General features: G+C 65.5%; 48 protein-coding genes and 3 tRNA genes (1 of these 51 only partly in view). 18 read left to right on the top strand and 33 right to left on the bottom strand.

Features of this window, described 5'->3' with window-relative positions:
• The 8 genes from U5805_RS26505 to tig form a co-directional block, all read right to left on the bottom strand.
• A protein-coding gene (locus U5805_RS26505; RefSeq protein WP_322106478.1) for a SurA N-terminal domain-containing protein crosses the window boundary here: on the bottom strand, positions 1–1,007 show its 5' portion. It extends 940 nt beyond the left edge of the window; the window shows 1,007 of its 1,947 coding nt (coding positions 1–1,007); it begins with the start codon at positions 1,005–1,007; the stop codon falls past the left edge of the window.
• A 102-nt stretch (positions 1,008–1,109) separates the two neighbouring features.
• Positions 1,110–1,186, bottom strand: a tRNA-Asp gene (locus tag U5805_RS26500).
• Between the two features lie 66 nt (positions 1,187–1,252).
• Positions 1,253–1,328, bottom strand: a tRNA-Val gene (locus U5805_RS26495).
• A 107-nt stretch (positions 1,329–1,435) separates the two neighbouring features.
• Positions 1,436–1,708: an HU family DNA-binding protein gene (locus tag U5805_RS26490; protein WP_322106477.1), complete on the bottom strand. Its 273-nt coding sequence runs from the start codon at positions 1,706–1,708 to the stop codon at positions 1,436–1,438.
• Between the two features lie 366 nt (positions 1,709–2,074).
• A complete protein-coding gene (gene lon, locus U5805_RS26485) occupies positions 2,075–4,495 on the bottom strand; it encodes an endopeptidase La (protein WP_322106476.1) in 2,421 nt (806 codons plus the stop codon).
• A gap of 192 nt (positions 4,496–4,687) precedes the next feature.
• Complete coding sequence (gene clpX, locus U5805_RS26480) at positions 4,688–5,959, bottom strand: ATP-dependent Clp protease ATP-binding subunit ClpX (RefSeq protein WP_112176364.1); 1,272 nt, start codon at positions 5,957–5,959, stop codon at positions 4,688–4,690.
• Between the two features lie 291 nt (positions 5,960–6,250).
• Positions 6,251–6,904, bottom strand: coding sequence for an ATP-dependent Clp endopeptidase proteolytic subunit ClpP (gene clpP, locus U5805_RS26475; protein WP_322106475.1), 654 nt, complete (start codon positions 6,902–6,904; stop codon positions 6,251–6,253).
• A gap of 160 nt (positions 6,905–7,064) precedes the next feature.
• A complete protein-coding gene (tig, locus tag U5805_RS26470) occupies positions 7,065–8,411 on the bottom strand; it encodes a trigger factor (RefSeq protein ID WP_322106474.1) in 1,347 nt (448 codons plus the stop codon).
• 597 nt (positions 8,412–9,008) lie between these two features.
• Between tig and U5805_RS26465 the strand changes: the two genes are divergently transcribed.
• Both U5805_RS26465 and U5805_RS26460 read left to right on the top strand, forming a co-directional pair.
• Positions 9,009–10,166: a glycerate kinase gene (locus tag U5805_RS26465; RefSeq protein WP_322106473.1), complete on the top strand. Its 1,158-nt coding sequence runs from the start codon at positions 9,009–9,011 to the stop codon at positions 10,164–10,166.
• Positions 10,167–10,377: 211 nt separating this feature from the next.
• Positions 10,378–10,824 (top strand): MarR family winged helix-turn-helix transcriptional regulator, encoded by a 447-nt coding sequence (locus U5805_RS26460; RefSeq protein WP_322106472.1) that lies wholly within the window; start codon positions 10,378–10,380, stop codon positions 10,822–10,824.
• Between the two features lie 129 nt (positions 10,825–10,953).
• On the opposite strand, the gene U5805_RS26455 is transcribed toward U5805_RS26460, so the two are convergent.
• Positions 10,954–11,040 (bottom strand) — tRNA-Leu (locus U5805_RS26455).
• Between the two features lie 252 nt (positions 11,041–11,292).
• Here U5805_RS26455 and U5805_RS26450 point away from each other — a divergent pair.
• On the top strand, positions 11,293–12,135 hold the full coding sequence (locus U5805_RS26450; protein WP_322106471.1) for a squalene/phytoene synthase family protein: 843 nt from the start codon (positions 11,293–11,295) through the stop codon (positions 12,133–12,135).
• A gap of 46 nt (positions 12,136–12,181) precedes the next feature.
• Here U5805_RS26450 and U5805_RS26445 read toward each other — a convergent pair whose 3' ends face one another.
• The 3 genes from U5805_RS26445 to U5805_RS26435 all read right to left on the bottom strand — a co-directional run bounded on the left by U5805_RS26445 (position 12,182) and on the right by U5805_RS26435 (position 15,644).
• Entirely contained in the window at positions 12,182–13,414 is a 1,233-nt protein-coding gene (locus U5805_RS26445) for a DUF1501 domain-containing protein (protein WP_322106470.1), read from the bottom strand.
• A 78-nt stretch (positions 13,415–13,492) separates the two neighbouring features.
• Positions 13,493–14,998, bottom strand: coding sequence for a DUF1800 domain-containing protein (locus U5805_RS26440; protein WP_322106469.1), 1,506 nt, complete (start codon positions 14,996–14,998; stop codon positions 13,493–13,495).
• Positions 14,999–15,341: 343 nt separating this feature from the next.
• Complete coding sequence (locus U5805_RS26435) at positions 15,342–15,644, bottom strand: hypothetical protein (protein WP_322106468.1); 303 nt, start codon at positions 15,642–15,644, stop codon at positions 15,342–15,344.
• 263 nt (positions 15,645–15,907) lie between these two features.
• Between U5805_RS26435 and ompR the strand changes: the two genes are divergently transcribed.
• The 3 genes from ompR to U5805_RS26420 all read left to right on the top strand — a co-directional run bounded on the left by ompR (position 15,908) and on the right by U5805_RS26420 (position 18,757).
• Positions 15,908–16,642, top strand: coding sequence for a two-component system response regulator OmpR (gene ompR / locus U5805_RS26430; protein WP_027814652.1), 735 nt, complete (start codon positions 15,908–15,910; stop codon positions 16,640–16,642).
• 65 nt (positions 16,643–16,707) lie between these two features.
• On the top strand, positions 16,708–18,063 hold the full coding sequence (locus tag U5805_RS26425) for an ATP-binding protein (protein WP_322106467.1): 1,356 nt from the start codon (positions 16,708–16,710) through the stop codon (positions 18,061–18,063).
• 145 nt (positions 18,064–18,208) lie between these two features.
• Complete coding sequence (locus U5805_RS26420) at positions 18,209–18,757, top strand: peroxiredoxin (RefSeq protein ID WP_322106466.1); 549 nt, start codon at positions 18,209–18,211, stop codon at positions 18,755–18,757.
• A gap of 28 nt (positions 18,758–18,785) precedes the next feature.
• On the opposite strand, the gene U5805_RS26415 is transcribed toward U5805_RS26420, so the two are convergent.
• The 3 genes from U5805_RS26415 to ispD form a co-directional block, all read right to left on the bottom strand.
• Positions 18,786–19,934, bottom strand: a complete 1,149-nt coding sequence (locus U5805_RS26415; RefSeq protein ID WP_415914672.1) for an acyltransferase family protein — start codon at positions 19,932–19,934, stop codon at positions 18,786–18,788.
• A 173-nt stretch (positions 19,935–20,107) separates the two neighbouring features.
• Positions 20,108–20,587: a 2-C-methyl-D-erythritol 2,4-cyclodiphosphate synthase gene (gene ispF, locus U5805_RS26410; RefSeq protein WP_322106464.1), complete on the bottom strand. Its 480-nt coding sequence runs from the start codon at positions 20,585–20,587 to the stop codon at positions 20,108–20,110.
• 56 nt (positions 20,588–20,643) lie between these two features.
• The gene (gene ispD / locus U5805_RS26405) at positions 20,644–21,363 is read right to left on the bottom strand and encodes a 2-C-methyl-D-erythritol 4-phosphate cytidylyltransferase (protein ID WP_322106463.1); all 720 of its coding nucleotides are present in this window, start codon (positions 21,361–21,363) and stop codon (positions 20,644–20,646) included.
• Between the two features lie 461 nt (positions 21,364–21,824).
• Between ispD and mfd the strand changes: the two genes are divergently transcribed.
• The 4 genes from mfd to mscL all read left to right on the top strand — a co-directional run bounded on the left by mfd (position 21,825) and on the right by mscL (position 28,568).
• Entirely contained in the window at positions 21,825–25,316 is a 3,492-nt protein-coding gene (gene mfd, locus U5805_RS26400; protein WP_322106462.1) for a transcription-repair coupling factor, read from the top strand.
• Positions 25,317–25,608: 292 nt separating this feature from the next.
• Positions 25,609–26,838 carry an acetylornithine deacetylase gene (argE, locus tag U5805_RS26395; protein ID WP_322106461.1) on the top strand — a complete coding sequence of 410 codons (1,230 nt, stop codon included), beginning with the start codon at positions 25,609–25,611 and terminating at the stop codon, positions 26,836–26,838.
• Positions 26,839–26,858: 20 nt separating this feature from the next.
• Complete coding sequence (locus U5805_RS26390; RefSeq protein ID WP_322106460.1) at positions 26,859–27,869, top strand: threonine/serine dehydratase; 1,011 nt, start codon at positions 26,859–26,861, stop codon at positions 27,867–27,869.
• Positions 27,870–28,121: 252 nt separating this feature from the next.
• Positions 28,122–28,568 carry a large conductance mechanosensitive channel protein MscL gene (gene mscL, locus U5805_RS26385; protein WP_322106488.1) on the top strand — a complete coding sequence of 149 codons (447 nt, stop codon included), beginning with the start codon at positions 28,122–28,124 and terminating at the stop codon, positions 28,566–28,568.
• A gap of 111 nt (positions 28,569–28,679) precedes the next feature.
• Here the strand turns inward: mscL and U5805_RS26380 are convergent, their stop codons facing one another.
• From U5805_RS26380 to U5805_RS26370, 3 genes are all read right to left on the bottom strand, one after another.
• Positions 28,680–30,680, bottom strand: a complete 2,001-nt coding sequence (locus U5805_RS26380) for a response regulator (RefSeq protein ID WP_322106459.1) — start codon at positions 30,678–30,680, stop codon at positions 28,680–28,682.
• Between the two features lie 132 nt (positions 30,681–30,812).
• On the bottom strand, positions 30,813–31,319 hold the full coding sequence (locus U5805_RS26375) for a response regulator (RefSeq protein WP_322106458.1): 507 nt from the start codon (positions 31,317–31,319) through the stop codon (positions 30,813–30,815).
• A 77-nt stretch (positions 31,320–31,396) separates the two neighbouring features.
• Positions 31,397–33,046: a sensor histidine kinase gene (locus U5805_RS26370; protein ID WP_322106457.1), complete on the bottom strand. Its 1,650-nt coding sequence runs from the start codon at positions 33,044–33,046 to the stop codon at positions 31,397–31,399.
• A 392-nt stretch (positions 33,047–33,438) separates the two neighbouring features.
• Here U5805_RS26370 and U5805_RS26365 point away from each other — a divergent pair, with 392 nt between their 5' ends.
• Positions 33,439–33,939: a hypothetical protein gene (locus tag U5805_RS26365; RefSeq protein ID WP_322106487.1), complete on the top strand. Its 501-nt coding sequence runs from the start codon at positions 33,439–33,441 to the stop codon at positions 33,937–33,939.
• 188 nt (positions 33,940–34,127) lie between these two features.
• Here U5805_RS26365 and U5805_RS26360 read toward each other — a convergent pair whose 3' ends face one another.
• Entirely contained in the window at positions 34,128–36,611 is a 2,484-nt protein-coding gene (locus U5805_RS26360; RefSeq protein ID WP_322106456.1) for an AsmA family protein, read from the bottom strand.
• Positions 36,612–36,786: 175 nt separating this feature from the next.
• On the opposite strand from U5805_RS26360, the gene U5805_RS26355 reads away from it, so the two are divergent.
• Together U5805_RS26355 and U5805_RS26350 are read left to right on the top strand one after the other, a co-directional pair.
• Entirely contained in the window at positions 36,787–37,509 is a 723-nt protein-coding gene (locus U5805_RS26355) for an ATP-binding cassette domain-containing protein (RefSeq protein WP_322106455.1), read from the top strand.
• Positions 37,506–38,318, top strand: coding sequence for an ABC transporter permease (locus tag U5805_RS26350; RefSeq protein ID WP_322106454.1), 813 nt, complete (start codon positions 37,506–37,508; stop codon positions 38,316–38,318). The genes U5805_RS26355 and U5805_RS26350 overlap by 4 nt, the downstream gene beginning before the upstream one ends.
• 118 nt (positions 38,319–38,436) lie before the next feature.
• On the opposite strand, the gene U5805_RS26345 is transcribed toward U5805_RS26350, so the two are convergent.
• Together U5805_RS26345 and U5805_RS26340 are read right to left on the bottom strand one after the other, a co-directional pair.
• The gene (locus U5805_RS26345) at positions 38,437–39,015 is read right to left on the bottom strand and encodes a DUF6013 family protein (RefSeq protein WP_322106453.1); all 579 of its coding nucleotides are present in this window, start codon (positions 39,013–39,015) and stop codon (positions 38,437–38,439) included.
• 329 nt (positions 39,016–39,344) lie between these two features.
• Entirely contained in the window at positions 39,345–40,361 is a 1,017-nt protein-coding gene (locus U5805_RS26340; RefSeq protein WP_322106452.1) for a zinc-binding alcohol dehydrogenase family protein, read from the bottom strand.
• A 355-nt stretch (positions 40,362–40,716) separates the two neighbouring features.
• On the opposite strand from U5805_RS26340, the gene serB reads away from it, so the two are divergent.
• Complete coding sequence (gene serB, locus U5805_RS26335; protein WP_322106451.1) at positions 40,717–41,556, top strand: phosphoserine phosphatase SerB; 840 nt, start codon at positions 40,717–40,719, stop codon at positions 41,554–41,556.
• A gap of 153 nt (positions 41,557–41,709) precedes the next feature.
• On the opposite strand, the gene U5805_RS26330 is transcribed toward serB, so the two are convergent.
• From U5805_RS26330 to U5805_RS26305, 6 genes are all read right to left on the bottom strand, one after another.
• The gene (locus U5805_RS26330) at positions 41,710–42,897 is read right to left on the bottom strand and encodes a cystathionine beta-lyase (protein ID WP_322106450.1); all 1,188 of its coding nucleotides are present in this window, start codon (positions 42,895–42,897) and stop codon (positions 41,710–41,712) included.
• A 79-nt stretch (positions 42,898–42,976) separates the two neighbouring features.
• Positions 42,977–43,552, bottom strand: coding sequence for a hypothetical protein (locus U5805_RS26325; RefSeq protein ID WP_322106449.1), 576 nt, complete (start codon positions 43,550–43,552; stop codon positions 42,977–42,979).
• Positions 43,553–43,600: 48 nt separating this feature from the next.
• Positions 43,601–44,785 carry a beta-ketothiolase BktB gene (gene bktB / locus U5805_RS26320; protein ID WP_322106448.1) on the bottom strand — a complete coding sequence of 395 codons (1,185 nt, stop codon included), beginning with the start codon at positions 44,783–44,785 and terminating at the stop codon, positions 43,601–43,603.
• 68 nt (positions 44,786–44,853) lie between these two features.
• Positions 44,854–45,786, bottom strand: a complete 933-nt coding sequence (locus tag U5805_RS26315) for a sugar kinase (protein ID WP_322106447.1) — start codon at positions 45,784–45,786, stop codon at positions 44,854–44,856.
• 4 nt (positions 45,787–45,790) lie between these two features.
• On the bottom strand, positions 45,791–47,128 hold the full coding sequence (gene rimO, locus U5805_RS26310) for a 30S ribosomal protein S12 methylthiotransferase RimO (protein ID WP_322106486.1): 1,338 nt from the start codon (positions 47,126–47,128) through the stop codon (positions 45,791–45,793).
• A gap of 37 nt (positions 47,129–47,165) precedes the next feature.
• A complete protein-coding gene (locus tag U5805_RS26305; RefSeq protein WP_322106446.1) occupies positions 47,166–47,330 on the bottom strand; it encodes a hypothetical protein in 165 nt (54 codons plus the stop codon).
• A 65-nt stretch (positions 47,331–47,395) separates the two neighbouring features.
• Between U5805_RS26305 and U5805_RS26300 the strand changes: the two genes are divergently transcribed.
• Both U5805_RS26300 and U5805_RS26295 read left to right on the top strand, forming a co-directional pair.
• Positions 47,396–47,710, top strand: coding sequence for a transcriptional regulator (locus U5805_RS26300; protein WP_322106445.1), 315 nt, complete (start codon positions 47,396–47,398; stop codon positions 47,708–47,710).
• Positions 47,703–47,987: a helix-turn-helix domain-containing protein gene (locus tag U5805_RS26295; RefSeq protein WP_322106444.1), complete on the top strand. Its 285-nt coding sequence runs from the start codon at positions 47,703–47,705 to the stop codon at positions 47,985–47,987. Before U5805_RS26300 ends, U5805_RS26295 begins: the two co-directional genes overlap by 8 nt.
• A 167-nt stretch (positions 47,988–48,154) precedes the next feature.
• Here U5805_RS26295 and phaR read toward each other — a convergent pair whose 3' ends face one another.
• From phaR to phaC, 4 genes are all read right to left on the bottom strand, one after another.
• Positions 48,155–48,757 carry a polyhydroxyalkanoate synthesis repressor PhaR gene (gene phaR, locus U5805_RS26290; RefSeq protein ID WP_322106443.1) on the bottom strand — a complete coding sequence of 201 codons (603 nt, stop codon included), beginning with the start codon at positions 48,755–48,757 and terminating at the stop codon, positions 48,155–48,157.
• 146 nt (positions 48,758–48,903) lie between these two features.
• Positions 48,904–49,644 (bottom strand): 3-ketoacyl-ACP reductase, encoded by a 741-nt coding sequence (locus U5805_RS26285; protein ID WP_322106442.1) that lies wholly within the window; start codon positions 49,642–49,644, stop codon positions 48,904–48,906.
• A 238-nt stretch (positions 49,645–49,882) separates the two neighbouring features.
• Positions 49,883–51,064 (bottom strand): acetyl-CoA C-acetyltransferase, encoded by a 1,182-nt coding sequence (locus U5805_RS26280; protein ID WP_322106441.1) that lies wholly within the window; start codon positions 51,062–51,064, stop codon positions 49,883–49,885.
• Between the two features lie 105 nt (positions 51,065–51,169).
• Positions 51,170–53,107: a class I poly(R)-hydroxyalkanoic acid synthase gene (phaC, locus tag U5805_RS26275; protein WP_322106440.1), complete on the bottom strand. Its 1,938-nt coding sequence runs from the start codon at positions 53,105–53,107 to the stop codon at positions 51,170–51,172.
• A gap of 248 nt (positions 53,108–53,355) precedes the next feature.
• Between phaC and U5805_RS26270 the strand changes: the two genes are divergently transcribed.
• Positions 53,356–53,502 (top strand): hypothetical protein, encoded by a 147-nt coding sequence (locus U5805_RS26270; protein ID WP_322106439.1) that lies wholly within the window; start codon positions 53,356–53,358, stop codon positions 53,500–53,502.
• Between the two features lie 135 nt (positions 53,503–53,637).
• On the opposite strand, the gene pgeF is transcribed toward U5805_RS26270, so the two are convergent.
• Both pgeF and U5805_RS26260 read right to left on the bottom strand, forming a co-directional pair.
• Positions 53,638–54,513 carry a peptidoglycan editing factor PgeF gene (pgeF, locus tag U5805_RS26265; RefSeq protein WP_322106438.1) on the bottom strand — a complete coding sequence of 292 codons (876 nt, stop codon included), beginning with the start codon at positions 54,511–54,513 and terminating at the stop codon, positions 53,638–53,640.
• On the bottom strand, positions 54,510–55,847 hold the full coding sequence (locus U5805_RS26260; RefSeq protein ID WP_322106437.1) for an RluA family pseudouridine synthase: 1,338 nt from the start codon (positions 55,845–55,847) through the stop codon (positions 54,510–54,512). Before U5805_RS26260 ends, pgeF begins: the two co-directional genes overlap by 4 nt.
• 40 nt (positions 55,848–55,887) lie before the next feature.
• Here U5805_RS26260 and U5805_RS26255 point away from each other — a divergent pair, with 40 nt between their 5' ends.
• Complete coding sequence (locus U5805_RS26255) at positions 55,888–56,787, top strand: outer membrane protein assembly factor BamD (RefSeq protein WP_415914671.1); 900 nt, start codon at positions 55,888–55,890, stop codon at positions 56,785–56,787.
• Positions 56,788–56,838: the final 51 nt, after the last annotated feature.

Here is a 56,838-nt window from a genome sequence, read left to right as displayed (position 1 = left end):
GGGCCGAAGTATCCGAGATCGCCGCCCTTCGACGCCGAACCGGGGTCCTGCGAATCCTTCTGCGCGATCTGCGCGAACTGGTCCGGGTGCGCCTTCACGTCGGCGAGAATCGCATCGGCCTTCTGCTTCGCGGCAGCGCGATCGGCGGCGCTCGCATCCTTCGGCACGGCGATCAGGATGTGGCTTGCGCGCACCTGTTCCTGCGTGCGGTAATGCGCGAGATTGTCGTTGTAATACTTCTTGAGGTCGTCGTCGCTCGGCTGCACGTTCGCCGCGACCGTCGCGGCGGAGAGCACGAGATACTGGATCTGCGCCGTGGCGGGCGTCGCGAAGTCGTTCTTGTGCGCGTCGTAGTACGCCTGGAGCTGCGCGTCGGTGGGCTGCACCTTCGGCGCGTAGTCGCTCGCGTGGAACGCCAGACCCTGCACGTCGCGCTGCTGCTCGGAAAGACCGCTCAACTGCTGGGCGAGCGCCTTCGGCGTGAACGCGCTATTGATGATCGACGCGGGCAGTTGTTGCAGCGAGAGGCTATAGCGCACGCGCTCGTCATACTGCTCGGGCGTCATGCCCTGCATCGCGAGCAACTGCTTGTATTGGTCGAGATTGATCGAGCCGTCAGGCTTCTTGAGCGACGAGATGATCGGATCGGCGAGCAGCGAACGGCGCACGGCGTCGTCCGAAGCGGTGAGATGCAGGCGCTGTGTTTCGTCGGCAAGCACGCGCTGCTGGATCAGCCCGTCGAGAATGTCCTTGCGATGCTGCGGCGTATCGAAGAGGCTCGCATCGAACTGCGCGCCCATGACTTGACGAGCCTGATCGAGCTGCTGGCGCGAGGCGTTGTCGTACTCGACACGCGTGATCTTGTGTCCGTTGACGCTCGCGACGTTCGCGCTTTCATCGAAGAAGCCGCGGAAACCTTGAATCCCGACGAAGCCCAACCCTGGCAAGATGAACAGGGTCAACAACAACATCATCAGGCGTTTGTGATTGCGGAAAAAGTCGAGCATGCGTGACCAGACGTTGGAGGCGCCAAAAAACGGAACGCCCGATATTACAACAGCGGCCAACAAAAAAGGCGAACCGGAGTTCGCCTTCTTGCTGAGATGTCCTGGCGGAGCGGACGGGGCTCGAACCCGCGACCCCCGGCGTGACAGGCCGGTATTCTAACCAACTGAACTACCGCTCCGTGCGGTGTGCTGCGAGTGTCCGAGATTCGCGAATGCTGCGCGCAACGCTAACGAACATGATGCTGTGGTGGGTGCTGAGAGGCTCGAACTCCCGACCTACGCCTTGTAAGGGCGCCGCTCTACCAACTGAGCTAAGCACCCAGCGCCATGTTTACCGCTAACTTCTGCACTGCGCGGCACTGCGACTTCTGCTGCGCTGCCTCGACAATCAGAGGGAACCATCAGGCACCCATCAGGCAGCGAGCCCGCTAGTTTAGCTCATCTTTGAGCGCTTTGCCAGGCCTGAATTTCGGCACCTTTGCCGCCTTGATCTTGATCGCCGCGCCCGTGCGCGGATTGCGGCCGGTGCGTGCGGTGCGCTTGCCCACGGCAAACGTGCCGAACCCGACGAGCGTTACCGTGCCGCCCTTTTTCAGCGTGCCTTTGACGCCGCCGATTACGGCATCGAGCGCGCGCCCCGCCGCTGCTTTAGAAATGTCGGCTTCGTGCGCGATGTGGTCAATCAATTCCGTTTTATTCATTCCAGCCCCCGAGAATGTGATTTGGGCAATCGTGAGAAAGTGCAACTTATTGGAAAAGACGAGCCCGTCAGAACAACGGGCCCGCCCATTTAACGGGGCCGAAAGCACGGTGTCAAGCGGTGTCGGGCGGTGTCAAGCGGGGATCGCGACCGATCGAGCGCGGCGGCGCTGCGTTCGCGAAAGTCGCCGGAACGCCGCTGCCAAGACGGGACGGAGTCGAAATACGCGGCAATCCGGGGCGCCGCGCGCACAACGTCAACGAAGCTAAGCACACAATTCGCGCGCATAAAAAAACCCGCGGACAGTGCCGCGGGTTGGTGTTCGGCGACCGCGCACGAGACGCGGTTCGCACGAAGGTCAGCGAACTCAGTGCTTGACCACTTCGGTCGCTTCCTTCGATTCGGCGACGGGCGCCTTCGCGCTCTCCGCCTTCACTTCTTCTTCGGGCAGCGCTTGCGGCACACGTTCGAGCGCCAGTTCGAGCACCTTGTCGATCCAGCGGACCGGCACGATTTCGATCGCGTTCTTCACGTTGTCCGGAATCTCGGAGAGATCCTTCACATTCTCTTCCGGGATCAGCACCAGCTTGATGCCGCCGCGATGCGCCGCGAGCAGCTTCTCCTTGAGCCCGCCGATCGGCAGCACTTCGCCGCGCAGCGTGATCTCGCCCGTCATCGCCACGTCGGCGCGCACCGGAATGCCCGTGAGCACGGACACCAGCGCCGTCGTCATGGCGATACCGGCGGACGGACCGTCCTTCGGCGTCGCGCCTTCCGGCACGTGAATGTGAATGTCCTGCTTCTCGAACGCTTCGTCCTTCACGCCAAGACGGCGCGAGCGCGAACGCACCACCGTGCGCGCCGCTTCGACCGATTCCTTCATCACGTCGCCGAGCGAACCCGTACGCGTCACATTGCCCTTACCCGGCATGACCGCGGCTTCGATCGTCAGCAGGTCGCCGCCCACTTCCGTCCATGCGAGGCCCGTAACCTGACCGATCTGGTTTTCCTTCGCGGCCAGACCGAAGTCGTACTTGCGCACGCCGAGGAAAGTGTCCAGATTCGCGCTGTCCACCGTGACGGCCTTGTCGGCCTTCTTGAGCAGCAGCATCTTCACGACCTTGCGGCAGATCTTCGACACTTCGCGCTCGAGCGAACGCACGCCCGCTTCACGCGTGTAGTAGCGAATGATGTCGCGGATCGCGCCTTCGGTCACGTCGATCTCGCCCGGCTTCAGCCCGTTGTTCTTCTTCTGCTTCGGCAGGAGATAACGCTGGGCGATGCTGACCTTCTCGTCTTCCGTGTAACCCGAAAGGCGGATCACTTCCATCCGGTCGAGCAGCGGCGGCGGGATGTTCAGCGAGTTCGACGTGGCGACGAACATCACATCGGAGAGGTCGAAATCGACTTCGATGTAGTGATCCGCGAACGTATGGTTCTGTTCCGGATCGAGCACTTCGAGCAGCGCCGACGACGGATCGCCGCGGAAATCCATGCCCATCTTGTCGACTTCGTCGAGCAGGAAAAGCGGATTGCGCACGCCGACCTTGGTCAGGCTTTGCAGGATCTTGCCCGGCATCGAACCGATGTACGTGCGACGATGGCCGCGAATTTCGGCTTCGTCACGCACGCCGCCCAGCGCCATGCGCACGAACTTGCGGTTCGTTGCGCGCGCAATCGACTGGCCGAGCGAGGTCTTGCCGACGCCCGGAGGCCCAACGAGACAGAGGATAGGCGCTTTCACCTTGTCCACCCGCTGTTGCACCGCGAGGTACTCGAGAATGCGTTCCTTCACCTTCTCGAGACCATAGTGGTCTTCGTCGAGCACGGATTCGGCGTTCGAGAGGTCGTTGTTGACCTTGCTCTTCTTGCGCCACGGCAGGCCGATCAGCGTGTCGATGTAGTTGCGCACGACCGTCGCTTCCGCCGACATCGGCGACATCAGCTTGAGCTTCTTGAGTTCGGCGTCGGCCTTTTTCTTGGCTTCCTTCGGCATGCGCGCGGCCGTGATGCGCTTCTCGAGTTCTTCGAGATCGGCACCCTCTTCGCCTTCGCCCAGTTCCTTCTGGATCGCCTTGACCTGTTCGTTCAGGTAATACTCGCGCTGGCTCTTTTCCATCTGACGCTTCACGCGGCCGCGGATACGCTTCTCCACCTGGAGAATGTCGATCTCGGCTTCGAGTTGCGCGAGCAGATGTTCGAGGCGCTCGATGACCGGGAACATCTCGAGGATGTGCTGCTTCTGGTCGAGCTTGAGCGGCAGGTGCGCGGCGATGGTGTCAGCAAGACGGCCGGCTTCGTCGATGCCCGACAGCGAGGTCAGGATCTCCGGCGGGATCTTCTTGTTGAGCTTCACGTACTGGTCGAACTGCGAGACGATCGCGCGGCGCAGCGCTTCGGTTTCTGCGCTGTCGGCGTGGTCCGGTTCGAGCGGCATGACTTCGCACGAGAACTGCGTTTCCTGTTCTTCGATGGAAAGCGTCTTCGCGCGTTGCAACCCTTCCACGAGCACCTTCACGGTGCCGTCGGGCAGCTTGAGCATTTGCAGGATGTTCGCGATACATCCCACTTCATACATGTCTTTTTCGGTCGGCTCATCCTTGGCGGCAGTCTTCTGGGCGACGAGCATGATGTGCTTGCCGCCTTCCATTGCCGCTTCGAGGGCCTTGATCGATTTCGGTCGGCCCACGAAAAGGGGAATCACCATATGCGGGAAGACTACGACATCTCGCAGCGGGAGCAGCGGGAGCGTGGTGCGTTCCGGCGGAAGGAGTTGGGTTCCTGACATTTCATTTCCCCATGAGTGGAATCAGTTCGTTCGGTAATTGAGGCCTGAGTAACCGATTACAAGCCTCGCGCGTGTGGGAAAAAGTTCAGTGACTCCAAAATAGTGCGCCATCGACCTCAAGATAAACGAAAAAGCCGTTCATCCCATTGTATGAACGGCTTTTTCCCGGAACTCTTTAGCCGATCACCACCATCAGTTCGACCCTGCGACTTTGGGCGCGTCTTCGTAAATCAAAAGCGGTTTGCCGTCGCCGTCGATCACGTTGTCGTCGATGATGACCTTGCTTACGCCTTTCATGGTCGGCAGTTCGTACATGACGTCGAGCAATGCCTGTTCCAGGATCGAGCGCAGCCCACGCGCGCCGGTCTTGCGGCGGATTGCCTTGCGGGCGACGGCCTGTAGCGCGGCCGGGCGAATCTCCAGTTCCACGCGCTCCATGTTGAAAAGCTTGTGGTACTGCTTGACGAGCGCGTTCTTCGGCTCGACCAGAATCTTCATGAGCGCGGCTTCGTCGAGCTTGCCGAGCGTGGCGACCACGGGCAGACGGCCGATCAGTTCGGGAATCAGGCCGAACTTGATCAGGTCTTCCGGCTCGGTTTCGCGCAGCACTTCGCCGGTGTCGCGCTCCTGCTTGCTCTTCACGCTCGCGCCGAAGCCGATGCCGGTTTTTTCCGTGCGGTCGGTAATGACCTTTTCGAGACCGTCGAACGCGCCGCCGCAAATGAACAGGATGTTGGTCGTATCGACCTGGATGAAATCCTGATTCGGGTGCTTGCGGCCGCCCTGCGGCGGAACCGAGGCCATCGTCCCTTCAACGAGCTTGAGCAGCGCCTGCTGCACGCCCTCGCCCGACACGTCGCGCGTGATGGAAGGGTTATCCGATTTGCGGCTGATCTTGTCGATTTCGTCGATGTAGACAATGCCGCGCTGGGCTTTGTCGACTTCGTAATTGCAGTTTTGCAACAGCTTCTGGATGATGTTCTCGACGTCTTCGCCCACGTAGCCGGCTTCAGTCAGCGTGGTGGCGTCGGCGATCACGAACGGCACGTTCAGAAGGCGCGCGAGCGTTTGCGCGAGCAGCGTCTTGCCCGAACCCGTGGGGCCGATCAGCAGGATGTTGCTCTTCGAAAGCTCGACGTCGTCCTTCTTGTCGAGATGCTTGAGACGCTTGTAGTGGTTGTACACCGCCACCGCGAGGATCTTCTTCGCGCGCTCCTGCCCGATCACGTACTGGTCGAGAATGTCACGAATTTCCTGCGGGCTCGGCAGGTCCGAGCGCGACAGCGCCGCGTCGACGCCCGCACCGGCGGCTTCGTCGCGAATGATCTCGTTGCACAGGTCGATGCATTCATCGCAGATGAACACCGACGGGCCAGCAATCAGCTTCTTCACTTCATGCTGACTCTTGCCGCAAAACGAGCAATACAACAGCTTTTCGCTGTTAGAACCTTTCTTGTCCGCCATGGATAGATGAGCCTCCGGACACTCTGTTACATGATACGCCGTTTCCCCCGGTCAGACCGGGAGCCGCGTGAACCGCCCGCTGTGACGGCGAGGGGCCGCAGGCCGCGAAGCGCGTTTGCCGATTATTTCACAAGGTCTGCGCGGCGCCGACCATCCCCTTTTCTACGGGTGGCGGCTTGATCACGCTTGATCTCGCTTGATCTCGCTTGATCTCTTACGTCCCTTTGTTCCCTGGCGTCCTGATGCGCCGCCGGACCCGAGAGTCCGGCGCGCCCTGCCGCTCGCGCGAAGTTACGGGCGCTTGTGCAGAACCTGGTCGACGAGACCGTACGCCTGCGCGTCGTCGCCGGACATGAAATTGTCGCGATCCGTGTCGCGCGCGATGCGCTCGACCGGCTGCCCCGTATGGTGCGAGAGCAACTGGTTCAGGCGCTCTTTCAGATACAGGATTTCGCGCGCCTGGATTTCGATGTCCGATGCCTGACCGCGCGCGCCGCCAAGCGGCTGGTGAATCATGATGCGCGAGTTGGGCAGCGCGAAACGCTTGTCCTTCGCGCCCGACGCCAGCAGGAACGCGCCCATGCTGGCCGCGAGGCCCATGCAAAGGGTCGAAACGTCCGGCTTGATGAACTGCATCGTGTCGTAGATCGCCATGCCCGCCGACACCGACCCGCCAGGACTGTTGATGTACAGGCTGATGTCCTTGTCGGGATTTTCGCTTTCCAGGAACAGCAGTTGAGCGACCACCAGGTTCGCGGTCTGGTCGTTCACTTCGCCGACCAGAAAAACCACGCGCTCCTTGAGAAGACGCGAATAGATGTCGTACGAACGTTCGCCGCGGCCGCTCGTTTCGACGACGATCGGCACGAGGCCGAGCGCTTGCGGGTCGAAGTCCCGCGATGCCTGGGAAGTCAAGGTATCCAGCGATTGAGCGCGAAAGGTCATGCGGTGCATCCTTGTCTGGAAAAGTTATTCTGGTAAACCGGTATGGCGACGAACCGCGGCCAAATCAACCACACGAACAACAGGGCTAAAACTCGCGGATACAAAAACGGCGTGCTAGCCGTCGGTTGCCCCGACAGCCGGCACGCCGTAGCGGGCAGATTTAAGCCTGCGCCGTCGCGCTTGCCAGTTCTTCGAAGCTAACTTGCTTGTCCGTCACCTTGGCCTTGCCGAGCACGAAATCCACGACGTTCGATTCGACGACATAGGCTTCCATTTCGGCCAGACGCTGCTGGTTGGAATAATACCAGCGCACGACTTCCTTCGGGTCTTCGTAGCTTTTCGCGAATTCGTCGACTTCGGCGCGGATCTGCTCCGGCTTGGCTTCGAGGCCGTTGGCCTTCACGAGTTCGGCGAGCACGAGGCCGAGCTTCACGCGGCGTTCGGCTTGCTCCTTGAACATTTCGGCCGGGATCGGCGCGTCCTTGGCGTTCGGCACGCCGCGCTGCGCGAGGTCCGCGCGCGCCATTTCGACGAGGCGCTCCTGATCCTGCGCAACGAGTGCGTTCGGCACGTCGAGTTCGGCGATCTTGAGCAGCGCGTCCATCACCTGATTCTTGACGATGGCCTGCGTGCGGCGCTTCGCTTCGCGCTCGAGGTTGTCCTTGATCTCGGCGCGCATCTTCGTGAGGTCGCCGTCGGCGATGCCGAGCGACTTGGCGAATTCCGCGTCGATTTCCGGCAGATGCGGCCACTCGATCTGCTGCATCGTGATCGTGAACTTCGCGGTCTTACCGGCGACGTCCTTGCCGTGGTAGTCCTCGGGGAACGTGAGGTCGAATTCGCGCTGCTCGCCTTGCTTCAGGCCGAGCGCCGCCTTTTCGAATTCCGGCAGCATGCGGCCTTCGCCGAGCACGAACGCGAAACCTTCCGCGCTGCCGCCCGGGAACGCGACGTCGTCGATCTTGCCGACGAAGTCCACCGTCACGCGGTCGCCTTCCTTCGCGGCGGTGTCGGCGCCGCCGTCACCGTGCTCGCCCGCTTCGCCGCGTGCGTGGAAATGCACGCGCTGCTTGCGCAGGATGTCGAGCGTGCGGTCGATTTCGGCTTCGGTGATCTCCGTGGTCGTGCGCTCGATTTCCGCGCTGGCGACGTCGCCGAGCTTCACTTCCGGGTACACCTCGAAGGTCGCGTCGAACGCGTAGTCGCTTTCGGCGGCTTCGGCCTTCGGCGCGAAGCTCGGCTGGCCGGCGACGCGCAGGTTTTCAGCGCGGCTGATGTCGAAGAATTCCTTGCCGACCTTGTCGCTCAGGACTTCGGCTTCCACCTGGCCCGAATACTGCTGCGCGACCATCTTGAGCGGCACCTTGCCCGGGCGGAAACCCGGCATGCGCACGGTCTTCGAGAGTTGACGAATGCGCGAATCGACTTCTTTCTGCACGGCATCCTTCGGCAGGGAAATCGTCACGCGGCGTTCGAGCTTGCCGAGGTTCTCAACAACGTTAGCCATGGCTTCAATCGTCCTAAAATTAATCGAGCGAATTCAGTAATCTGTGATCTTTGCGCGCCGCATTCCGATGCGGCCATCCGCAACGCCTGCGTCTCGGTGCGCAACGCCCGCATGTCTGCCAGGAGCCGTTTTCGGCTTGAGGCGCGACGCCGGCGGCGCACGTTCCGGAACAGCCCGCCGACCCGTTCACGTTCAATCCGTTCACGTTCATTTACCGGGCCAACTGCGCGGGCCAACTGCGCCGAAGTGAGCGGTTTGCGGTGCGGTTCCGTCAAAAGAGCCAAGTATTTTAGCAAACTATTTCCCGGACTCTGAGGAATTGGCGTTCCAGTGCGCAAATCGTGCGAAAACACGGCGAAAAAAGGCCGTATCGGGCGCGCTTTTGGCGCGCGGCGGTCGACTTTCGCCCCGCTTGGGCCTGCTGCGCAGCGCGTGCCTTGCCGTGGCCGTGCCCGGGAGCCAAACGCCATGCTCCGCGCCGATGCGCGCTATCGCCCGGCCCGTATCCAGCGCACGCGGCAAGACTGTTAAGCTAACGCTCGCGCCGGAAGCCCCGCCGGCCGCAGCCGCTCCCATGACTCTTCCAGACGAGACACCATGCCGAACACGTCGATCGACGCTCCCGTTGTCGTCATTGCTCCCGATTCTTTTAAAGGCTCGCTTAGCGCGGACGGGGTCGCCGCCGCGATTGCCGAAGGCATTCGCCGCGTGCGCGCCGACGCCGACATCCGCATTCGCCCGATGGCCGACGGCGGAGAAGGCACGCTCGACGCCATGCTTTCCGTGGGCGGCGAGCGCCGCACGATGAACGTCGAAGGCGCGGCGCGCGCGCGGCGCGACGCGACCGTCGGCCTGCTTCACGACGGCAGCGCGATCGTCGAAACGGCCGAAATCGTCGGCATCACCGACCCGGTCGGCATGGGCGTGCCCGTCGCGGCGCGCAGCACGCGCGGCATGGGCGAAGCCATTCGCGCGTTGCTCGACGAAGGCGTGCGGCGTTTCTATGTGGCGCTCGGCGGCAGCAGCACGAACGACGGCGGCGCGGGCCTGCTCGCGGGCTTGGGCCTCGCCCTCTTCGACGCCGAAGGCAACGCGCTCGAAGCCACCCCCGAAGCGCTCGCGCGCGTGGCGCGCGTGGACGTTTCCGGCCTCGACGCGCGGTTGCGCGAGACGACCTTCGTAGGCATGTCCGACGTCGACAATCCGCTCACCGGCGATCACGGCGCCACCGCCGTGTTCGGCCCGCAAAAAGGCGTGACGCCCGAACAGGTCGCGCCGATCGACGCGGCGCTAGGCCGTTTCGCCGATCTGCTCGAAGCGGCGCTCGGCCGCCGCATGCGCGACGAAGCGGGCTCGGGCGCGGCGGGCGGACTCGGCTTCGCGCTGCGCATGCTGGGCGCGAGCTTCGAGCCGGGCGCGGAAGTCGTTGCGCGCACCATCGGTTTGGACGAAGCGCTTTCGAACGCCGACTGGCTCATCACGGGCGAAGGCCGCTCGGACGTGCAAACCTTGCACGGCAAGGCGCCCTTCATCGCATGCCGTCACGCGGCGGCGGCGGGCGTGCCGGCCACGCTGCTGTCGGGCGCCGTCGACCCGGCGGCGCTGCCGCGCCTCGCCGGGCATTTCGCGGGCTGCTTCTCGCCCGCGCCCGGCCCGATCACGCTCGACACCGCGATTCGCGACGCCGCGCGCCTGCTCGCGAACGAAGCCGAGCAATTGACGCGGCTGAGATACGGCTCGCCCGCACGCGCCTGACTCGGTGTTGTCGGGTGTTATCGGGCGTCATCGGCCGATCCGGCACATGTTTTCCGCGCAACGTTCCGCAGTAAGCGATTAATAGATTCGTGCGCATATCGAGCGGGCGGCACAAGGGTTTCGACGCGTTGACCCGTGGCCGGGAAGGGACAACAATCACAAGAATCGCGACCCGCTCGCGCCCTTCCCACGCGACCAGACCAGGACTCCCATGAAGGCAAGCAAAGCCGGACTCGAACAATTCCTGACCTATCGGCTGCATGTCCTCAACAAGCTCTCCGAACGGGGCTCATCGGAACGTTATCAGTCGAAGCTCGGCATCACGTTGCCCGAGGCGCGGCTCATCGCGGCCGTGGGCGCGTTCGGCCCATTTTCCGTGATGGAGTTGGCGCGGCACGCGAATCTCGACAAGAGCCAGGCGAGCCGCGCGGCCGAGGCGCTGATGCGCCGCGGTTTGCTGAGCCGCGAGACGAGCGAGCAGGACGGCCGTCTCGTGCTGGTCTCGCTCACCACCGAAGGCCGCGAGTTGTACCGCAAGGTCATGCCGATCGCGCGCAAATGGAACGTCGACTTGTTCGCGAGCCTCGACGAGAGCGAGCGCGACGCACTCGCACGCGCGCTCGACAAGGTCATCGAGGCGATACAGCCCGAAGCCTGAGACCGCAAAGGCGATAAGCGGATTCGATGGCGTTGCCCCGGCCGCGCCATGCAGGCGAAGCCGGGAAAACAGTTCGCGAAAAACAAAAAGGCCACGTACCGCTCGTTGGGTACGTGGCCTTTTTCATTGTGGTGCGTGAGGCCGGAGTCGAACCGGCACACCCTTGCGGGCGTCAGGACCTAAACCTGGTGCGTCTACCAATTTCGCCACTCACGCGAATCTCGCGCTTTACTGCTGCCGCTCGGTGAGGTTTCGATCGAATCCCCCAAAATCCCGACGACGACTCGACGTTCCGGGCCTCGATTTCCGCCCGCCCCGAAGGTGCAAGCGCGAGATTCTAACCGATTGCCCCGCGCTTGTCTGCACCCCGCCCGGCCCGAAACATGGGCCGATGCTAGAATCGCCGCTTCGCCTTCGCGGCGCGCGTTCACCGCGGCACGCACGGCATCGCCCCACATTCCCAACGCCGTGAATTTCGACGATTACTGCCAGCAAAAAGCGGCGCCTCCCGGATCGGGCAGCTATTACGCGCTGCGTCAGGCCAGCGCCGCGCGCCAGCCGCTGTTGACCGCCCTCTTCGCGCTGCGCCGCGAACTGGAGGAAACCGCGAAGGAAACGAGCGACCCCACGGTTGGCCGCACGAAGCTCGCCTGGTGGCAGAAGGAACTGGCCGCGCTCGCGGCCGGCAATCCGTCGCATCCGGTCACGAAGGCACTGGCCCGGCACCTTGGCGATGCGGGCGCGATCTATCCGGGTTTGCAGGCGCTGCTTGCGGGCTTCGAGATGGATTTCGAACAGGCGCGCTATCTCGATCTGCCGAATCTGCGCCGCTACACGAACGGCGTGGGCGGCACGTTCGTCACACTCGTCGCGCAAGCAAGCGCGAGCAGCGAGGCAGCACGCCGCGACGCCGAACGCTGGGCGGCGCCGCTCGGCACCGCGCTCGCGATGGCGCAGTTCGTACCCGAGATCGGCAACGACGCGCGCCACGGCCGCATCTATATTCCCATCGACGAATTGCAGCGCTACAACGTCACGGCCGCCGATCTCATCAATCGCCGTTACAGCGCCGAATTCACGGAACTCATGCAGTTTCAGACGGCGCGCGCAAGAGAAGGCGTACACGCCGCGCTGAACGCGATTCCCGCCGATGCGCGCCGCGATCAGCGCTGCCTGCGTGCGCTCGCAGCGCTCGAACTCGCGCTTCTCGACGAAGTGGAACGCGAGCAGTTTCAGGTGCTGCATCAACAGATCGCGCTTACGCCGATCCGCAAGCTCTGGATCGCGTGGCGCGCCGCGCGCCGCAATTAGTACGCTCTCCCAATCAATTTCGAATCCCCTGCCGGGCTGCCCCGCATCAAGCGCGCAGCAGCGGCAGCGGCTCGAAACGCTGCTGCAACACCGCCCGCGCGTCGAGCCCCCACCACGGCCCGAGCACCGTCGCATAGATTTGCCGGAAGTCGACGCTCACGGGCAAATTGCCGTTGCCGTCGAGCCGCGCGAGCTGCGGCGCCTCGCCGTACAGCCCGCCCGCCACACGACCGCCCGAAACGAAATGCGCGGCCGCCGTGCCGTGATCGGTGCCGCGGCTCTGGTTCTCGCGTACGCGCCGCCCGAATTCCGCATAGGTGACGATCAACGTGCGATTCCAGCGCCCGAGTTCCACGAGCGCGGCACGCAGGGCGACCATGCCTTCGGCGAACTGGCGCAGCAGATCGGCGTGACGTTGCGGCTGGTTTTGATGCGTGTCGAAACCGTTGAGCGTGAGACGAATGGCCGCGACGCCGTGCCCCGGCACCGGCGCGCCTTGCGGCGTGTCGCCCGACGCGAGCGCCTGCAGCGCGGTCTTGATCGACGCGCCGAATGCGCCCTGCGGAAACGAGGTCTTCAACGCATAACCGCCCGCGCGCGGCCGTAGCTGATCGACGGCATGCACGATGTCGTTTTCGACGTCGAGAATATGCGCGAGCGCCGGATTGCGTTCCTTGAGCGCGACCGGCGTGACCAAGCGCGAGTCGCGCGCGAACTGCGCCGGATTCACGAGCGCGATGGCGCGCGCGCCGTTCGCGAGCGGCCCCATTTCGGCGCTGCCGAGCACGAGTGCGTCGGCGGCGAAACCGGGCGGCACGGGCGCGCCCGCGAATGCGCGCGTAAGCCAGCCTTCCCGCAGATATTCGTCGGCGCGTGAAGCCGTGTCCCATATCTCGATCGAGCGGAAATGCGAGAGGTTCGGCTGCGCATAGCTCACGCCCTGCACGATCGCGAGTTCGTGCGCGCGCCACATCGGCATGAGCGGCGCGAGCGACGGATGCAGCGCCGTGCGTTCGTCGAGCTGCAACACTTGCTCGCGCGCGATGCCGATGTTCTGCCGATAACGTCCGTATAGCGGATCGGCGTAGGGAATGACGGTGTTGAGACCGTCGTTGCCGCCCTTCAACTCGACGAGGATCAGCAGGTTGTCGTAGCGGCGCGCATTGTGCGCGTCCTGCACGCCGCGCATCTCGCCCACGGCTTGCGCGCGCGCCGCGCCGGGGAGCCAGAGCGAGGTGGCCGCCATGGCGGAAGCCGTCAGAAAATCGCGTCGTTTCATGCATCGCCTCGTGGTTGGGGGCGGCGGCAGCGGGTGCCGTCAATGAGTAGCACGCGGATCGCCGGCACGTTGCCGCGTCTACTTGAGCTGATAAACCGGGTCCATCAGGAGCGCCTGAAGATACGCACCCGCATTGCTGCCGGCCGCGATCGCGTCCACGGGCGCAAGCGGCAGCACGGCGTGTTGCATCTGCAACTGTGCCGAAAGCGCCGGCACGGTATCGGCTTCCAGACCGAAATGCGCGAGCCAGCCGTCGAGATCGAAACGCATGCCGCCTTGCATCGCGTTGCGCCCCGCGCCGTTCATTGCGGCGTTCGCGGTCAGGTCGGAAGCCGCGCTTTTCTTCGCCTCGGAGGCCGCATGCGGCTTCGCGGGCCGCGCCGCCTCCGTCGCACGAAAGAGCGCATCGACAAACTGCTTGCGCGAAAGCAAAGTCGAACTGTTGATCCACGCCGCGCCGCCGGGCCAACCCTTCACGTTCGGCGGATAGAAGAGATTTTCGCCCAGCGCCGCCGAACGACGCGCGAGCGGCAAGGTGTCGCCGTACGCAACCTCGAAACGCCGCATCGTGCCGATGATGAATTCCACCGGCGAGCTGACCAGCACCCCGCGATTGGCTTCGTCCCAGAACGCGGGCGTGAGCAGCAGCGCCCCGAGCGCCACTTTGACGTCATAGCGGCTCGCGCGAAAGCGGTCGGCCACGTCGCTGAGTTGTGCGTCGTCGGGCTGCGGGCTCACGAACTCGCGCCATAGTTTCGCGCAAACATATCGCGCAGTTTGCGGCTGCGCGAGCAGGATGTCGAGCACCTGGTCGCCGTCGAAGGCGCCGGTGCGCCCGAGCACGGTCTTCTCGCCGTCGTCGTGAAGATCGGCGCGCCAGACGAACGCCGAGGTGTCGGGGTCGAGGTTCCAGCCCGTATAGGCGCGCGCCGCTTCGGTCACGTCGCGCTGCGTGTATTGCCCTTCGCCGAGCGTGAAAAGCTCCATCGCCTCGCGCGCGAAATTCTCGTTGGGGCGGCCCTTGCGATTGCTTGCGCCATCGAGATAAAGCAGCATGGCGGGATCTTTCGCGACGGCGTGCAGCATCGACGCAAAACTGCCGAGCGCGCCGCGCCGCAGCGTCGCATTCTGCGCGGCCATCAGCCGTGGCTCGCCCACCTTGTCCTGTCCGCACGCGAAATGACCGTGCCAGAAAAGCGTCATGCGCTCCGTCAGCGGCGAAGGCGTGACGAGCATCTCGCGCACCCACCACGCGCGTAGTTCATCGTAGTGCGCACCGCGCTCGCGCTGCTCCGCGAGACGCGCCTCGGGCGTCCAGGCGCGGCGTTGCTCGCGGCTCGGCGGCAATTGCGCGACCCACGCGGGCATCGGCACGACGGGTTCCGTGCGAGCCGTGGCCAGCACGCGCGCCACGGCGTCCGCGCGCGCGAGGCCGACGTAAGGCGCGACCTCTTCGGCACGCGGCGCGAAGCCCGTTCGAACGAGCAGATGACGCGCGTCGTCGGCGTCGACGAGCGTGGCTTCGTCGGGCGCGGCGTTCGCTTGCGGCGCAACGCGCGATGAATGGCGGCGGGTTTCGCTCATGAAAATGAGGCGCGCCGATGCAGCACGCGCGAGTCACCAAGGTAGCGGCTTAACGGCTGCGTGCGAGCGAATGTTGACGGCGGCGCGCCGCGCAATTGCAACCGGATTTTTCAGTGCGTCTTTTCAGCGCTTTGACCGTTTTGACGTAATACGTCGTAATGCTTGTTTCGCGCGGACGTGCTTTGTCGATATCGCGGCATTGCGCACGTATCGCGGGAATATTCAAGGCGGAAAACACGTTTAGTACGAGGGGCGTACTAAGAAACGACTGAGAGAACGGCGGGGAAATTGCGGGAACCGACGGAAAACAGCGGGAACGGCGAACGCGGCGCCTGGCGCGTGTCTAGCGCTTGTACAGCTCGCGTACGGCGTCTTCGATATGTTGACGCAAGAGGCGGCGCTCGTCAGGCGTCATGTGGCCGTCGCGGCGGCGCTGGTCGAGGTCGGGCGGCACGGCGGCGCGCTGATTGAGGTCGGAGGCGGGACGCGGCGGCGCCTCGCCGCGAACGCGCCGCATCGAGAATTTGCCGCCCGGCGCGCGGCCCATCGGCTGTGAATTCTCGTACCGGTCCGCGGAAGGCTGGGCTCTGGCTGGCGCCGATTCAAACGCAACCACCACGCCACCGGCCAGCGCCAGTGCAATCATGGTGTGGCGCATTGTCGGCCTTACCCCTCCCATCGTATTGTTCCCTTCTTGACGCGGCAAACGGCTACCTCGAATACATGTGCAGACCCGGAATTTTTGCGGGCAGGAGTGGAAAATCGAATGAAGTATCTACCGAACAGCCGCCGAACGTAAAGAAGTCTATCTGTCAGTGCTTGATGCCGTAGCACAGCCCGGGTAAATTTTGTAACTGACTGTAACCTCATAATCAGTGCAAACTCTTACTTCTATCCAATCGCGCTAAGATGCCAGGCATGGAAACCAAGAACCCGTCCAAAATTCTCGTCGTCGACGACGATCCCCGCCTGCGGGACCTGCTGCGCCGCTACCTCGGCGAGCAAGGTTTCAACGTATATGTTGCCGAGAACGCTCCGGCAATGAACAAGCTCTGGGTGCGCGAGCGCTTCGACCTGCTCGTGCTCGACCTCATGCTGCCCGGCGAAGACGGGCTGTCGATCTGCCGGCGCCTGCGCGGCAGCAACGACCGTACGCCCATCATCATGCTCACCGCGAAGGGCGAGGACGTCGACCGCATCGTGGGCCTCGAAATGGGCGCCGACGACTATCTGCCCAAGCCCTTCAACCCGCGCGAACTCGTCGCGCGCATTCACGCGGTGCTGCGCCGCCAGGCGCCTTCGGAACTGCCGGGCGCGCCGTCCGAAACCACCGAAGTGTTCGAGTTCGGCGAATTCGCGCTGAACCTCGCCACCCGCACGCTCACCAAGGCCGGCCAGGAAATTCCGCTCACCACGGGCGAATTTTCCGTGCTCAAGGTGTTCGCGCGTCATCCGCGCCAGCCGCTCTCGCGCGAAAAGCTCATGGAACTCGCGCGCGGCCGCGAATACGAAGTGTTCGACCGCAGCCTCGACGTGCAAATCTCGCGCCTTCGCAAGCTCATCGAGCCCGATCCCGGCAGCCCGCGCTTCATCCAGACGGTCTGGGGTCTCGGCTACGTCTTCATCCCCGACGGCGCGGCTTGATGGCGCCCGCAGCACCGCTGTGCGCCGGGTGTCGTTCGTGGCTCATCAGTTGACAGGAAGGATTCATGCGGATTGACCGCCGGCTGCTGACGCTCGCGTTCGGCGACCTGTTCTGGCGCACCTTCCTGCTCATCGCGCTGCTTATCGCGGTCAGTCTCGCGGCCTGGTTCCAGAGCTTTCGCGTGATCGAGCGGGAGCCGCGCGCGCAGCGCGTGGCGCTTCAACTCGTCGCCGTGGTCAAGCTCACGCGCACGGCGCTGCTCTATTCCGATCCCGACCTGCGCCGCGCGCTGCTTCAGGATCTGGAAAGCAACGAAGGCGTGCGCGTGTACCCGCGCGAATCGACGGACAAATACAAGCTCCAGCCCGACGAATCGCTCAATCGTCTGATCGAACACGACATTCGCGGGCGGCTCGGCGACGACACCGTGATCGCCCAGTCCGTGAACGACATTCCGGGCGTGTGGATCAGCTTCAAGATCGACGACGACGATTACTGGGTCGCGCTCGACCGCGATCAGCTCGACAACGTGACGGGCCTGCAATGGGTGGGATGGGGCATCTCGGCGCTCGCGCTCTCGCTGTTCGGCGCGGCCTTCATCACGAGTCTCGTGAACCGGCCGTTCGCGCGGCTCGCCATGTCGGCGCGCATGGTCGGCTCGGGGCAATCGCCCGCGCAGTTGCCCGAAAGCGGCATGGGCGTGGCGGCGGAAACCAATCGCTCGTTCAACCAGATGGTGCGCGACCTCGAGCAACTGGAGGCCGACCGCGCGCTCATGCTCGCGGGCATCTCGCACGACCTGCGCACGCCGCTCGCGCGGCTGCGGCTCGAAACCGAGATGAGCCCGTCCGACCAGGCGACCAAGGACGCCATGATCGACGACATCGAGCAGATGGACATGATCATCGGCCGTTTCCTCGACTACGCGCGGCCTTCCCAGCGCGTGACCGAGCGCGTCGACCTTTCCGTGATCGCGGGCGAAATGGCCGCGCGCATGGCGAGCGAGGACGGCGTGCGCCTCATCACGCGGCTCGCGCCTTCGGCCATGATCGAAGCCGACGACACCGACATGCGCCGCGTGGTCGGCAATCTGATCGAGAACGCGCGCAAGTACGGCGCGAGCGAAACCGACGGCATTCCGCACATCATGCTCGAAACGCGCGTGTCGCATTCGCGCGTGGAATTGTCCGTGGTCGACGAAGGCCCCGGCATTCCCGAGGACCAGCTTTCGCTCGTCACGCGGCCGTTCTACCGTGTCGACACGGCGCGCACGCAGGCCAACGGCACCGGTCTCGGCATGGCCATCGTGCAGCGGCTCGTGGGCCGTTATCGCGGCGCGCTGCGGCTGCGCAACCGCCTGCCCGGCCCCGGCCTCGAAGTGACGATCGAATTCCCGCTCGCCAAGGGCGCGACCGTCTAGGACTCGCCCTCTCGCGCCGTTCGACGTGGCGGGCGGCGTCGGCGGGCGGCGCGCTCGCGGCACGCGCCGCCCGCTTTTGCCACAATCGATTTCAGGAAGGACGCACCCGGCGTCCGGATGCATTTTCTTCTTGAGGATTTCCGCCATGAAAACCGTCGGCGACAAGCTCGAAGCCTTCACCGTCACGGCCGCGAAGCCCGGCTTCAATCATCCCGAGGAAAACGGCGAGTCGGCGTTCGCCGAACTCACCGAGCAGAGCTTTTCCGGCAAGTGGAAGATCATCTACTTCTACCCGAAGGACTTCACGCTCGTGTGCCCGACCGAGATCGTGGCGTTCGCGCGTCTCATCAAGGAATTCGACGACCGCGAAGCCGTGATCTTCGGCGGCAGTTGCGACAACGAATACGTGAAGCTCGCGTGGCGCCGCGAGAATCCCGAACTGAACCGGCTCAATCACTACTCGTTCGGCGACACCAAGGGCGAACTGATCGACCAGCTCGGCATACGCGACAAGGAAGCGGGCGTGGCGTTGCGCGCGACCTTTATCGTCGATCCCGACAACACCATCCAGCACGTCACGGTGAACAACCTGAACGTCGGACGCAGCGCCGAGGAAGTCCTGCGCGTGCTCGATGGTCTGCGCACCGGCGAATTGTGCCCCGGCGGCCGCGAAGTCGGCGGCGCGACGCTTTAGCGCGGCGTTTGGCTTGCATGACGCGGCCTCAGGTCGGGTCCGCCGCGGCGCGCGCGGGCAGACGGTTGCGGATGGCCGCCTCGAGCGGCCGCTTCCATTCGAGCACGCGCTTTTCCAGCAACTGCCACGAGAGATGCGCGAGCAGCACGGCGAGCGCGAATTGCAACACGAGCGCGACGAGCGTTTGCGCGGCGTCGGGCAAGTGCAGGCGCGCGTAGAAGCCGGGCGCGACGCCCAGCCGCGACGGCACGAGGTTGTGAAAGAGATAGAAGCCGTAGCTGATCGTGCCGAGATACGCGAGCGGGCGCGCTTCGAGCGCGGCCACGAGCACGCTGTCTTGCCGCCGCACGAGCCAGAGAAAGAGCGCGGCCAGGGCAAGCGCGAGCGCGATGTCGAGCACGCCTGGCATCAATGCGCCCACGCGCGCCGGGTTGGCCTCACATGCGGCGCAGTTCGCGCGCGCCAACGCGAAAGCGGCCACCGCCGCCGACGCGGCCGCGAGCCACGCGGCGCTCGCCGCGCGCGAGCGCACCGTCACGCGCGAACCGCCAATCGCCAATACGCCGCCTAACGCGAGCATCGCGAAGTTCCACAGCGAGAAAGCGTAGATGAGCGGCTCGATGGCGCCGTCGGCATAAAGCATGAGATGCGCAACGGCCGCCGCGCCGATCACCATCGCGCACAGCAGCCCATGCCGCGCCGCCCGCACGAACAGCAGCGCGAACGGCGCGACGAGATAGAACTGCTGCTCGACCGCAAGGCTCCAGAAATGCGAAACGGTGCCCGGCCAGCCGTCGTGCACCACGCCGATCCAGTAATTGGAGAGGAATACGAAATGCCATGCGAGCCCAAGCTCGACGTCGCGCTGATAGAAGCTCGCGTGCGCGATGGCGAGCGCAATCAGCAGCAGGTAGTAAACGGGGAAAATACGCAGCGCGCGCTTCATGAAGAACACGTAGAGCAGCGCGGCGCGGCGCGCGCCCTGCGCTTCGATACGTAGCCGGTTGCGATGCAGCTCGCCGATGATCAGATAACCGCTGATCAGAAAAAACAGCCATACGCCGATCTTGCCCGCGTCGACGGCATCGACGTGCGCCTTGTGCGAGAGGAACACGAGCACGACCGCGATGGCCCGCAGGCCGTCCAGGCCTTTCACGCGTTTTTCGATTCCCGTCATCGCCCTCCCCGCTTCCGGTTGAGGACTTAGTATGAGGGCGAAAAAAACGAAAATTAATCGGCAAGAAAAAAGCCGATCGTTGCAGCCGCAACCGTCGCCGTTTCAGGAGAGGCGGGCACGCGAGCTGCGCGCCGCGTAATTTTTACCCTTGAAAACAAGGGTAAAAATGTCGCTCAGGCGCGAGTGAGCAGCACGGCCGCTTGCGCTTCGATGCCTTCGCCGCGGCCGAGATAGCCGAGCTTTTCGTTGGTCTTGGCCTTCACGTTCACGCGATCGACCGGCAGTTGCAGGTCCTCGGCAATGGTCGCGCGCATCGCCTCGATATGGGGCGCGAGCTTCGGCGCCTGCGCGATCACGGTGGTATCCACGTTGACGAGCGTGAAGCCCGCGTCCTGCACGCGGCGCAGACATTCGCGCAGCAGCACGCGGCTGTTGGCGCCGTAGAACTGCTTGTCGGTGTCCGGGAAATGGCGGCCGATGTCGCCGAGCGCGGCCGCGCCGAACAGCGCGTCGGTGATCGCGTGCAGCAGCACGTCGGCGTCCGAATGGCCGAGCAGGCCGCGGTCGTAGGGAATCGTCACGCCGCCGATGACGAGCGGGCGTCCCGGCACGAGCGCATGCACGTCGTAGCCCTGTCCGATTCTGATGTCCATGTGGGGTTTCCGGTTGATGAAGAAATGGCGCGAGGTCGACGATCGCTCGACGACGCTTATTGCGCGGGACCGTTCAGGATCGCTTCGGCGAGCGCGAAATCTTCGGGGTACGTCACCTTGAAATTGCGCAGGCTGCCCTGCACGAGGCGCGGCGTATGGCCGACGTATTCGATCGCGCTGGCTTCGTCGGTGAGGTCGTGGCCTTCCTGTTGCGCGCGCTCGATCGCCGAGCGCAGCATGCCGATGCGAAACATCTGCGGCGTTTGCGCTTGCCAAAGGCCGTCGCGCGCTTCGGTGCGGGCGATGCGCGCGCCCGGCGCGGCGCAGGCTTCGGCGGTCACGCGCTTGAGCGTGTCGGCCACGGGCAGCGCCATGATGCCGCCCACGGCGTCGTCCTTGAGCGTGTCCACGAGCGTGCGGATCAGGCCGGGCGTGATGCCGGGGCGCGCCGCGTCGTGTACGAGCACCCAGTCGTCGTCGCGCGCGCCGAATTCGCTCAGCGCGCCCAGCCCGTTGTACACGGAGGCCTGACGCGAAGCGCCGCCGCAGCGGCGCGCGGCAAAGCGCAAGCCGTCGAAGCGCGCGGCGTCGAACCAGGCGTCGTCGGGCGAAATCACCACGAGCGTCTGCGCGAACTCCGGGCAGGCGCCGAAAGCGGCGAGCGTAAAGTGCAGGAGGTCACGTCCGGCGACGATTCGATATTGTTTCGGCATGGCCGACCCCGATCGGCTGCCGGTGCCGGCGCACGGAATCAGGGCAAAAAGGCGTGATGTCACGGAATCGCGAACCGCATGAGTCAAAGTAAAGGACGGATTTTATAATAGGTCCCTGGTCGGCACGGCCTTTGACCGCAACGGCGCACCGAATTGCCACGGATTTGGCGCGATTCGGGCGTCGGCCGGTCGTGCGAGCGCCGCGCGCGCGGCGTCCGATCAAAGTTGGGTGCCGCATTCTTTCGTTTTTCGGACGAAATCGGCGACAACCCGCGAAGCAATCCGCAAAAATCGGCCGATGCAACGTTCGCGAACGATTGTCGCCCTTGAACGCCGGAATCCGGCCCCAAACTTTTTGGGCTACATTGCGTGTCCCGAGCCCGTGCCCCGCCTCGCCGGCCGAAGAACGCCGAAGCGCCGGGGCCGCGTGTGGATTCGCAGCTTCGCAAGATACGTAGATACCGATTGCCGATACAACCCGAGCGTGCGCGCGAGCAGCTTGCGCGACGCTCCACCCGTAGCCTATGCCCGATACCGCCGCTTCCCCGCAGTCACCGTCCGCGTCGCCGTCTCCCGTTGCCGTCGTCAAGCCGGGGCAGCGCTACGCATTCGACGGCACGCACGGCTCGTCCGATGCGCTCCTGATCGCCCGTTACCGCGAGGCCGCAAGCGCGCGGGCGGGCGCGGCGCCGCTGCTGGCCGTGATCTGCGCCAGCGCCGTGGACGCCCAGCGGCTCGCGCAGGAAATCCCGTTCTTCTCGCCGGGCGCGCGCGTGCGCCTGCTGCCGGATTGGGAAACGCTGCCGTACGACACGTTTTCGCCGCACCAGGATCTCGTTTCCGAGCGCCTCGCGACGCTGCACGATCTCGGCGAAGGCCGCTGCGACGTCCTCATCGTTCCCGCGACGACGGCGCTCTACCGCATGCCGCCGGCCTCGTTCCTGGCCGCCTACACGTTCTCGTTCTCGCAAGGCGAGCGGCTCGACGAAGCGAAGCTCAAGTCGCAGCTCACGCTCGCCGGCTACGAGCATGTGAGCCAGGTGGTGCGGCCCGGCGAATACTGCGTGCGCGGCTCGCTGATCGACCTCTTTCCGATGGGCTCGCCCCTGCCGTACCGTATCGACCTGTTTGACGATCAGGTGGATTCGATCCGCGCGTTCGACCCGGACAGCCAGCGCAGCCTCTATCCGGTCAAGGACGTGCGGCTCTTGCCGGGCCGCGAATTTCCGTTCGACGAAGCCTCGCGCACGGCGTTTCGCAGCCGCTGGCGCGAAGTGTTCGAAGGCGACCCGAGCCGCGCGCCGCTCTACAAGGACATCGGCAACGGCGTGCCTTCCGCGGGCATCGAATACTATCTGCCGCTCTTTTTCGAAGACACGGCCACGCTATTCCACTACTTGCCCGACAACGCGCAACTGGTGTTTTCCGGCGATCTCGAAGCGTCGATCCGCCGCTTCACGAACGACACGAAGCAGCGCCACAGCTTTCTCTCGCATGACCGCGAGCGCCCGATTCTCGAACCGAAGCGCCTGTTCCTGACCGACGAAGACTTCTTCACGCTCGCCAAGCCGTTCGCGCGCCTCGTGCTGCCCGCCGCGAGCGAAGGCGGCTGGGCCGTGCCGCTGCCGGGCCTCGCGATCGACCGTCATGCCGACGATCCGCTCGCCTCGCTGCGCGCGTATCTGGACACCACGCCAAACCGCGTGCTGTTCGCGGTCGAATCGGCAGGCCGGCGCGAGACCATCGCCCAACTGCTTGCCGACAATCGCCTGCGCCCCGCTTCCGCCGACAGTTTCGAAGACTGGCTCACGAGCGACGAGCGCTTCGTGCTCGGCGTCGCGCCGTTGTCCACGGGCTTTGCGCTGCCGGGCGAGAAACTCGCCGTCATCACCGAAACCGAGCTGTACGGCCCGCTCGCGCGCCGCGCGGGCCGCCGGCGCCAGGAACAGGCAAGCAACGTCGATTCGATGGTGCGCGACCTCTCCGAGCTGAAAGTGGGCGATCCGGTCGTACACGCGCAGCACGGCATCGGCCGCTATCACGGCCTCGTGACGATGGATCTCGGCGAAGGCGACACCGAATTCCTGCACCTCGAATACGCGAACGGCAGCAAGCTCTATGTGCCGGTTTCGCAACTGCACGTGATCTCGCGCTACAGCGGCGCCGATCCCGATAGCGCGCCGCTGCACGCGCTCGGCTCGGGCCAGTGGGAAAAGGCGCGCCGCAAGGCCGCGCAGCAGATTCGCGACACCGCCGCCGAGCTGCTGAACCTCTATGCACGCCGCGCCGCGCGCGAAGGCCACGCGTTCGCGCTCGAACCGAAGGATTACGTGAAGTTCGCGGAGAGCTTCGGCTTCGAGGAAACGCCCGACCAGGCCGCGGCCATCGCGGCCGTGATCGGCGACATGACGAGCGGCAAGCCGATGGACCGCCTCGTGTGCGGCGACGTGGGTTTCGGCAAGACCGAAGTGGCGTTGCGCGCGGCCTTCATCGCCGTGATGGGCGGCAAGCAGGTCGCGATTCTCTCGCCCACCACGCTGCTCGCCGAGCAGCATACGCAAACCTTCACCGACCGCTTTTCCGACTGGCCCGTGCGCATCGCGGAACTCTCGCGCTTCAAGACGGCGAAGGAAGTGTCGAGCGCGATCCAGCAGATCAACGACGGCAGCGTGGACATCGTGATCGGAACGCACAAGCTGCTGTCGTCCGACGTGCAGTTCAAGCGCCTCGGGCTCGTGATCATCGACGAGGAACACCGCTTCGGCGTGCGTCAGAAGGAAGCGCTCAAGGCGCTGCGCGCGGAGGTGGACGTGCTCACGCTCACCGCCACGCCGATTCCGCGCACGCTCGGCATGGCGCTCGAAGGCCTGCGCGATTTTTCGGTGATCGCCACGGCGCCGCAAAAGCGTCTGGCGATCAAGACCTTCGTGCGCCGCGAGGAAGACAGCGTGATTCGCGAAGCGATGCTGCGCGAACTCAAGCGCGGCGGCCAGGTGTACTTCCTGCACAACGAAGTCGAAACCATCGAGAATCGCCGCGCGATGCTCGAAGCGCTCGTGCCCGAGGCGCGCATCGCGGTGGCGCATGGCCAGATGCACGAACGCGAACTCGAAGCCGTGATGCGCGACTTCGTGGGTCAGCGCGCGAACGTGCTGCTCTGTACGACCATCATCGAAACCGGCATCGACGTGCCGACCGCGAACACGATCCTGATCCACCGCTCCGACAAGTTCGGCCTCGCGCAGTTGCACCAGTTGCGCGGGCGCGTCGGGCGCTCGCACCATCAGGCCTATGCGTATTTGCTCGTACACGATCCGCAAGGGCTTACGAAGCAGGCGCAGCGCCGCCTCGAAGCGATTCAGCAGATGGAGGAACTGGGCTCGGGCTTTTATCTGGCGATGCACGACCTCGAAATTCGCGGCACGGGCGAGGTGCTCGGCGACAAGCAGTCGGGCGAGATTCAGGAAATCGGCTTCCAGCTTTACACCGACATGCTCAACGACGCCGTGAAGGCGCTGAAGGACGGCCGCGAGCCGGACCTGAACGCGCCGCTCGCCGCGACCACGGAAATCAATCTGCATGCGCCCGCGATCCTGCCCGCCGATTATTGCGGCGACGTGCAGGAGCGCCTGTCGCTTTACAAACGCCTTGCGAACTGCGAGCACGACGATTCGATCGACGGCATTCAGGAAGAGTTGATCGACCGTTTCGGAAAGATGCCGCCGCAGGCGCACGCGCTGATCGAAACGCATCGCCTGCGCCTTGCCGCGAAGCCGCTCGGCATTACCAAGATCGACGCGGCCGAGGCTGTGATCGGCTTGCAGTTCGTGCCCAATCCGCCGATCGACGCCATGCGCATCATCGAGATGGTGCAGAAGCACAAGCACATCAAGCTCGCGGGACAGGACAAGTTGCGCATCGAAACGCGCAGCCCCGATCTCGCCGTGCGCGTGGCCACCGTGAAGGAAACGCTGCGCGCGCTCGGCTCGCCGCCGCGCGCCAACGCCGCGCGTTGACCGCTCGCGGTGGGCAATGTTGCCGACGCCCGCGTGGATCGCCGGTCCACGCGGGCGTTTTCGCGTGTTTCCTGCACGTGTTTGCGCGCTTTCCCCTGCGCGTCTTTCTTCCCGCGCGTCTCTCCCGCGCGTGTCCACTCACGCCGATCGACATCGCGCCTGCCGCGCACGGCCGCCGGTCGCGCCGATCGTGGCGGCAAAACCGTGCTGCACCGCACCAGCCAGCCATCCGGCTTAGCCTGCCCGATTCTTTTTGGGTAAGATGAAGCGCACACGCTAGCCGGAGTTCACCATGTCCCACGCCGCTGACGCAGCGCAGTCTCCATCCGCCGCCTCCACTGCTTCACTTCCTGCCGCGCTTGCCTGGATCACGCGCCTCGTGTCGATGGACACGGTCAGCCGCCATCCCAATCTCGGCCTGATCGAGACCGTGCGCGACGACCTGCGCGCGCGCGGCGTCGAGGCCACGCTCACCTACGGCCACGACGGCAAATGGGCCAACCTGTTCGCCACGCTGCCCGCCCACGACGGCTCGACCCAGGGCGGCATCGTGCTCTCCGGCCACACCGACGTCGTTCCCGTGGACGGCCAGAAGTGGGATAGCGACCCGTTCAAGCCCGAGATTCGCGACGGCCTGCTTTACGGCCGCGGCACCTGCGACATGAAAGGCTTTATCGGCACGGCGCTTTCGCTCGTTCCCGAGATGCTGCAAACGAAGCTCGCCAAACCGCTGCACTTCGCGCTGTCGTTCGACGAGGAAGTGGGCTGCGTGGGCGCGCCGCTCATGATCGAGGAACTGATGAAGCGCGGCGTGAAGCCCGAGGGCTGCATCGTCGGCGAACCCACCAGCATGCGGCCGATCGTGGCGCACAAGGGCATCAACGTCTATCAATGCTGCGTGCGCGGTCACGCGGCGCATTCGTCGCTCACGCCGCGCGGCCTGAACGCCATCGAATACGCGGCGCGCCTCATTTGCCGCATTCGCGATATCGCCGACGAATTCCGCGCCAACGGCCCGTTCGACGAGCTTTACGACGTGCCGTTCACCACGGCGCAAACGAGCACGATCGAAGGCGGCAATGCCGTGAACACGGTGCCCGCCGAATGCCGCTTCGCGTTCGAATTCCGCAATCTGCCCACGCTCGACCCCGACGCGATCTTCGCGCGAATCGAGCAGTACGCGCGCGAAACGCTCGTGCCGAAGATGCAGCGCGAGAACGCGGCGGGCGCCATCGAATTCACGAAAGTCGCCGCCGCTCCCGGACTCGACGCCGCCGAGCAGGCCGCGATCACGCAACTCGTGCGCGCCCTCACCGCCGACGACGCGCGCCGCAAGGTCGCCTACGGCACGGAGGCGGGCCTTTTCGCGAACGCCGGCATTCCGAGCGTGGTGTGCGGCCCCGGCGACATCCAGCAGGCGCACAAGCCCAACGAATTCGTCTCGCTCGATCAACTCGCGGCTTGCGAAAATTTTCTGCGCAAGCTCGTACGCGGGTTGGCCGTGGACGCGCGCGCACGCTGATGCACGGAGCGACCCGCGCCATGTCCACCGCCGCACCGCTGCCCACCGACCCCACCATCGACGGCGAGCCGATTCCCACGCTCGACGAGATCGCTTCGCAGCACTTCGCGCTCGCGCCGTGGCTCGTGCGCACGCCCGTGTTCGACCGCCACGACCTCGCTTCGCTCGAAGGCACGCTCGTCAACTTCAAGTTCGAACTCCTGCAAGCGAGCGGCAGTTTCAAGGTGCGCGGCGCGTTCACGCACCTGCTCGCGCTCGACGCCGCGCAACGCAGCGCGGGCGTGACCTGCGTCTCGGGCGGCAATCACGCCATCGCGGTGGCGTATGCGGCCATGCGGCTCGGCATCGGCGCGAAAGTCGTGCTGTTTCGCACGGCGGGCGAGGCGCGCATCGCGCAGTGCCGGCGTTTCGGCGCGGAGATCGTCGTGGCGTCCAATAGCGTGGAAGCCTTCGACATCGTGCGGCGCATCGAAACCGACGAAGGCCGCTACTACGTGCATCCCTTCAACGGCTACCGCACGGTGCTCGGCACGGCCACGCTCGGTTACGAATGGGCCACGCAGGCGCCCGACCTCGACGCGGTGATCGTGCCGATCGGCGGCGGCGGTCTCGCCGCGGGCATGGCGACGGCGTTGCGGCTCGCGAATCCGGGCGTGCGCGTGTACGGCGTGGAGCCGGAAGGCGCGAACGTGATGAGCCAGAGTTTCGCGGCCAATCACACGGTGCGCATGGCGCGCATGCACTCGATTGCCGATTCGCTGATGTCGCCGCACACCGAGCAATACAGCTATACGCTGTGCCGCCGCCATGTGGAGCGCATCGTCACGGTCTCCGACGACGCCTTGCGCCGCGCGATGCGGCTGCTTTTCGAACAGCTCAAGCTGGCTGTGGAACCGGCCTGCGCGGCGGCCACGGCCGCGCTCCTCGGCCCGTTGCGCGACCCGCTGCAAGGCAAGCGCGTGGGCGTGCTACTGTGCGGCACGAACACCGATTCCTCCACGTTTCACGAGCACATCGCGCTTGCACGCTAGCCAAACCGCGCTGCCATGGGCACGCGACGTGCGTCCGCAAACCATCGTCTGACCGAAGCTTTCGTTGCACGCACAGGCAAATTCGCAGCCGGTTTCACGGCCCGCGAACGCCGATCGCCAGCCGGTCGGCGTTGCCTTGCAATGTCAGGCAATGTCAAATTGCTACCGCGTTACGGGAGCGTTCGCTATCATTGCGCGAATGCGGCGTTTTGTCCCCAAGCCCGTGCCGCCCCCTTCATGGAGAGCCTGCTCATGAGCATGATCAAGGAGTTCAAGGAATTCGCCGTCAAAGGCAATGTGATGGATCTCGCCGTCGGTGTCATTATCGGCGGCGCATTTTCCAGCATTGTCAATTCAGTCGTGAAAGATCTCATCATGCCGGTCATCGGCGTGGTGACCGGCGGCCTCGACTTCTCGAACCAGTTCATCCGCCTCGGCGCGATTCCCGCGTCGTTCAAAGGCAATCCCGACTCGTACAAAGACCTGCAAGGCGCCGGCGTGGCGGTGTTCGGCTACGGCTCGTTCATCACCGTGCTGATCAATTTCATCATCCTCGCCTTCATCATTTTTCTGATGGTGAAATTCATCAACAAGCTGCGCAAGCCCGAGCAAGCCGCGCCCGCCGCGCCGCCGCCCACGCCCGAAGACGTGCTGCTGCTGCGCGAAATCCGCGACTCGCTGAAGAACACGCCGCGCTAACACACGCGCAAGCGCACGCAAGCGCGCTGGAATCGCCGCAAAAGCCCGTGCCGGCCTTCGCCGCGCGGGCTTTTTTTCATGGATTCCACCAAGGCAGGCCCGTGCGGGAATTCAGGGCGCGGCGCCGGGCTCGGCGGTGGCGCGCGCGGCCACGGCCTGTTCGATCAGGCGTTCGAGCTGGAGGAAGTTGACGGGCTTCGTGAGATGCGCCGTGAAACCCGCCTCGATACTGCGGCGCACGTCGTCGTCGGTGCCGAAACCCGTGAGCGCGATCGCGGGCGCCGTCGAATGCGTGCGAAACGTGCGGATGAAGTCGATGCCCGAGCCGTCCGGCAAGCCGATGTCGCTGACGACGAGATCGAAGCGCTCCGCCGCCGAAAGCGCGAGCGCGCCCGCCACGCTGCCCGCCACCGCCACGTCGTGACCGAGCGCGCGTATCAGTTGCGACATCACTTCGGCCGTGTCGTCGTGATCCTCGACGAGCAGGATGTTTAACGCGCTCGCCAGATACGGCGCGTGCAAATCGGCGACGGCCGGCGTCACGACGGGCGCCTCCACCGTCGGCAAGACGATCGTGAAGGTCGCCCCGCAATGCGTGCCCGGACTTTTCGCGCTCACGCGCCCGCCATGCGCTTCGGTGAGCGCGCGCGTGACGGCGAGCCCGAGCCCGAGGCCGCCGAACTGGCGCGTATGGTTGTGGCTGCCCTGCTCGAACGCGCGAAAAAGCTTGCCGATCTGCTCCGGCGCGATACCGATGCCGGTGTCCTCCACTTCGATTTCGACCTGCATGGGTTCGTCGCGCGTGCGCACGTAAATGTGGCCGCCGTCGGGCGTGAATTTCGCGGCGTTGCGCACGAGATTCCAGAGCATCTGCTGAAGGCGCGCGCGGTCGCCGCGCACATGATGCCGGCTCGCGCGCAGATCGACATGCACTTCCTGCTGCTTGGTCTGGATCTCGCTGTGAAAGAGGTCGAGCACGGCCGAGATCACTTCGTGCACGTTCACGGCGTCGAGCGTGAGGCTCAGCTTGCCGTTGGCCACGCGCGTGAGATCGAGCAGATCGTCGATCAGCCGCGCTTCCAGTTCGATATTGCGGCGGATCATCAGCACGCCTTCGCGCGCGGCTTCGGGCAAGCCCGGAATCTGTTCGAGCAGATGCGTGCCCGCGAGCACCGGCGTGAGCGGCGTGCGCAACTCGTGCGACAGCATGGCGAGAAAACGGTCTTTCGCGCGGTTCGCCTCTTCGGCGGCCTGGCGCGCGGCCTGCTCGGATGCGAGCAAACGCTCGCGTTCCTTGGTCGCTTCGCGTTGCGCGTCGATGTCGGTGCAACTGCCGAAATACTTGTTCACGCCGCCGCGCGGGTCGCGCATCGCAATGATTCGGAGATCGAACCATCGGTACACGCCGTCGTGCCGCCGGATGCGCAGCTCGTGCCGGTATTCGGCTGCGCCGCCTTTCGCGGCATCCAGCCACGTGCGGCGGATTTCCTCGCGGTCGTCGGGATGCACGGCGTCGAGCCATGCAAGCGCGTGCGACGGCGCTTCGCGCGATTGCTGCGGGCCGAGCCCCGTGTAGTCGAGCCATTGCTTCGAGAGGAAATCGCATTCGCCGTCGGCGCCGCAGGTGAGCACGAGGTGCGGCAGCGCTTCGGAAAGCGTGCGGTAATGCTCCTCGCGATCGCGCAGCAGCAGGGCTTCGTCCGATGCGCGTTGCAGCTCCGTTTGCGAGAGCACGCGCGCGACGGCTTCGGGCAGATAGTCGAGATAATCGCCCGACTTCGGCACGACGTCCGACACACCGGCACGCAGCGCGGCGATCACGCGCGATTCGTCGGTGAAACCCGTGACGAGGATGGCCGGCACGCGCACGTCGTCGGCGCGCAGGCGACGGAAAAAATCGAGGCCGGTTTCCGCGCCGTCGAGTTGATAGTCGAGCACGAGGACATTGGGCCGGTCGGATGCGAGCAGCGCGCGCGCGTCGGCGACACGGGTGCAAGTGTCGACGCGCGCGCCGGCGCGCACGAGCGACTTGCGGGCGAGGCGCAGGATGCCTTCGTCGTCGTCGACGACGAGCACGTGCGCGCCGGTGAGCAGCGTAGCGTCTTCACTCATGCGCGTCGCGTCCCCCCGGACTGGTTTGCGCGCATCGTTCCATGCGTGTTCGTTCCATGCGTAGTGCAATTCTGTTGTAGCGGTTGTATCGTCCGTGCCATTCGCGAACGTCCGCCGGTTTCGGCGGTGTCGTCATGCGTTCGTTGAAGGCTGCATGACAAAGCGATGACCCGGCGGCAGCTTCACGACCTGGAGAAAGAAGCCGAGCCGCCGCACGGCTTCGATGAAAGCGTCATATTCGACAGGTTTCGTAATGTACACATTGCAGCCCAGTTCGTAACAGCGCTCGATCTCGCGCGGGTCGTCGGTGGTCGTCAGCACGATCACGGGCACCGCGGCCGTGGCCGGATCGCCCTTGAGCCGCCGCAGCACCTCGAAACCGTCCACGCGCGGCATACGCAAATCGAGCAGCACCACGAAATTCGCCAGCGTTTCGCGCGACGGGTAAGGCGCCGCGCCGCCTGCCGAGGCCGCTGGCGTCCGCGGATCGCCGAAAAAATAATCGAGCGCTTCCTGACCGTCGCGAAAGCGCATGAAGCCGTTCGAAATCCCCGAGCGGCGCAAGTTGCGCTCGACGAGCGTCGCGTGGCCGTCGTCGTCTTCGATCAGCACGATGCTGATCTTTTCCCCGTTCGTCATGTCGCACTCTCCGCGCGAGGCGGTTGTCTCTTTGCCGATTGGCCGGTTCGAAATCCACGATCTTGCTGCAAACCGCCTCAAACCGGGCGCATCGGCTGGTCGGGCAGCGCGACGAAAAACGTCGATCCCGCGCCCTCCACCGATTCGACCCAGATGCGCCCGCCGTGCCGCTCCACGACGCGCCGCGCGAGCGCGAGGCCGGTTCCCTGCCCCGCCGACTCGCCGCCGTGCAGCCGCTGAAACGCGCGAAAGAGCTTGGGCAGGTACGCCTCATGAATCCCGACGCCATTGTCGCGCACATAGTAAGTCCGCGTGCGCTCCGTGGGCGCTTTTTCGGCGCTGACGGCCGCGCCCGGCAACGCTGCTTTGGCCGCTTCGGCGGGCGGTTCGTGCGCCGCGACGGCGCCGATCTCGACACGGCCCGGCCGCGCCGGATCGAGGTGCCGAAGCGCGTTGTCGATGAGGCTGCCGAAAATCTGCTCGAGCGCGCCGGGGTCGCCCCATGCGCTCGGCAATTCGCCCACGTCGATGCGCGCGGCGCCCACCAGCGGCGCGCTCAATCCGCCCAGCACGCGTTCGACCACGCGCGCGACGTTTACGCGCTGCCAGCGGTATTCGAGCCGACCGGCGCGCGAAATGCGCAGCAACGCGTCGATGATCGCCGCCGCGCGCGTGACCGCATGGCGCAGGAATTGCAGCGATTCGTCGACGTCGTTGTCGAGCACGACGGTCATCGCGCGATGTTCGGGCGCGGGCAAACCGGCCGCATCGACCTGCTTGCGCAAGTTGGCGCACGACACGTCGAGTTCCTTCGAAAAACCTTGCAGGTTCACGAGCGGCGAGCGCAGATCGTGAGACACGCTGTAGATGAACATTTCGTTGTCCTGCGTCTCCTGGCGCAGGTAGTCGTTGGCGCGCGCGAGATCGGTGGCGCGCGCCTGCAACTGCGCCTTGAGCGCGGCCTGCTCGCGCTCCGCCACGCGCAGCCGCGCGCTCGTCTGGTGCAGCACCGCATCGAGCGCCGCGATCTCGTCGTCGCCGCCCAGCGGCGGCGCGAGCGCCGCGCCCACGCCCAGCCGGTCGGCGTTGGCGCCGAGCGCCGCGAGGCGCGCGCCCACGTTGCGCGCGAATGCCATCGCCGTGAACGCCCAGATCAGCATCGAGCCGACCACGGCGACGATCAGCGCGTCCCGCTGCCGCTTGCGCGTCTCGCGCAGCGAGGCGAGGCGCGCTTCGTCGAGCCGCGACTCCTGTTCGATGAATTCGCCGAGCACGCCGCGCACGGTGCCGATCTCGGGCGGCAAACCGTCGCCGGCCGCGCGCGCGAAAGTCGCACCGCGCCCCATGCGCAGCGCATCGGCGATATCGCCCGCCTGCTTGCGCCACGCATAAGCGGCCTCGCGCATGCGTTCGACGCGCTCGCGTTGCGGCGCGTTGGCCGCGACCATGCGCGCGAGCAAGTCGATGCGATCGGAAAATTCGGTCCAGACGGCGCGCCGGTCGATGAACGACGCGTCGTCGAGCACGATGGCGGTACGCACGCGCGCCGCCTCGCGCAGCAGCGGATCGAGGAGGCTCGTGGCTTGCCAGAGAATCTGCTGGCTGCTCTCGGCCTGTTGCGCGGCGCGTTCGGCCTTGCCTTGCGCGTCGAACACGACGCCGAGCAGCGCCAGTTCGATAACGCTCGGTACGGCGATCAGCAGAAGCCCCTTGGCGAACAGTTTCATCGTGGTGTGGTCGAGTGGCGAATCGGGCGGACCGCCCGCGCGGGAGCGCCAATTATTATCCGCGACCCATTTCAGGATGACAACGCATGCGGCACGGCGCGCGCTATCTCGCGGAAAACCGGTTTTTTTACAGCGAATGATCACACTACGCTTACGGTCAGGTCTATTATTGAGACTGGAGACAAGCGAAGAGCGCCGGGATACCTACACGAGCGCGGCGTGCGATCCCCGCATTGGATGAGCGGTTTGAACAGGCGGTCGAACAGGGGCATTTTGGCAGCGGAGCGCCATGCGGCGCCTTCGAAGCCGTCCCTATTCCACTTCGCGTGAAACCCGCAAATCCTTATGCTATAAAGGATCGACGTGCGGCGCACCAGTCCGGGAGTGGTCGCATGGGAACGCTGAGTGTTTTGCAATCCACCTTTTTCAGGCGAATTTTTATGTCCTTCCCGAAAAAGCGCAAACGCATCAAGGCAGATGGCGACGAGTCATTTCTCGCCGTGCTCAACCACTTCAAGCCGTTCGGTCAGCTCGACACGAAAATCGCGCGCGCCCGGGCGCAGGACGAGCCGGTGCTGTACGCGCACGTGCTGCCCGGTCTCGACGTGCTTCTGTGCAGCATGCGCGGCGCGCAACCGCCTTATCTGGCAACCGCCGAATTGCGCAAACGCTGCATCGAGTCGATCGCGCACGCGCTCGAACAGCCGATCGAAGGGCTCGAAAACGGCGGCTACTGGTACGAGGCCGACGCCTTCGGCTTTCTCGTCTTCGCGAGCCGAGCGCGCGGGCGCATCCTCAACGAATTCGGCGCAGCGCGGCCGGGTCTTGCATCGCGGCGCGTGACGCGCGGGCAAGACGCCGCCGGGGACACCGCACCGCGTTCGCTGCGTTAAAGCGGCGCGGGCGGGAAAAGCCGCAGCCGGCCGCTGAACTAACGTTGGATGAGCTAACGTTGGGTGAACTAACGAATCATCGCGCTTCCCCGCGCGCCACGCTCATGCATCGCTTCCTCCAGACAAAACGAAAACGCCGGGTCGAATGAAACCCGGCGTTTCGTTTTTGACATCTCAATCCGCGCGGCTCAACTTCCCTTGTAGAGACTGTTGGAATTCGCGGGCGTGGCAGGCCCGGTTTGCGTGGGCTGCGTGCGCTGCGGCGCGGCTTTCTTCTTGCTGTCGGCGGCGGGCGAAGCGTCCGCCGCCGGCATCGACGCGCCCGCGGGCGCGCGCATCTTCTGCCCCGGCGGCGGCGCGACCGGCTGCTTCTGCATCTGCGCGAACAGCGCATCGCACGGCAGCGGCTTGTTGTTGCTCGGCGCGATGAGCGGAATCAACGCGGCGAACGGATTGATGAGCCCGAGCCCCACGGCCGCGCCGCCGCGCAGCGCGAGAGCCGCGACATCCACGCCCACGTGCGGATTCTTGAACGTGCCCTTCACGTAGAGCGGCGAGCGCAGCGAGAACACGCGGAAGCCCTTGGTGTGCGGGTGAACCTTCATGTCCATCGACTCGTCGCGCAGATTGATCGGACCGTCGATGTCGATCACGGCGTCGTCGGTGTCGAGCGCGAACACGCGCGGCTGAATCACGCCGTTGGTCGCGATGAAATCGGCGGCCGCGCAGTTGATCTTCACGTCGCGATTGCCGAACAGCTTTTCGTAGACGACGTTCGCCACGTTCAGCCCCGCCGCTTCCATCAGCAAGCGGCTGACTTCGCCCTGCGTGACGAGCGCCTTCACCTCGCCGTTCGACGTGGACGCGAGCGCCGCCGGCGAATTGCCCGTCGCCGAGAGCGAGGCGTCGCCGTTGACTTCGCCCAGCGCCGACTGCATCGTCTTGAAGCTCGGGAACAATTGCTTGAGCTTCAGATGCCGCGCCTCGGCCGTGCCGTGCGCCTTGAGCGGCGTCGTGCTGCCGTCGAGCGTGAGACGCGTGGCCAGCGTGCCGCCGGCCACGCCGAACTGAAGCGGCTCGAGCACGAGCACGCCGTTCGTCATCGTCAGGTGCGTGTACAGATCCTGGATCGGCAGACTGCCCTGCTTGATGATGCGGCGGCCGGTGAACTTCACGTCGGCGTCGATGGCGCTCCAGCGGTCGGTCTTGAACGGCTCCACGGGAATCACGCGGTCGGACGGCTGCTTGCTCGTGTCGCCGCGCTTGGCCTTGCTCGCGTTGCTGTCCGCGCCGATGATCGGCCCGAGATCCGAGAATTGCAGCAGGTTCGAGACCAGCGTGCCGCTCAGGAGCGGTCGCGGCGTGCGTTGCCGATACACCAGCGTGCCGTTCAGGTCGCTGCCGCCCACGCGCCCCGTGAAGTTTTCGTAGCGGAACACGCTCGCGCCTTTCCTGAACTGGCCGACAAAGTGCCCTTCGGTGGCATACGGCGGCGTTTCGGGCAGCGTCACGCCGGTCAGGTTGTAAAGATGCGCCATGCTTTGCCCCTGGAGCCAGAGGCGCAGGTCGACGGCGGCAAGGTTCGCCGGATCGGTGACGGTGCCCACGAGCGCGATGTGCATGTCGCCCGCGCGCACGTCGGCCTGCACCGGGAACGGCCGCTTCGAGTCCTGGAGCGCGAGAATGCCGCCCAGCTTGCCGTCGCCCGAAACCGGCGTCTTGTTGTAGGTGCCCTTCACGGTCCAGCCGATCGCGTAGAACGGTTCGGTGGTAAGCCCGCCGGAGTTCGCGTTTGCCGTGCTCGCCGAACTCGCGCCGATCGCCGCAAGCCGCGACGCCATGCCCGAAGAGGCGCCGCTGGCCGCCGCCGCGCCGCTGGCTCCGCTCGCAAGCGCCGCCTCGCTGGCCGCGCTGGCCGCGCTGGCCGCGCTCGCGGCGCTCGCCGCCGCGGCTTCGGAGGCCTGCACACGCTCGGCTTGCTGCGCGAGCCGGTTCGCGCCCGAACGCCCGACCACCTGCGCCGAATTCTGCCGCGATGCCGTTTCCTGCTGCGCCATCACCTTGCCGATGGGAATGCCGTGGCCGAGCAGATTGACGACGATCTTCACGTCGGTTTTGGTTTTCTGGTCGCTCACGCCGATATTGCCGCTCGAAAACGTGATGTCGTGCAGATCGAGCTTCCACGTGGAAGGTCCGCTGGACGCGGGCAGCTTGAACGTGTAGTTGTTGCGGCCGTCGGTCAGCCGTTCGATATCGACGGCCGGGTTCACGAGGTTGATCGCCGGAATCACGATGTCGCGCGCGAGCAGCGGCAGCACCGCCACTTCGAAATCGATTTCGTCGAGCGTGGCGAAATGCGGCGCCTTGGCCCAGTCGGGATTCGCGACCTGGATGTTCGTCGCCGAAAAGCGCGGCCAGGGCACCCACGCGCGCCAGCCCGTTTCGCCCGGCGGCCGGCGCCAACCCACCTTGAGATCGCCTTCGATGGCGAATTGCCGCCCGATTGCCTCGCTCACTTTCTCGTTCACGTAAGGCTTGGCGCGATTCCAGTCAAACGTGACGATGAAAACGACCAGTGCAACGATCAGCACGACGACAATCAGGACGAGCCATGCGATGATTTTGGCGAACGTGCGACCGAGGCCGCGGGCTTTGGGTTGCGGTGACGACATACGCGCTCCCTTATGCGTTGTTGTTTCGGCTGGATTGCGAAAAAAATTGCGAGCAGTCAGCGTGCCCGGTAATTGGCCGCCGCCCTGTCCCGCGTGCATTCGATGCGCGAGAATACCCAATTCGTTTGCAAACCTCGCGCCAAGCGTCCGGCGCGATCATCAAGAGCGCTCACCGTTGGCTTTCTCCCCTGATACCCCTCGCGCGCCGCTCGTCGAAGCGCGCCAGTTGGCTCGCCGCGATGCACAACGCGGCCAGACGCTGCTCGCGCCCACTGATTTCACCCTGAGCGCGGGCGAGCGCGCCGTGCTGACCGGCCCTTCCGGTTCCGGCAAGAGCGTGTTTCTGCGTGCGCTCGCGCTGCTCGATCCGCTCGACGGCGGCGAGGTGCGCTGGCACGGCGAGGCCGTCGCGCGCGCGCGAATCGTGCAATACCGGCGGCATATCGCCTATTTGCGGCAGCGGCCCGCGCTGCTCGACGGCAGCGTCGAGGACAATTTGCGTTATCCGTACACGCTCGCCGTCTATCGCGGCGAACGCTTCGACGCCGGGCGCGCGCGCACGCTGTTCGCGGCGGCCGGACGCGGCGACGACTTCTTCGCGCGCGCCGCGAGCGAACTGTCGGGCGGCGAAGCGCAGATCGTCGCGCTCGTGCGGGTGCTCCAGCTCGATCCCGAAGCGTTGCTGCTCGACGAACCCACGGCGTCGCTCGATCCCGAATCGGCACGCGCGGTCGAATCGCTCGTCGGCGACTGGTTCGCCCGCGCGAGCACGGCGCGCGCGACCGTGTGGGTGTCGCACGACCCGGCTCAAGCGGCGCGCGTGGGCAACCGGCATCTGACGATGCGCGCGGGCGTGCTCGACGAAACCGCCGCGGCGTCTGCGGGAGCGGTGTCATGAACGCGGGCGTGCTGCAAGACCTCTCGCTCGGCGACGTCGCCATCGCCGCGCTGCTGGTGTTCGTGAACGGCGCGGTTTCGGTGCTGCTCAAGCTCGACCTCGAACGCAAGCTCGCGTGGGCGGCCGTGCGCACCGTCGTGCAACTGCTCGCGATCGGCTACGTGCTCGGCTGGGTATTCGCGTTCAACCGCTGGTACGTGGTGTTGCCGCTCATGGCGCTGATGACGCTGATCGCCGGTTTCGCGGGCGCGCAACGCGGCGCGCGCACCTATTTCGGCCAACGCGCGGACAGCATCGCGTCGATCTGGGCGAGCGCGTGGCTCGTCGCGGCGATCGGGCTGTTCGTCGTGATCCGCATCCGGCCGTGGTACGAGCCGCAATACGCGATTCCGATTCTCGGCATGATTCTCGGCAACACGCTCACGGGCGTGTCGCTGGGCGTCGAACGCATGATGCAGGAATTGACGGCGCGGCGCGATCGCGTCGAAAGCGCGCTGGCGCTCGGCGCAACACGCTGGGAAGCCGCGCAGGCCAGCGCGCGCGAAGCCGTGCGCGCGGGCATGATTCCCACGCTGAACCAGATGGCCGTGGTGGGCGTGGTGAGCCTGCCCGGCATGATGACGGGCCAGGTGCTCGCGGGGCAGTCGCCGTTGCAGGCCGTGCGCTACCAGATCGTCATCATGTTCCTGATCGCGGCCGCTTCGGCGCTCGGCACCGTGGGCGCCGTGCTGCTCGCCTATCGACGGCTTTTTTCGCCGGAGCACCGCTTTCTCGCGGCGCGGCTGCTCGAACGCGGCAAAGGCGCCTGATCTTCGCGTCTTTTGTCTTTCCGCACGCAAGCCGCCGAATTCGCCAGGGCGCGGCAACCTCGCGCTGCCTGTTCGCGCCGCGCGAGACGGCCGTTCTCGCCACCGCTCGCGCAACGCGTCAGCGCTGCGCCGAGATCGTGATCTGCGTGCCGTCGCTGAGCGTGAGCGTTTTGGCGGTGCCGTTGGTGGGCATCGTCAGACGCGTGACCTCGCTATGCGCGATCACGGCCGGGCACGTGAGCGCCGAGCCGTTGTTCGACACCGACTGCGTGCCGTGCGGCGTCTGCGCGCGAAAGCTCACCTGCACGGTCGCGGTGCCGTCGCCGGCCACGATCGGCGCGAGGCGCACCTGAGTTTGCCGCACCATCGCGCCATTGGCATCCAGCGGCAGCGACGCGTAGTCCGGGCAGCCTTGCGGCGTGGCCACCGCGCCGCCGGGCGGCGTCGTGCGCCAGGTGAAGTCGTCGGTGTCGCCCGAGCGCAGCGTGCGCGTTTCCTGCGCGTTGCCGAACTGCTTCGACGCGACCTTCACCGTATAGCGGATCGGTCCGTCGGTGGCGGCCTTCGATGTCACCTTGATCGGCGGGGCGGCGAAGACGGGCAACGCGATCGAGCAAGAGACGGCGAGGACGGACTGGACGAGCGCCGCGCGAATGCAGCGAGAGCGGCGAGTGTGGCGGGAGCTGCGGCAAGGCATGCGTCACCTCCTGGCGGGAACGGCCGCGCGCATGGGCGTTGGCGTCTTGCCGCAGGCGTGCAGCAGCCACGCCCGCGCCCTCGTGCGGCGGATGATCTCCTAGCAGTCTAGCGCGCCGCGCGCCGACTTGCGCCGAGCGCTTGCATCGCGCGGACCAGGTATTGTCCCGCTTGCCAGCGCGGGCAAATTGCTGGCCGCAAGCCGGCGTTCATCCATCGCGCATTCGCCGTCAATTCGACATCGGCTGACCGCGTCCTGCCGCGCCGCGGCATGCGCGCCCGCTCGCGCGCTTTGCACGTCATCCTTCGCACGTCATCCTTTGCGCGGCGTCAGAAACCGGCGAGCACGAGCTTGCCGATTGCGCGCCCCTCTTCGAGCATCCGATGCGCGCGCCGCACGTTGGCCGCGTTGATCGGGCCGAGCACTTCGCCCACGGTCGTGCGCAGCGTGCCCGCGTCCACGAGCCGCGCCACTTCGGTAAGCAGCTTGTGCTGCTCGATCATGTCGGGCGTCTTGAACATCGAGCGCGTGAACATGAATTCCCAGTGCAGCGCCGCGCTTTTCGCCTTGAGCAGCTCGACGGGAACCGGCTTGTCGTTTTCGACGATGGTGGCAATGCCGCCCTGCGGCTTGACGACTTCCGCCGCAGCCGGGAAGTTCGCGTCGGTGTCGTTGAAAATCAGCACGTAATCCACGCTGTCGATGCCGATCGCCTTCAGTTGCTCGGGAATGTCGCCGTAGTGATCGACCACGTGATCGGCGCCGAGCGATTGCGCCCACTTCGCCGATTCCGGCCGCGACGCCGTGGCGATCACGGTGAGCTGCGCAAGCTGCCTGGCAAGCTGGATCCCGATCGAGCCCACGCCGCCCGCGCCGCCGAAAATCAGCACCGACTTGCCCGCGTCGGCGCCTTGCGGGGAAACGTTCAGGCGTGCGAACAACGCTTCCCAGGCGGTAATCGCGGTGAGCGGCAGCGCGGCCGCATGCGCGAAGTCGAACGAGGCGGGCTTGCGGCCCACGATGCGCTCGTCCACGAGCTGATACTCGCTGTTCGAGCCGGGGCGCGTGATGTCGCCCGCGTAGTACACGGCGTCGCCGGGGCGAAACAGCGTCACTTCGGGGCCGACCGCTTCCACCACGCCCGCCGCGTCCCAACCGAGCACGCGCGGCGCGCTCTCGATCTTGTCCTTCGGCGCGCGCACCTTGTAATCGACGGGATTCACCGAGATCGCCTCGACCTTCACGAGAAGGTCGCGGCCGGCGGGCGCGGGCTTGGGCAAGTCGACGTCGATCAGCGACTCGGGATGGTCGATCGGGAGATAACGCGTGAGGGCAACGGCTTTCATTTCGGGCTCCGGTTTCGGGATTGAGATTCGCAGGGCGCATCGCACGCCTTTGAAACGATGGTAGACCGCGCGATTCGTCGCGAAAAGCCATGCAATCGACTAAACATTTATCGCTGATTTTTGAAAATAGCGACGTAACACCAATGCAACGGCCGCTCGGTGGCAACGAATCGCGCCGCGCCGCAACACGCAGCGCAGCGCACAAACCGCGCCCCGCGACGCGCGGCCGGCTTTTGCGCCCGGCCCGCAGCGCGCGCGAGGCAGTTACAATAACGGGCTTTGTCGCGCACCGGCGCGGCGCCGCACGCCCTTCACCCACTTCCTCGCCGCCGCCCGCCGGCGCCGGCGTTCCGCCATGAATCTCGTCATCCAGAGTCCCGCTCCGCTCGATCCCGTCCATCACAAGCCGCTGCTCGCCCTCGCGCGCGGCAGCCGCCTGACGCCGACAGACGCCCACGCGCTGCGCATCGAGAATGCCGAATCGGCGCAGCGCGGCGATCTCGACGTCTACTGCGGTACGCACGAACTCGACTACGCGTTCGTCGAAGCGGGCCGCGCGCTCGGCGACTTCGGTCTCGTGGCGATGGACATGGACTCGACGCTCATCACGATCGAGTGCATCGACGAAATCGCCGATTTTTGCGGGCTCAAGGCCGAAGTCGCGGCGATCACCGAAGCGTCGATGCGCGGCGAGATCAAGGACTTCAACGAAAGCCTCACGCGCCGCGTGGCGCTGCTCGAAGGTCTCGACGCCGGCGCGTTGGAGCGTGTGTACGAGGAGCGGCTCCGGCTTTCGCCGGGCGCCGAAACGATGCTGGCGGGCGCGAAAGCGGCGGGCCTGAAAACGCTGCTCGTGTCGGGCGGCTTCACGTTCTTCACCGAGCGCCTGAAGGCGCGCCTCGGCCTTGATTACACGCGCGCGAACACGCTCGAAATCGTCGACGGCAAGCTCACGGGCCGCGTGACGGGCGAAATCGTCAACGCCGACGTGAAAGCGCGCACGCTCGCCGAAACCTGCGCGCAGATCGGCATCGAGCCAAGCCGCGCGATTGCAATGGGCGACGGCTCGAACGATCTGAAGATGATGGGCGTGGCGGGCTTGTCGGTGGCGTTCCGCGCGAAGCCGGTGGTGCGCGAAGCGGCGAGCGTGGCGTTCAACTTCGTCGGGCTCGACGGCTTGCTGCGGCTGTTCTGATTTTCGCGCGCAGGAAAAAGGCCGCTCGCGTTCGTGACGCGAGCGGCCTTGTTATTTTCCGCGTCGAGCGCGGCGGGCTGCGTTACGCCGCGTACCTCATGCGGCGCACGTCATGTGACGTAACGCGAGCGACGTAACTCGGGCGGCACAAACTCAGGCGCCAAGCTTTGCGAGCGCGCGTTCGATATCGGCGCGCAAATCGGCTTCTTCCTCGAGACCGACGTAAAAGCGCACCAGCGTGCCGCGATGCGGCCAGTCGCCCGCCGTGCGCATCGACGCGACGTCGTACGGCATCGCGAGACTATGCGCGCCGCCCCAGCTCCAGCCGAGCGCGAAGAGTTCGAGCGATTCGCAGAACGCGTCGATCTGCGCCGCGCTGTAGCGCTCGTCGAACACCACCGAAAACAAACCGCCCGCGCCCGTGAAGTCGCGTTCGTAGAACGCGTGGCCGGGGCAATCGGCGAATGCGGGATGCAGCACCGCCGCGATCTCGGGGCGCGTCTTGAGCCAGCCCGCGAGCGCGAGCGCGCTGCGGTCGTGCGCCTCGAAGCGCACCTTCATGCTCGGCAAGCCGCGCAGCACGAGCGCGCAATCGTCCGCCGAAACGCCGATGCCCAAACGCATGCGCGCGGCCTTGAGCCGCAGATACAGATCGCGGTCGGCGGTGATGGTCGCGCCCATCAGCACGTCGCTGCCGCCCGACTGGTACTTCGTGAGCGCCTGCACCGAGATGTCGATGCCGTGCTCGAACGGCTTGAACGCCAGCCCCGCCGACCACGTATTGTCGATTGCCGTGAGCACGTTGCGCGCGCGCGCCGCCGCCGTGATCGCGCGCACGTCGGGGACTTCCATCGTCACCGAGCCGGGCGCTTCGAGCCAGATCAGCTTCGTGTCCGGCTGGATCAGATCGGCGATGCCCGCACCGATCATCGGATCGTAATAGCGCACCGTGACGCCGAAATCGCGCGCGAGCCAGTCGCCGTGATCGCGATTCGGCGAATACACGTTGTCGGGAATCAGCACGTCGTCGCCGGACTTCACGACGCCGAAATAGACGTTCGAGATGGCCGACAGCCCCGACGGTTGCAGCAGCGCGTACTCGCCGCCTTCGATCTCGGCGAGGCGCTTTTGCAGCATGGTGGAAGTGGGCGTGGCGTGCAGGCCGTAGCGCCACTGCGCGTCGTTGCGCCAGTCGAGCGCGCGCACGGCGGCGAGATTCGGGAACACCACGGTCGAGGCGCGCGTGACGGGCGCGGCGAACGATTCGAAGCCGGACGTGAGATCGTCCTGCGGATGCAGGATGCGCGTTTGCAGCGCGCGGCTGGAGTCGGATTTCTTCATGTGAGAGCGAAGGCTAAACGAAGCAGCAGAGTGCGACAGCGTAACACTGGCGGGCGCCAACGCGCGCCCGCGCGGCGTGTCACTTGCCGATGATGAGGTTGTTCACGCCGTTGACGGCCTGCCCCGCGTTGGGCGCCGACGCGGGCACGGGCGGTTGCGGCGCGGCCGTGGGCGTCGAGCCCGCGGCGAGCGGCTTCAGGTCGAACGGGACCGGGTGCGAATCGTCGGGGTCCATGCGGTCGCCGGAGAGCGAGCCGTCGTCGGCGAACGTGCCGACCCAGTTGCCGGCGATCTGCGTGCCGTCGTGCGAATCCTCGGCTTCGAGCGTGGTGCCGTCGCGGTCGCCCGCGATCAGCACGACCTCGCCCGTGTCCGCGAACTGGTATTCGCCATGCACGCCGCCCGCATCGTCCTTGTCGTTCCTGGCGCCCAGGCGCAGGACGATCTTGCGGTTGCCGAGCGTGCCCGAGTAAGCCGGAAAATTCGCGAACTGCGGATTCGGCTTGAGCGGCAACACCACCGACGAAGCCGACGAATCCACGCCCGGCGCCTGGGCGTGCGCGGCGAGCGGCAACGCGCACGCGAGCGCGGCCGCGGCGATCATCGGCACAAGACAGGAGACGATCGCGCCGCGCGGCGACCGTTGCGTTGGCATTGTGACTTCCATTGGCGTATTTCCCTTGATTGCGCGGCGCGGCGCGCGTCAGATGCGCTCGAACACGGCCGCGATGCCCTGCCCGCCGCCGATGCACATCGTCACGAGTGCGTATCGACCGCCCACGCGCTGGAGTTCGTAAAGCGCCTTCACGGTGATGAGCGCGCCCGTTGCGCCGATCGGATGGCCCAGCGAGATGCCCGAGCCGTTCGGATTGACCTTGGCCGGATCGAGCCCGAGTTCCTGCGTGACCGCGCACGCCTGCGCCGCGAACGCTTCGTTCGCTTCGATCACGTCGAGGTCGGCGACCGCGATGCCCGCGCGCGCCAGCGCCTTCTGCGTGGCCGGCACCGGACCGATGCCCATGTACGCCGGATCGACGCCCGCGTGCGCGTACGATACGAGCCGCGCGAGCGGTTTGACGCCACGCGCGCGCGCCGTTTCGGCGCTCATCAGCAGCACGGCGGCGGCCGCGTCGTTGATGCCCGAGGCGTTGCCCGCCGTGACCGTGCCGTTTTCCTTCGCGAACACGGGCCGGAGCTTCGAGAAGTCGTCGGCGCCGGCATCGTGGCGCACGTGCTCGTCGGTGTCGAACAACGTTTCGCCCTTCTTCGACTTGATCGCGACCGGCAGGATCTGCGCCTTGAAGCGGCCTTCGGCGATCGCGCGCGCGGCACGGCGATGCGATTCGAGCGCCAGTGCGTCCTGCGCCTCGCGCGTGATGCCGAACTTCTTCGCGACGTTTTCGGCCGTCACGCCCATATGGATTTTCTGGAACGGGTCGTGAAGCGCGCCGAGCATCATGTCGACGAGCGGCGCGTCGCCCATGCGCTGGCCGAAGCGCGCGGCCGGCATGGTGTACGGCGCGCGGCTCATGTTTTCCGCGCCGCCGCCGATGGCGATGTCCGCGTCGCCGAGCAAGATGGTTTGCGCGGCCGAGACGATCGCCTGCAAGCCCGAGCCGCACAGGCGGTTCACGGTGAGCGCGGGCGCGTGCTGCGCAACGCCGCCGTCGAGCGCCGCCACGCGTGCGAGATACATGTCTTTCGGCTCGGTGTGCACGACGTTGCCGAACACCACATGGCCGACCGCATCGCCTTCGACGCTCGCGCGCGAAAGCACTTCGCGCACCACGCGCGCGCCGAGTTCGGTCGGCGAAAAATCCTTGAGACTGCCGCCGAAATCGCCGATCGCCGTGCGCACACCCGCTGCCACCACCACTTCGCGTTGCATCGTCTTGCTCCTCGTCTCTCTGATGATTGATTCGTTGTGCTTGCGATAAAACGTGCGTCCGGCCGCGCTCAGAGCGTGCCCGCCATGAAACGCTCGACGTCCTCGCGATACGGAATGGGCGCGACCGCGCCATAACCGAGCGTGGACAGCGCGGCGGCCGCGTTCGCGTAATGCGCGGCGGCGAACGGATCGTCGCCGGCGGCGAGACGCGCGACGAACGCGCCGCCGAAACAGTCGCCCGCGCCCGTGGCGTCCACGGCGGCGACCACGCGGCCCGGCACGACGCGGCGCTCTTGCGGCGTGGCGACGTACGCGCCGTCTTTGCCGAGCTTCAACGCGACCACGCGCGAACCGTGCGCGAGCAGGTAATCGACGATGGCGTCGCGGTCGTCGAGCCCCGTCAGCACAGCCACGTCGTCCCAGCTCGGCAGGCAGATGTCGGTCATGCGCAGCACTTCGTTCATCACGGCGCGCGCCCGGGCGAGCGGCCAGAGTTTGAGCCGCAGATTGGTGTCGAAACTCACACGCACGCCGTTCGCGCGCGCGTGCTCGACGGCCGCGAGCGCGGCGTCGCAGGCGCTGTCGCCGATCGCCACGCTGATGCCCGAGAGGTGCAGCACGCGCGCGGCGGCGATGGCATCGAGCGGCAAATCGCGCGGCGTGACGCGGCTCGCGGCCGAGCCTTTGCGCAGATAGTCGAAGGCGTGGCCGGCCACGCCGTGCGAAACGAAATAGACGCCCGTGGGCGCCGTGGCATCGACACGCACGGACGTGGTATCGACGCCTTCGCGCGTCCACAGATCGAGCAGCAAACGCCCGAAATGATCGTCGCCGACGGCGGAAACGAAGCCCGCATGCGCGCCCTGACGCGACGCCGCGATGGCGAAATTCGACGTGTCGCCGCCAAAACCTTGCAGATATTCGGGGCGGCCCGGCGTGGCCTGGTTGAATTCGACCATCGCCTCGCCAAGCGCGAGAACCTGCGGTGCGGGACGCGTCATGCGCTCAGACCTCGCCCCAGAGATCGTGGCCGTCCGCGCCCGAGATCCTTACGGAGACGAAGTCGCCGACCTTATAGCGTTTCGACGCCTTTGCCGCGGGCGCGACGTAGACCACGCCGTCGATCTCGGGCGCGTCCGCCGCCGTGCGTCCGATGCCGCCGTCGACGTTGATTTCGTCGATCAGCACCTTGAGCGTCTTGCCGACCTTGCGCTGGATGCGCTTCGCCGAGACTTCCTCGGCCACCTGCATGAAACGCGCGCGGCGCTCCTCGCGCACTTCGTCGGGCAGCGCGCCGTCGAGTTCGTTGGCCGTCGCGCCTTCGACCGGCGAATAGGCGAAGCAGCCCACGCGATCGAGTTCGGCCTCGCGAATGAAATCGAGCAGCGTTTCGAACTGCTCCTCCGTTTCACCGGGAAAGCCCGCGATGAAGGTGCTGCGGATCGTGAGATCGGGGCAGATTTCGCGCCATGCCTTCACGCGCTCCATCACCTTTTCGGCGTTCGCGGGGCGCTTCATGCGCTTGAGCACTTCGGGGTGAGCATGCTGGAACGGCACGTCGAGATACGGCAGCACGTGGCCCTTGAACGGACCTTCGGCCATCATCGGAATGACCTCGTCCACGCTCGGATACGGATACACGTAATGCAGACGCACCCACGCGCCGTACTGCGCCGCGAGTTCGCCGAGCGCGCCGACAAGATCGGTCATGCGCGTCTTGATCGGCTTGCCGTTCCAGAAACCGGTGCGGTACTTCACGTCCACGCCGTACGCGCTGGTGTCCTGCGAGATCACGAGCAATTCCTTCACGCCCGACTTGAAGAGGTTTTCCGCTTCGAGCATGACTTCCGCAACGGGGCGCGAAACGAGATCGCCGCGCATCGACGGGATGATGCAGAAGGTGCAACGGTGGTTGCAGCCTTCGGAAATCTTGAGATACGCGTAATGGCGCGGCGTGAGCTTGATGCCCGCGGCCGGCACGAGGTCGACGAAGGGATCGTGCGGCTTCGGCAGATGGCTGTGTACCGCCTGCATCACTTCGCCCACGGCGTGCGGACCTGTCACGGCGAGCACCTTCGGATGCACTTCCTCGATCAGGTTCGAGCCGCTCGCGCTCGCCTTTTTGCCGAGACAGCCGGTGACGATCACCTTGCCGTTTTCCGACAGCGCCTCGCCGATGGCGTCGAGGCTTTCCTGCACGGCTTCGTCGATAAAGCCGCAGGTGTTGACCACCACGAGATCCGCGCCGTCGTACGACCCCGAGATCTCGTAACCCTCGGCGCGGAGCTGGGTAATGATTTGCTCGGAGTCGACGAGCGCCTTCGGGCAGCCTAGCGACACCATGCCGACGCGCGGAGCGGGATTGCGGGAGATCGTTGATTCAACAGGGTTTTTCACGTGTACGTCCGGGTGTGGGGCGCAGGCGGTCGTTGCGCCGCGCGAGAATCTTGCCAATCCGCCATTTTACCCGTTCGGCGTATGGAGCGGCGCGCTGCCACTGGTTAGCATCGAAGGCATGGAGGGTCGGATGCGGTTTGATCGCCATCAACCGTTCGCTTCCCTCCCGCCCCCTTAACCACGGCACCGCCGTATAATCAAACCACGCGCCTCATGCTAACGATCATCGAAACCGAAACGTTTCAGCGCTACGTCACCGAAGTCTGGCGTGACACCGAGCGCGAGGCCTTCATCACATGGCTCGCCGACAATCCGTTCGCCGGCGACGTCATTCCCGGCACGGGCGGGCTGCGCAAGGTGCGATGGCGGCGTTTCGGCTTCGGCAAACGAGGCGGCGCGCGCGTGATTTACTACAACGTGCTCGACAACGGCTGTATCTGGCTGCTGATCGTCTACGCGAAAGCGAAGTTCGACGACTTACCGGCGGCTTTTCTCAACCGGCTGCGCGAAGAGGTGGAACGTGGATAAGGAAATGGAACAGTTTCAAGCCGACCTGCTCAAGTCGGTGCAAGAGATGAAAACCGGCCGTGCGGCGCGCATCACGCGCGTCGAGCCCACGGCCGCCGCGCTCGCGCGAGCCAAGGTGGGCGTTTCGCAAAGCGTCTTTGCGGCGTTGCTCGGCGTTTCCACGCGCACGTTGCAGGACTGGGAGCAAGGCCGGCGTCAGCCGACGGGTGCCGCGCAAACGCTGTTACGCGTGGCCGTCATGCACCCGGAAGTGTTGCGCGAATTGCAGGGCGCCTGAGCAAGACGGCTCCCGAGCAAGCAGCTCGCTTTCAGCTCGCTCTTTCAGCTAGCCAGCCCGCTCTAATACGCCGAACTCACCGAATACACCGTCTAAAAGCGGCAAAAGCGCGGCGCCCCATCGGCTGGCCGGGTGCATCCGGTCCGGCTCGGCCCCGCGCCTCGCCTTTACTTCTTTTCTTCCTCGCCGCCCTCGGGCGCGCCTTGCGGCGCTGCCGCCGCGCCCGGCGTCACGGGCTTGAACGGGAAGCTGCTGAACATGTTCTTCGCCTGATTCTGCATCTGCTCCTGCATCTGCACGAACATGTTCTTCGACTGCTCGATGTAGCTCGTCATCATGCCCTGCATCATCGGCGCCTGCATGTTCATGAACTGCGACCAGACCTCGGGGTTCATCGCGTTGCCTTCGTAAAGGCCCTTCGATTGATCCGCGAGCTTGTTCTGGATGTCGATGAACGCCTGGATGTTCTTTTCCAGGTAAGTGCCCATCATGCCCTGCATCGCATGGCCGTAGAAGCGAATGATCTGCGACAACATCGGCGACGAGAACATCGGCAGGCCGCCGCTCTCTTCTTCGAGGATGATCTGCAACAGGATGCTGCGCGTGAGATCCTCGTTCGACTTCGCGTCGATGACCTTGAACTCCTCCTGATCCAGCACGAGCTGCTTCACGTCGGTCAACGTGATGTAGGTGCTTGTCTCCGTGTCGTACAGCCGACGGTTCGGATACTTCTTGATGAGTCGTTCGGCGGTTTTCTTTGTAGTCGTCATGTGTCGCCCTTGTTAGCGCCAACGCGCGAAGGCCATTGCCCCCGCGCCGGTCTAGCCCGGCAGCGGCCTGCCCCGGTGAGCAAACAGGCCTGCTGCCGTCCTCGATCCCCGCGCCGCGCCCCCTGTATGACGCGCGGCAGCGAGGATCAGCCCATGTGCAACCCGCCGTTCAGCGAGAAGTCAGCACCGGTTGCGAAACCCGACTCTTCGGAGGCGAGCCACGCGACGATCGAGGCGATTTCCTCGGGCGCGCCCAACCGGCGCACGGGAATCGTCGCGACGATCTTTTCCAGCACGTCGGGGCGGATCGACTTCACCATGTCCGTGCCGATATAACCCGGCGACACCGTGTTGACGGTCACACCCTTGGTTGCCACTTCCTGCGCCAGCGCCATCGTGAAACCGTGGATGCCGGCCTTGGCCGTGGAATAGTTGGTTTGCCCGAACTGCCCTTTCTGGCCGTTCACCGACGAGATGTTGATGATGCGGCCCCAGCCGCGCTCCACCATGCCGTCGATCACCTGCTTCGTCACGTTGAAGAGGCTGGTGAGATTCGTGTCGATGACGGCCGTCCAGTCCTCTCGCGTCATCTTGCGAAACACCACGTCGCGCGTGATGCCCGCGTTGTTCACGAGCACGTCCACTTCGCCGACCTCGGCCTTGATCTTGTCGAACGCCTGGCGCGTCGAATCCCAATCGCCCACGTTGCCTTCGGAGGCCACGAAGTCGAAGCCCAGCGCCTTCTGGTCTTCGAGCCACTTCGTGCGGCGCGGCGAATTCGGGCCGCAGCCCGCGACCACCTTGAAACCCTGCTTCGCGAGGCGCTGGCAAATGCCCGTGCCGATGCCGCCCATCCCGCCCGTTACGTACGCAACACGCTCTGACATAAAACACACTCCATTATCGTTTTGCGGGAGCACCGCCCGTTACCCCGATCTCGCTCGAACCTCGACCGGCGCCGTGCAACGGGCCGGCCGCTCCGACCTCGCCCCTTCCCGGTGTCTTCCCTCCCGCGGATCGCGCGTGGACATCACGTCGCGCACCGCGCGCCGAAGCGGAACCCATGCGGATCATGGTCGGGTCGCTTCGGCGTTAACCGCATCATCCAGTTTGCTCGATGCCTGCTCAATCGCGCTCGAGCGCGAGCGCCACGCCCATGCCGCCGCCGATGCACAGCGAAGCCAGCCCGCGCTTCGCGTCGCGGCGCTGCATCTCGTGCAGCAGCGTGACCAGAATGCGGCAGCCCGACGCGCCGATCGGATGACCGATCGCTATCGCCCCGCCGTTCACGTTGATCTTCGACGTGTCCCAGCCCATCTGCTGATTCACGGCCAGTGCCTGCGCCGCAAACGCCTCGTTGATTTCCATGAGATCGAGATCGGCGGCCGACCAACCCGCGCGCTCGAGACAACGCTTCGAAGCCGGCACCGGGCCGATGCCCATCACCTTCGGGTCGACGCCCGCGTTCGCGTATGCCTTGATGCGCGCGAGCGGCGTGAGGCCCAAAGCCTCGGCCTTTTTCGCCGACATCACCACGACCGCCGCCGCGCCGTCGTTGAGCCCCGACGCGTTGGCCGCCGTCACCGTGCCTTCCTTGTTGAACGCCGGCTTCAGGCCCGCGAGCGATTCGGCCGTCACGCCGTGGCGCACGAACTCGTCGGTATCGAACAGAAGCGGGTCGCCCTTGCGCTGCGGAATCTGCACCGGCACGATTTCGTCGGCGAAACGTCCCGCCTTCTGCGCGGCTTCCGCCTTGTTCTGCGAGAGCGCAGCGAACGCGTCCTGCTGCTCGCGCGTAATGCCGTACTCCTTCGCGACGTTTTCGGCCGTCTGGCCCATGTGGTACTGGTTATACACGTCCCACAGGCCATCGACGATCATGCTGTCGACAAGCTTCGCGTCGCCCATGCGAAAGCCGTCGCGCGAGCCCGGCAGCACGTGCGGCGCCGCGCTCATGTTTTCCTGGCCGCCCGCCACCACGATCTCCGAGTCGCCGGCGATGATCGCGTTGGCCGCGAGCATCACGGCCTTCAGGCCCGAGCCGCAAACCTTGTTGATGGTCATCGCGGGCACGGCCACGGGCAGGCCGGCCTTGATCGACGCCTGGCGCGCCACGTTCTGCCCCGACCCGGCCGTGAGCACCTGCCCCATGATGACGTCGCTGACCTGCTCGGGCTTCACGCCCGCGCGCTCCAGCGCTGCCTTGATGACGATGGCGCCCAGCTCCGGCGCGGGAATCTTCGCGAGCGAGCCGCCGAATTTGCCGACCGCGGTGCGGGCAGCCGAAACGATCACAATGTCAGTCATTTTCAGTTCCTTCGGGCGGTTAGCACGCGCGGGAAGCGCTCGCCCTTCGAGTTAACAATCCGGTTCGCAACAGTCGCACCGATCGTATCAATCGCATCAATCGCATCAATCGCGCTGCTGCACATAACGCCCCGGCGCCGCTTCGATCTCGGGATACTCCGCCGAGCCGAGCTGCGCACGCGGCTTCACTTTCTTGCCGCCGTACTGGTCGAGCCATTCGGCCCACGCGGGCCACCAACTGCCGGGCTTTTCCTCGGCTTCGGCGAGCCAGTCGCCGGCCTCGTCGGGCAAATGCTTCGCGTCGGATTCGACGCTCCAGTAACTGCGCTTGTTCTTCGACGCGGGATTGATCACGCCCGCGATATGCCCCGACGCGCCCAGCACGAACTTGAGCGGCCCCGAGAGCAGCGGCACCGAAGCGTAAGCCGTGCGCCACGGCACGATGTGATCCTCGCGCGAACCGTAGATGAACGTGGGCACGTCGATGCGCGAAAGATCCACGTCCTCGCCGCACACGTTGAGCGCGCCCGGCTCGCGCAGCTTGTTCTCCAGATACGTATTGCGCAGATACCACGCGTACATCGGGCCGGGCAGGCTGGTGGAGTCGCTGTTCCAGTAGAGCAGATCGAACGCGGCGGGCGTGCGGCCCTTCAGATAATTGTCGACGACGTAATTCCAGACGAGATCGTTCGGGCGCAGGAACGAGAACGTATTCGCGAATTCGACGCCGCGCATGAGGCCCGGCGCGCCGCCCTTGCCGCCGATGGTTTGCTCGCGCATCTGCACGTGTGCTTCGTCGACGAACACGTCGAGCACGCCCGTGTCGGAGAAGTCGAGCATCGCGGTCAGCAGCGTCATCGACGAAGCCGGATGCTCGCCGCGCGCGGCCGCCACCGAAAGCGCCGTGGCGAGCAGCGTGCCGCCCACGCAGAAGCCGAGCGTGTTGATCTGCTCGCGCCCGCTGATGGCTCGCGTGGTGTCGATGGCGGTCAATACGCCTTCTTCGATGTAGTCGTCCCAGCTTTTGTCCGCGATCGAGGCGTCGCCGTTGTGCCACGACACGAGGAACACCTGCTGCCCCTGTTCGAGCGCGTACGCGACGAGCGAATTCTCGGGTTGCAGATCGAGGATGTAGAACTTGTTGATGCACGGCGGCACGATCAAAAGCGGCCGCTCGCGCACGGTCGCCGTGCGCGGCTTGTACTGGATCAGTTGAAACAGCGCGTTTTCGAACACGACCGCGCCTTCGGTGCTCGCGAGATTGCGGCCCACCACGAAGCGCGATTCGTCCGTCTGCGAAATCTTGCCGCGCGACAGATCGCCGATCAGGTTCATCACGCCCTGGCGCAAGCTCTCGCCGTGCGATTCGAGCAAGGCGTTCTGCGCGTCGGGATTGAGCGCGAGGAAGTTGCTGGGCGACGCCGCCGCCGTCCACTGCTGCACGGCGAAGCGAATGCGTTCGCGCGTTTTCGCGTCGGTTTCGATGGCGTCGACGAGTTCGTGCAGATAGCGCGCGTTCAGCAAATACCACGCGGCCGTGAACGCGTACGCGGGCGTGGCCTTCCACGCGTCGGAACTGAAGCGGCGATCCTTGAGTTCGGGCGCCTTCGGCGCGGTGTCGCTGGCCTGGCGCAGCAACTCCATGGCGTCGCGCGAGTATTCGGCCTGAAGCTGTTGCAGGCGCGCGGGTTCGATCGACGCCGTGGGCAGCTTGAAACCCTCGAACGGATTGCCTGCGCCGAACGGATTGGCCTGTGCGAGCGGATTGGCGCCGCCGAAGGCATTCGCCCCATTGAACGGATTGGCGCCGCCGAAGGGATTTGCGGCGGCAAACGGATTCGCGCCTGCAAACGGATTCGCGCTTGCGAACGGATTCGCACCTGCAAACGGATTGGCCGCGCCGTTGCCCGCGCCGGGCCAGGGATTCGCGAAATTTCCCGGAAAAGCGCCGAGCGGCGCGTGCTGCGCCGCGCCGCCCGATTGCTGCGCGGCATTCAGCGCGCTGCGCCACGCGTGGGTCCACGCGTCCAGATACTGCTGCATGCCTGCTGCGTCAGGGGCAAATTGCGAAGTGGAACCGGAAGTGAAGCTCGATGCACCGTCGGTTGAAGCGCCCGTGCCCGGGGCCGTCGTGGAACGTTGAGATGCCGTCATGCCTGCTTTTGACCGATGTGTCCTGGTGGACTGGTTGAGAGGCAGGTGGTACGCATCCGGGCGCTGCTGCGTTGCGCCCAGTCACGACCTGTCCCGTGGGTGAAGGACATTCTTGCTCCCCATTGCAAAGCGTGTCAATGCTTGTGCCCGATTTTGCCGCACTGCGATATTTTTTTAATTATCGTTTTCCCGATGTGATCGCCGTTTTAATCGCCATGACGCGTTTGCGCGAATCGGTTTGCGTGAAAAAAGCATCATGGCGGCAAGCGCTTGCAGCGCAATGAGCGCGTCGTCCATTTCGATCACAAACTCTCTGGCTTTACGATTGCGCGCCTTCGATGCAATGCAGCAAAAATAGCCGGGAAAATCGCTGCATCGCCGCACTTTTCGCAATGACGGCGATACGCGATTCATGTCGTTCAGGGTTCGATCCAGATCATCGCGGCCATGCGGCCGGTCACGCGGTCGCGGCGATACGAATAGAAGCGCTCGCGCAGCGTGACCGTACACAGGTCGCCGCCGCTCACGTGTCGCACGCCGAGCGCGGCGAGGCGCAAGCGCGCGAGCGCGGGAAGATCGGCGAGAAACTTGCCGCTCGCCTCGGGACGCGGCACGAAAGCGGCCGAGGTGGCCTCCTGCTGCGCATCGTCGAGATGACCCGCGTGCGCCATGAAGGCGTCGCGCACGTCCGCGCCCACCTCGAACGCCGCCGGTCCGATCGCCGGTCCGAGAAACACGTTGAGATCGGCAATCGAGCAACCGGCGAGCGCAGCCACCTGCTCCGCCGTGCGCTCGATCACGCCCGCGGCCAGCCCGCGCCAGCCCGCGTGCGCGGCGCCCACCGCGCGGCCCGCGCCATCGCAAATGAGGACCGGCATGCAGTCGGCGATCATCACCGTGCAGGCGATGCCGGGCGTGCCGGTCACGCTCGCGTCGGCTTCGAGCGGCGAACCCGCGCGCGCGGCGGCGAGCGCCTGCGCCGCGTCGACAACGCGCGGGCCGTGAATCTGCTTGAGCCATGCGGCCGGCACGCCGGTCCAGGCCGCGAGGCGCGCGCGATTGGCTTCGACTCGCTCGGGGTCGTCGCCGGACAGCTTGCCGAGATTGAGGCCGCCCGGCAGATCGACGCCCCCGCCTGCCGCGCCTTCGCCGCTTTGGGCTTGCGCCGGCTGCCAGCGGCCGAACGGCGGCTCGCTCACGCCGCCGTCGCGCGTGGTGACGAGCGCGCGCACGCGCAGCGCATGCCATGCGGGCAGTACGAGATCAGCCGGGCTCAGTTCGGGGCAGGTCGTCATGCGTGCTTGTCCTCGTCATCGCCCTCGTTCCGGTCCTCGTCCCGGTCCTGGTTCCGGTCCTCGTCGCCGTCGAGTTCGTCGCCGTCGCCGTCGTCCCCGCCGTCGTCGTGCTGGTCATCGCCGTCATCGTCATCGTCGTCGTAATCTTCGTCATCGCTGCCGATCACGTAGCCTTCGTCGGTGTAGGCGCTGTCGAACATCTCGGCGAAGCCCGCTGCTTCCTCTTCGGCGCCAAAGCCGAGCGCGGCGATTAGCGCGTCCATGTCGTCGGGCACGTCGGCGCGCCACTGCATGTCGCGTCCCGTCACCGGATGCACGAGGCCAAGACGCCACGCATGCAGCGCCTGGCGCGCGAAACCGTCGGGCAGCGCCGCGACCGAGCGCTTGCCGCGCGCGTGTCCGTACACCGGATCGCCCAGCAGCGGATGACCGATATGCGCACAATGCAAGCGAATCTGATGCGTGCGGCCGGTTTCAAGATCGCAATGGATCGCGCTCACGGGCTGGTTATGCCAGATCGTCTTGTCGATACGCCGATAATGCGTGCGCGCGGGCTTGCCCGAGGCGCCCTTGACCACGGCCATGCGCGTGCGTTCGCGCGGATCGCGGCCGATCGGCGCGTCGATCGTGCCTTCGTAGGGCATGCTGCCCCATACGAGCGCGAGATAGCGGCGTTTCACCGTGCGCGCCTGGAGCTGGCGCGTGAGGTCGGTTTGCGCTTCGAGCGTGCGCGCCACCACCATCAGCCCCGAAGTTTCCTTGTCGAGCCGATGCACGATGCCGGCGCGCGGCAGCCCCGCCGCCGCTTCGCCGTAGCGATGCAGCAGGCCGTTGAGGATCGTCCCGCTCCAGTTGCCGGCCGCCGGATGCACGACGATGCCCGCGGGCTTGTTGATGACGAGAATGGCGTCGTCCTCGTAGACGACGTCGAGCGGCACCGGCTCCGGCGTGAACGCAAGCTGCTCGGGCAGCAGATCGGGCACGAGTTCGATGGTCGCGCCGAGCGGCACCGGCTGGCGCACCCTGGCGGGCTTGCCGTCGACGAGCACGCGCTGCTCCTCGATCCAGCCCTGCAAGCGGCTGCGCGAAAACTCCGGAAACACTTTGGCGAGCACCTTGTCGAGACGATCGCCCGCGAGCGCGTCGGGAACCTGCACGGTGCGCGGCTTTTCCTCGCCGCGCGCGCGGCCCGCGGGCGCCGCGCCTTCCTCGGCAAGCTCGTCGTCGAAAGCCTCGCCGGACGCTGCGTCCTCGGGCGCATCGCCCAGGCTATAATCGCTGATGCTGTTTTGGGCGCCGGGAGCGCCGGCCCCCGGAATAACTGAACGGGTCATTGAGTCTGGGTCACCTGTGGACCTGAAGCTGGACTGAAAAATGCGAGCCTTGAACACGATTATGAAACTGGCCCAACATGCAGCGGCCCGAAACACGACGAAAGCGGCCGAACGGGCAACGCTGCTCGCGAAGATTGGCAACGTCATTCGCGTTGCCGCCTGCGGCGCCGCGCTCGCCGTGGTCGCGGCCTGCCACGGCCTGCCGGAAAAAACCGACGAAACGGCCACGTGGAACAACAACAAATTATATACGGAGGCCCAGGACGCGCTTACGGGCAGCGACTGGGGCAAGTGCGCGAAGTACTTCGAACAGCTCGAAGGCCGCGATCCGTTCGGTCACTTCGCGCAGCAGGCGCAAATCAACGTGGCCTACTGCAACTGGAAGGACAGCGAGAACGACGCCGCCGACCAGGCCATCAACCGCTTCATCCAGTTGCACCCGGATCACCCGGACATCGCCTACGCGTACTACCTCAAGGGCATGATCCACTTCAACGACGACCTCGGTCTGTTCGGCCGCTTCTCCGGCCAGGACATGAGCGAGCGCGATCCGAAGTCGCTGCGCGAGTCGTATGACGCATTCAAGGTCGTGGTCGACAGATACCCGCAAAGCAAGTACGCGCCCGACGCCGCGCAGCGCATGCGCTACATCGTCAACGCGCTGGCTTCGCACGAAGTGCATGCGGCCGACTACTACTACCGCCGCGGCGCGTATGTCGCCGCCATCAACCGCGCGCAGCTCGCCATCACGCAGTACAAGAGCGCGCCGGCCATTGAAGACGCGCTGCACATCATGATGCTCTCGTACCAGAAGCTCGACCAGCCGCAACTCGCCGACGACACGCGCCGCGTGCTCGCCGCCACCTTCCCGGACAGCCCGTACATCACGGGCCACGCACGCGCCGGCAAGGAAGACAAGTCGTGGTGGCAGCTCTGGTAAGCGCCGCCTGAGCGGACCTCGCAATAAGAAAAGCCACGGCATGCCGTGGCT

The organism is Paraburkholderia sp. J41, from assembly GCF_905220235.1.
GTDB lineage: Bacteria > Pseudomonadota > Gammaproteobacteria > Burkholderiales > Burkholderiaceae > Paraburkholderia.
Note: the sequence above shows the minus strand (reverse complement) of the source record. Positions and strands in the feature narration are given on the sequence as shown.

What these genes read in the sequence shown, in the direction of transcription:
- U5805_RS26490 (WP_322106477.1), bottom strand. Translation starts at nt 1,708, where the DNA reads ATGAATAAAACGGAATTGATTGACCACATCGCGCACGAAGCCGACATT.
- lon (WP_322106476.1), bottom strand. Translation starts at nt 4,495, where the DNA reads ATGTCAGGAACCCAACTCCTTCCGCCGGAACGCACCACGCTCCCGCTG.
- clpX (WP_112176364.1), bottom strand. Translation starts at nt 5,959, where the DNA reads ATGGCGGACAAGAAAGGTTCTAACAGCGAAAAGCTGTTGTATTGCTCG.
- clpP (WP_322106475.1), bottom strand. Translation starts at nt 6,904, where the DNA reads ATGACCTTTCGCGCTCAATCGCTGGATACCTTGACTTCCCAGGCATCG.
- tig (WP_322106474.1), bottom strand. Translation starts at nt 8,411, where the DNA reads ATGGCTAACGTTGTTGAGAACCTCGGCAAGCTCGAACGCCGCGTGACG.
- U5805_RS26465 (WP_322106473.1), top strand. Translation starts at nt 9,009, where the DNA reads ATGCCGAACACGTCGATCGACGCTCCCGTTGTCGTCATTGCTCCCGAT.
- U5805_RS26460 (WP_322106472.1), top strand. Translation starts at nt 10,378, where the DNA reads ATGAAGGCAAGCAAAGCCGGACTCGAACAATTCCTGACCTATCGGCTG.
- U5805_RS26445 (WP_322106470.1), bottom strand. Translation starts at nt 13,414, where the DNA reads ATGAAACGACGCGATTTTCTGACGGCTTCCGCCATGGCGGCCACCTCG.
- U5805_RS26440 (WP_322106469.1), bottom strand. Translation starts at nt 14,998, where the DNA reads ATGAGCGAAACCCGCCGCCATTCATCGCGCGTTGCGCCGCAAGCGAAC.
- U5805_RS26435 (WP_322106468.1), bottom strand. Translation starts at nt 15,644, where the DNA reads ATGATTGCACTGGCGCTGGCCGGTGGCGTGGTGGTTGCGTTTGAATCG.
- ompR (WP_027814652.1), top strand. Translation starts at nt 15,908, where the DNA reads ATGCCAGGCATGGAAACCAAGAACCCGTCCAAAATTCTCGTCGTCGAC.
- U5805_RS26425 (WP_322106467.1), top strand. Translation starts at nt 16,708, where the DNA reads ATGCGGATTGACCGCCGGCTGCTGACGCTCGCGTTCGGCGACCTGTTC.
- U5805_RS26420 (WP_322106466.1), top strand. Translation starts at nt 18,209, where the DNA reads ATGAAAACCGTCGGCGACAAGCTCGAAGCCTTCACCGTCACGGCCGCG.
- U5805_RS26415 (WP_415914672.1), bottom strand. Translation starts at nt 19,934, where the DNA reads ATGACGGGAATCGAAAAACGCGTGAAAGGCCTGGACGGCCTGCGGGCC.
- ispF (WP_322106464.1), bottom strand. Translation starts at nt 20,587, where the DNA reads ATGGACATCAGAATCGGACAGGGCTACGACGTGCATGCGCTCGTGCCG.
- mfd (WP_322106462.1), top strand. Translation starts at nt 21,825, where the DNA reads ATGCCCGATACCGCCGCTTCCCCGCAGTCACCGTCCGCGTCGCCGTCT.
- argE (WP_322106461.1), top strand. Translation starts at nt 25,609, where the DNA reads ATGTCCCACGCCGCTGACGCAGCGCAGTCTCCATCCGCCGCCTCCACT.
- U5805_RS26390 (WP_322106460.1), top strand. Translation starts at nt 26,859, where the DNA reads ATGTCCACCGCCGCACCGCTGCCCACCGACCCCACCATCGACGGCGAG.
- mscL (WP_322106488.1), top strand. Translation starts at nt 28,122, where the DNA reads ATGAGCATGATCAAGGAGTTCAAGGAATTCGCCGTCAAAGGCAATGTG.
- U5805_RS26380 (WP_322106459.1), bottom strand. Translation starts at nt 30,680, where the DNA reads ATGAGTGAAGACGCTACGCTGCTCACCGGCGCGCACGTGCTCGTCGTC.
- U5805_RS26375 (WP_322106458.1), bottom strand. Translation starts at nt 31,319, where the DNA reads ATGACGAACGGGGAAAAGATCAGCATCGTGCTGATCGAAGACGACGAC.
- U5805_RS26370 (WP_322106457.1), bottom strand. Translation starts at nt 33,046, where the DNA reads ATGAAACTGTTCGCCAAGGGGCTTCTGCTGATCGCCGTACCGAGCGTT.
- U5805_RS26365 (WP_322106487.1), top strand. Translation starts at nt 33,439, where the DNA reads ATGGGAACGCTGAGTGTTTTGCAATCCACCTTTTTCAGGCGAATTTTT.
- U5805_RS26360 (WP_322106456.1), bottom strand. Translation starts at nt 36,611, where the DNA reads ATGTCGTCACCGCAACCCAAAGCCCGCGGCCTCGGTCGCACGTTCGCC.
- U5805_RS26350 (WP_322106454.1), top strand. Translation starts at nt 37,506, where the DNA reads ATGAACGCGGGCGTGCTGCAAGACCTCTCGCTCGGCGACGTCGCCATC.
- U5805_RS26345 (WP_322106453.1), bottom strand. Translation starts at nt 39,015, where the DNA reads ATGCCTTGCCGCAGCTCCCGCCACACTCGCCGCTCTCGCTGCATTCGC.
- U5805_RS26340 (WP_322106452.1), bottom strand. Translation starts at nt 40,361, where the DNA reads ATGAAAGCCGTTGCCCTCACGCGTTATCTCCCGATCGACCATCCCGAG.
- serB (WP_322106451.1), top strand. Translation starts at nt 40,717, where the DNA reads ATGAATCTCGTCATCCAGAGTCCCGCTCCGCTCGATCCCGTCCATCAC.
- U5805_RS26330 (WP_322106450.1), bottom strand. Translation starts at nt 42,897, where the DNA reads ATGAAGAAATCCGACTCCAGCCGCGCGCTGCAAACGCGCATCCTGCAT.
- U5805_RS26325 (WP_322106449.1), bottom strand. Translation starts at nt 43,552, where the DNA reads ATGCCAACGCAACGGTCGCCGCGCGGCGCGATCGTCTCCTGTCTTGTG.
- bktB (WP_322106448.1), bottom strand. Translation starts at nt 44,785, where the DNA reads ATGCAACGCGAAGTGGTGGTGGCAGCGGGTGTGCGCACGGCGATCGGC.
- U5805_RS26315 (WP_322106447.1), bottom strand. Translation starts at nt 45,786, where the DNA reads ATGACGCGTCCCGCACCGCAGGTTCTCGCGCTTGGCGAGGCGATGGTC.
- rimO (WP_322106486.1), bottom strand. Translation starts at nt 47,128, where the DNA reads ATGGTGTCGCTAGGCTGCCCGAAGGCGCTCGTCGACTCCGAGCAAATC.
- U5805_RS26305 (WP_322106446.1), bottom strand. Translation starts at nt 47,330, where the DNA reads ATGGCGATCAAACCGCATCCGACCCTCCATGCCTTCGATGCTAACCAG.
- U5805_RS26300 (WP_322106445.1), top strand. Translation starts at nt 47,396, where the DNA reads ATGCTAACGATCATCGAAACCGAAACGTTTCAGCGCTACGTCACCGAA.
- phaR (WP_322106443.1), bottom strand. Translation starts at nt 48,757, where the DNA reads ATGACGACTACAAAGAAAACCGCCGAACGACTCATCAAGAAGTATCCG.
- U5805_RS26285 (WP_322106442.1), bottom strand. Translation starts at nt 49,644, where the DNA reads ATGTCAGAGCGTGTTGCGTACGTAACGGGCGGGATGGGCGGCATCGGC.
- U5805_RS26280 (WP_322106441.1), bottom strand. Translation starts at nt 51,064, where the DNA reads ATGACTGACATTGTGATCGTTTCGGCTGCCCGCACCGCGGTCGGCAAA.
- phaC (WP_322106440.1), bottom strand. Translation starts at nt 53,107, where the DNA reads ATGCAGCAGTATCTGGACGCGTGGACCCACGCGTGGCGCAGCGCGCTG.
- U5805_RS26270 (WP_322106439.1), top strand. Translation starts at nt 53,356, where the DNA reads ATGCTTGTGCCCGATTTTGCCGCACTGCGATATTTTTTTAATTATCGT.
- pgeF (WP_322106438.1), bottom strand. Translation starts at nt 54,513, where the DNA reads ATGACGACCTGCCCCGAACTGAGCCCGGCTGATCTCGTACTGCCCGCA.
- U5805_RS26260 (WP_322106437.1), bottom strand. Translation starts at nt 55,847, where the DNA reads ATGACCCGTTCAGTTATTCCGGGGGCCGGCGCTCCCGGCGCCCAAAAC.
- U5805_RS26255 (WP_415914671.1), top strand. Translation starts at nt 55,888, where the DNA reads ATGCGAGCCTTGAACACGATTATGAAACTGGCCCAACATGCAGCGGCC.